14 protein-coding genes (1 of these 14 running past the window's edge) are annotated in these 43,716 nt (G+C 68.0%); 5 read left to right on the forward strand and 9 right to left on the reverse strand.

Annotated elements, in window-relative coordinates:
• A protein-coding gene (locus ABZ293_RS23450) for a hypothetical protein (protein WP_355183790.1) crosses the window boundary here: on the forward strand, positions 1–268 show its 3' portion. 296 nt of this gene lie to the left of the window's left edge; only the last 268 of its 564 coding nucleotides appear in the window; the start codon falls outside the window, past its left edge; its stop codon occupies positions 266–268.
• 291 nt (positions 269–559) lie between these two features.
• Here the strand turns inward: ABZ293_RS23450 and ABZ293_RS23455 are convergent, their stop codons facing one another.
• From ABZ293_RS23455 to ABZ293_RS23485, 7 genes are all read right to left on the reverse strand, one after another.
• Positions 560–28,864 carry a hypothetical protein gene (locus ABZ293_RS23455; RefSeq protein ID WP_355183792.1) on the reverse strand — a complete coding sequence of 9,435 codons (28,305 nt, stop codon included), beginning with the start codon at positions 28,862–28,864 and terminating at the stop codon, positions 560–562.
• Positions 28,865–28,881: 17 nt separating this feature from the next.
• Positions 28,882–29,397 (reverse strand): YbaB/EbfC family nucleoid-associated protein, encoded by a 516-nt coding sequence (locus ABZ293_RS23460; protein WP_355183794.1) that lies wholly within the window; start codon positions 29,395–29,397, stop codon positions 28,882–28,884.
• 14 nt (positions 29,398–29,411) lie between these two features.
• A complete protein-coding gene (locus ABZ293_RS23465) occupies positions 29,412–29,726 on the reverse strand; it encodes a hypothetical protein (protein WP_355183796.1) in 315 nt (104 codons plus the stop codon).
• A gap of 313 nt (positions 29,727–30,039) precedes the next feature.
• A complete protein-coding gene (locus tag ABZ293_RS23470; protein ID WP_355183798.1) occupies positions 30,040–30,537 on the reverse strand; it encodes a YbaB/EbfC family nucleoid-associated protein in 498 nt (165 codons plus the stop codon).
• Positions 30,534–35,576, reverse strand: a complete 5,043-nt coding sequence (locus ABZ293_RS23475) for a hypothetical protein (protein ID WP_355183800.1) — start codon at positions 35,574–35,576, stop codon at positions 30,534–30,536. Before ABZ293_RS23475 ends, ABZ293_RS23470 begins: the two co-directional genes overlap by 4 nt.
• A gap of 11 nt (positions 35,577–35,587) precedes the next feature.
• Positions 35,588–35,887, reverse strand: a complete 300-nt coding sequence (locus tag ABZ293_RS23480; protein ID WP_355183802.1) for a WXG100 family type VII secretion target — start codon at positions 35,885–35,887, stop codon at positions 35,588–35,590.
• A gap of 215 nt (positions 35,888–36,102) precedes the next feature.
• Positions 36,103–36,894 carry a DUF6585 family protein gene (locus tag ABZ293_RS23485; RefSeq protein ID WP_355183803.1) on the reverse strand — a complete coding sequence of 264 codons (792 nt, stop codon included), beginning with the start codon at positions 36,892–36,894 and terminating at the stop codon, positions 36,103–36,105.
• Between the two features lie 98 nt (positions 36,895–36,992).
• Between ABZ293_RS23485 and dtd the strand changes: the two genes are divergently transcribed.
• Positions 36,993–37,424, forward strand: a complete 432-nt coding sequence (gene dtd / locus ABZ293_RS23490; RefSeq protein WP_355183805.1) for a D-aminoacyl-tRNA deacylase — start codon at positions 36,993–36,995, stop codon at positions 37,422–37,424.
• Between the two features lie 180 nt (positions 37,425–37,604).
• The gene (locus ABZ293_RS23495) at positions 37,605–39,176 is read left to right on the forward strand and encodes a hypothetical protein (protein ID WP_355183807.1); all 1,572 of its coding nucleotides are present in this window, start codon (positions 37,605–37,607) and stop codon (positions 39,174–39,176) included.
• A 54-nt stretch (positions 39,177–39,230) separates the two neighbouring features.
• Here the strand turns inward: ABZ293_RS23495 and ABZ293_RS23500 are convergent, their stop codons facing one another.
• Together ABZ293_RS23500 and ABZ293_RS23505 are read right to left on the reverse strand one after the other, a co-directional pair.
• Entirely contained in the window at positions 39,231–40,019 is a 789-nt protein-coding gene (locus ABZ293_RS23500) for an ESX secretion-associated protein EspG (protein ID WP_355183809.1), read from the reverse strand.
• Positions 40,016–41,905 (reverse strand): PPE domain-containing protein, encoded by a 1,890-nt coding sequence (locus tag ABZ293_RS23505; RefSeq protein ID WP_355183811.1) that lies wholly within the window; start codon positions 41,903–41,905, stop codon positions 40,016–40,018. The genes ABZ293_RS23500 and ABZ293_RS23505 overlap by 4 nt, the downstream gene beginning before the upstream one ends.
• 190 nt (positions 41,906–42,095) lie before the next feature.
• Here ABZ293_RS23505 and ABZ293_RS23510 point away from each other — a divergent pair, with 190 nt between their 5' ends.
• Positions 42,096–42,470, forward strand: coding sequence for a hypothetical protein (locus tag ABZ293_RS23510; protein ID WP_355183813.1), 375 nt, complete (start codon positions 42,096–42,098; stop codon positions 42,468–42,470).
• A 175-nt stretch (positions 42,471–42,645) separates the two neighbouring features.
• Positions 42,646–43,467: a class I SAM-dependent methyltransferase gene (locus ABZ293_RS23515; protein WP_355183815.1), complete on the forward strand. Its 822-nt coding sequence runs from the start codon at positions 42,646–42,648 to the stop codon at positions 43,465–43,467.
• The last annotated feature ends 249 nt before the right edge of the window (positions 43,468–43,716 follow it).

Here is a 43,716-nt window from a genome sequence, read left to right on the forward strand (position 1 = left end):
TGCCAATTGGCACTACGTGCTGGTCGAGGCGGGGCCGGAGCAGGCGCTCAGCTGGCGCAAGCTGACTTGGCGTCAACGCCGTAGCCTGCCCGACTTGATTTTTCCGACCGACCGCTGCTGGCTGGTGTCGCGGTTGTTCGACGACGACTGGATCTGCGTCGGCGGGCCTGCCGGACTGGTTCACAAGCTTCTTCGCCATCCCGACCTCGAGACACGTCGAGTGGAACTCGGGCAGGACGCGACTCCCCCCGGCCACATCGCGATATAGCCACGGATTCGGGGTAAGGCGCGGGAGAGGATCGACGACGTTGCGGACGGAGAGAGTTCGACTTCCGCGCAAAATCAGCTCTCGCGCAAATCTTCTGGTTTCGGCCCGGCGTGTCGTGCCGAGCGTCGGCATATGAGGGTGTCGAAAGTGTGCGTGAGCTCCGCTGGCCCGACGCGAGTGCAGTTAGCAGGGATACCCGGCTATAGCCGGGCCAGCTTCGCCCACGCCGAGAGTATTGCCCACCACCAGCGAATCCGGGCGAGCACCCCATGTTCGACCGGTGCACGTGGGTCAGCGGGCGAAGATCTGGGTGCGGCGGGTCGGGGTGGCGCAGACGTCGTGGATCAGGCGGCCGAGGTCTAGTTCGGGTGGGAGCGATCGGTACAGCAGCTGGCAGACCATAGTGCCGGAGACCGTGACGGTGAAGCGGGTTTGCCGGTTCTCGAGGGGCTCCCATTCGGTGGCGACGAGTGGGCCGTCGAGATTGATCGTGTCCGCACCGACCCGCAGCGCAAGCCCGGATCCGTCGCGATAGAACACCACGGATACGTCACCCAGATCGCCGTACACGCCGACCTGCGGACCGATACCCCCGCCAACAGCCCGCAGCGCACCGGTCTCCGGGTCGAAGTGCGCGGGCACACCGAAACCAGAGAAAGGTTGCACGAAAAGACTGGTTCCGTCACCATTTTGGATGCCACGACGCCGGATTTCGTTGTTGATTGGGCGATTTCGATTTGTCGATGATGGCGGGTTGACGGGCGGGGGCATCATCGGGGGGGTCGAAGACGGATCCGATTGTTGCGTGTTACCGGCGTAGGTCTGTTGCTGCGTGGAACCGGAGTGATCCTGGTGCTGCGTTGAATCGGGGTGCGCCGGTTGCTGTGGCATGTGGGGGTGCGCCGGTTGCTGCGACGAATCAGGCGAGCCGGAACCAGGCGGGTCGGATGGTGCGATCGGCGGGGGCAGGTGTGGGGGCACCGTGGGTTGCGCAGGCGATGACGGTGGCATCGGCGACTGCGGGTGCGCCGGATCGTACGGACCCGACGGGGTCGATGGATCTTGCCACGGGAAAGTCGGTGGGGTCGGGTGCGCAGGCAGGCGCGGCGCGGTCGGCGGGTCCGGGAGCACCGGAGGTGTCGGTGCGACCGGCAGCACCGGGTGCGTTGTCGGAAGCGTCGGCGGCACAGGGGGCGTCGGCGTTGTCGGCGGCACCGGCGAATGCGGAGGCACGGGTGGTTTCGGAAGTTCCGGCACCACCGGAGGTTCCGGCACCGTCGGCAGGTTCGGTGGGAGCGGGGCCGTCGGCGGCAGTTCCGGAGGAACCGGAAGCTTGGGTGGCACCGGCACGTGCGGAGGTACCGGCGGCACGGGAGGCACGGGGGGAACCGGAGGCGTCGGCGGCACCGGAGGCACCGGAGGCACCGGAGGTCTCGGCGGAACCGGAGGCACCGGAGGCACCGGAGGCACCGGAGGCACCGGAGGTCTCGGCGGAACCGGCGGCACCGGAGGCACCGGAGGTCTCGGCGGAACCGGCGGCACCGGAGGCACCGGAGGTCTCGGCGGAACCGGCGGAACCGGGGGTACTGGTGGCTTTGGCGGCACCGGAGGCTTCGGTGGGATCGGAGGCGTAGGCGGTTCCGGAGGCACCGGAGGCACGGGTGGGACCGGAGGCATCGGCGGCACAGGAGATTTCGGCGGCACCGGCGGCTTAGGAGTCGGCGGCACCGGCGGCTTCGGTGGGAGCGGAAGCTTCGGCGGCACCGGATGCTTCGGCGGATGCGGCGTCGTCGGGGGATGCGGCGTTACCGGAGGGTTCGGCGGCGTCGGGGGATGCGGCGGCTCGGGTTCCGGTGGATGCTTCGGTAGCGGCCACGTCGGATCGAAGGGGGATCGGCGTGGCGGATCAGGCAGATCGTATTCGTCGTATTGCCTTGGCGGATGCGGGATATGGGAGCGCAACGGCGAACCCGGCAGCTGCGACTGCGGCCCCGAACCCGCCGTACGCCCCTGCCCACCCGGAGGCTCCTGCCCGCGCGGCGGCTCCAATGCACCGTCCCGACCCGAGCGCCCCCCATTCTCGCCGTCCCCGCCGCCGCGCCCCCTACGCGCACCCCCATCGGACGATTCCCCCTCCCCCCAACGGCCACGCCCCACCGTGCCCTCGGACGTCCCCTCCTCACCCACACGATCACGCCCCGCAGCATCGTCGGACGACTCTCCAGCACCGCCGCGACTACGATGCGCGCCCCCATCAGCCGACTCTCCATCGCCCGTACGATCACGACCGGCCCTGCTCTCCAACGGATCCTGACCGTGTTCGGGCGCGGGGCCGGACTCCAACGGGCTAGCTGTATCCCCTATGGCCGGCTGCTCATCGCTTGCCGGATCACGGCCCGGCGGGGGCTGCGAGGAATCCTCAGCGCGTTCGGGCGCACCGTTTATCGCCGACCGATCATCAGCATCACCCGGCTCGACGGACTGCGTACCTTCGCCGACCGAAGACGCATCCCCTGCAGACGGCAGCTGATCGGTCGCTGGATCATGATCCGGCAGGGGCTCCAACGGATCCTGACCACGTTCAGGCGCACGGTCTGTCGCCGACCGATCATCAGCATCACCCGGCTCGACGGGCTCCGTACCTTCGCCGAGCGAAGACGCATCCCCTGCGGACGGCAGCTGATCGGGTGACGGATCACGATCCGTCGTGGGCTCAGACGGATCGGGGCCTGGGTCTGTGGTTGATCCGTTCTCGGGGGCGGCGGGTTCGCGTGGTGGGAGGGGTTGGGTGGTGGACGGATCCTCGGTGCGGTTGGGGGCCGAATGTTGTTCGACTGGAGTCGATTCGGAGGTCGTGTGGGGATGAGGTTGTTGCGGAAGTTGGTTGGTTGCGGTGTTCGGCAGCTCGGATGAATGGGGGTGTGGGGGGAGGTGGGGCTGGTGGTCTACGCGGGGTGGGGCGTAGGGGATCTTGGTGCGCCAGTCGGTGCGGGGTGGGCGGTTGGCGTTCCAGTCGAAGCCGATACGGATGGCGTGCTGGTTGGCGTCGTGCCAGGCGGCGATCGGGTTGCGGTGCAGGTAGTTCGATTCGGCGAGGGCGTCCTGTAGGAGCAGGATGTCTTGTGGGAGTGGGTTTCCCGCGATGAGACGGTTCCAGGCCTCGGCGACATCGGCGACGGCGTCGAGCGGGCGGCGGCGCAGGATGCCGTCCTCGGGGTCGTGCACCAGATGCGGGTCACGCATGAGGTGGTTCTTGATCTGCTCGATGTCGGCGCGGGTGAAGGCCGGGGTCGAGTCGTCGAGCCGGTCCGCCACCAAGCGGGTCAATTCGGCACGGTCGGTGTCGATACCGTCGAGCCGAGCGCGGACGTCGTCGACCAATCGCCTGGTGTCGCCGGGCTGTTCGTCGCGCAACTGTCCGGCGAGCGCGTCGACGATCGGATCGAGATCACCGGAGCTGTCGAGCCTGCGAGCGATCTGATCGACGATCTCCGCGGCACGCACGGCGCGCGCCGCGCCTTCCGCATCCGGATGCGTCGCGAGGTGACCGGCGATGGTGTCGATATCGCTGTCATCGGCGCGGAACCGTCGGTATTCGGTATCGGCCCAGTCCTGCACTCGCGCCCACGCCGCCTCCTGATCGCGCTGGCGCTGCTTGAACTCCTCCGACAGCTCACCGCGATCGGGCACCCGATCCTGCACATCCCATTCGCGCGCCATCGGCTGCACATCGGCGGCGCGCGGCCGGAAGTAGGGGTGTCCCTTGAATCCCGGGCTGATTCGACCCGGATGGTCCTTATCGCTGAACCAGGTGAAGCCGGTGAGCTTCGCCGATTCGAGGACGATGCGCATGGTGTTGTAGAACACGCCCGCCATCGGCGGCTCGAAGGTGGGCACACCCGGATCGAGCGGATCCATACCGGGTATCCGCGGCAGCAGTTCCTCATCGATCGCACCGGGCGGCGGATCCAGGAATGGGTCGACGATGGACGACTGGAACGGATCGACTGCCCAGCCGCTCACGCCCTCGGGCAGCACCCGTGGCTCGAAAGTCTTTGGCACGCGGGGGCCTTGCCGGTTCGTCGTCCACTCCGGACGGGTCGGGTTGACCGGATGCCAGTTGCCCTCGCCGTCCTGCCATCGGGTCAGATGCATGCCGGGCGAACCTTCGCGCCAGCCCGCGGTGAGGTATTCGCGGCGCGGCGGCGCGAGATCGCGCAGCCGTACCGGCTCCTCGCGCTCGGCGACGATCTCGTGGTACTCGATGGTGGTCTCGGGGCGGGTCATCGCCTGTGCCACTGCGGAATTGCGTCGAATCGCATCGGCGAGCGCCGCATCGTGCTCCGCGCGCGGATGTTCCAGTGTGCCGCGTGGTGCCACCACGATGATCCGCGGTTGCTCGCCCTCGACCAGGCCCACCCGATCGGTGATCTGCCGGGCACCCGCCGCGTCGAAGGCGTCGCGGCACGCGCCGACCAGCTCGGCCATCCGGTCCTGGATGCGCGCGATCCTATTGTCCGCCTGGTTGACTCGATCGGCGGCCTCGCGCAGCAGGCGCAGCTGTCTTGCGTTCTCCTCGGTCGGCTCGAGCCGGTTCGCGGCATCGCGCAAGGTTGCGTCGATCTCGCCGGGGCCCAACGCGTAGCGACTGCTTGCAGGTCGCTCGTAATGGTCGGCAGCTCGGTTCACGCCGAGCCGGTCGGCCAAGTCGTCACGCATGCCGCGCCATGGCTTGGCGGCGAGCACCTCGGCAGCGCGTTCAGCGCCCAATCGGTCGAGTTCGGCCCGGACATCCACCGAAAGGGGCTGGTGTGAACCGACATTCGCGCCTTCCAGGGCGGCGATGCGCCGATCCAGGTCGGCGAGCGCGGAATCGGCCTCGTTGAACCGTTCGGCGGCATCCTGCAGCTTGAACATGGCGTTCGCACGCTGGGTGCGTTCGACCGAACCCACCAATTCCGGTTCCGACCTGCTGGTTTCATCACCGGTACCGGCAATGTCCCTGGTGCCGACGATATCGCCGCTCAGCCGCCGCATGGTCGGCTCCAGGTTGTCCTGGTTCAGCGCGCGATCGGGATCGCGCAGATCGAAGCGCTCGGCCCGGTCATTGCGCTTGGCCCGCCAGAATTCGCGCTCGGCCGCGAGCGCCGCGCGTTCGCGCACCAACTCGGCGTGCACACCCTCCGGTGTGCCGGACAGTTCGATCGCGGCAATGGCCTCGTCGAGGCGCGTGACCTCGGCATCGACACGGTTGAATTCGTTGGCCGCACGCTCGAGTGCATCGATGCGCGCGTGCCGCGCCGCCTGCTCCTGGACCAGCATGGTCTTATTGCGCAACTCTTCGAGCGTCTGCTCGAGCGGCTGACCGGGCCGCAGCCCCCGCTCGACATCGACGGGCAGCCCCTCGGCCCGGATGCGGCGCAGATCGCGCAATTCCTCGCGCTCGGCCACGGCCACGGCGCGTTCGGCGCGCAGCTGCTCGAGTTCGGCTCGGGCCTCGGGGGTGAGACCGTCCGCATGCCCAGTGCCGGGTGCGGATTCCGGTCCGTCCGCATCGGTGTGCGGCGTTTCGGATGGATCCGACTGCGCCACACTGTGTTCCGCGGGTGAACCGGCCGCCGTCGCTTCTGGTGCGACGCCGCCCGAGCCGGGAGTCTCCGGCCGCGCAGACTCCGAGCCGGACGACTCCGGCCGGACGGACCCTGAGCCAGGCGAGTCCGGCCTGACAGCCCCCGAGCCAGGCGAATCTCGCCTCACGGCGCCCGTCTCCGGCGACTCCGGCCTTACAGACCCCGCCCCCGGCGACTCGGGCCGCGCGGTGCCCTCCGGCCGTACGGACCTCGAGCCAGGCGAGTCCGACCCGACGGACCCCGACCCAGGCGAATCCGGCCTCGCGGCCCCCGTCTCCGGCGACTCCGGCCTTACAGACCCCGCCCCCGGCGACTCGGGCCGCGCGGTGCTCGATGCCTCCGGCCGAGCGGACCCTGAGCCCGGCGTTTCTGGCGGAGTGGACGGATGGACCGGTGCGGCGCCTTCCTCAGGCGGGCGGATCGGAGTGACGGTGATGACGCCCGATTCGTCCACCACAACGTGGCGATAGTCGACATGAACGCCCTGATCGGCCAATTGACGGCGCACTTCGGCGGGCATGACCTGCTCCGGCGCCGACGATGGGGACGCGACGAGTACCCGCCGCCCGCCGGGCGCGATCCCGATGCCCTCGGCGACCATGTGGACCCGGTCGCCGGTCAACACATCCCGGGACGCGAGAACCGCCGCGCTCTGTCGGGCCACGGTCTCGTCGGTGGCCGCCTCGATATAGCGGCGCAGTTCGTCCTGGTACGCGCTGGCGGCATCCCTGATCGCAGCGGCATCCCGTTCGGCCGCACGGAGATCGTCGAAGTGCTGCACCATTTCGGCGCTCGGGATGTTTTCCCGGTCTCGCAGCGCCTCGACGCGGGCCTCCGCCGTGGCGACCAAGTCGTCGACGGCACGCTGTATTTCAAACGGGCTCAACCCATCTGGATCAAGCCCGAGCTGCCGGGCGCCCTCCGGAATACCGGGTTCCATGGCCTGACGGGCGGCCGTGGTCTCCACGATCCGAGCGACCAAGCCGGGCAGCGCATCACGCAATTCCTGCGTGACAGGCTCGTGTATCCACGACGGCCCGTCCTGCGGCCACCCATGTGAGTCCGGCTGATCGGGCTCCGGTTGCGCCGGAGTCGGGGGCTCCTGCGGCGGATGCTGCGATCCCCCATCACCCGCCTCGGAAGTCTGCGGCCGGTGCTCCGCTTCGGGTGCATCGAGCGGCCACACTCGCACATCCCGAGGCTCGCCGCGCCGATTGTCAGTACCGGCGCGCATCGGATCACCCTGCGCCGCTTCGGAATCCGAGATCGGCTCAGCAGTCGGCCGCGCCTCGCCCTGCCACACCGGCGGTTCCGACTCGCGCAGCGCTTGGAGAGCTTCCTGATGACGACGCTCGTTCTCCCGCAAGGCCTCCTCATGCCAAGCCTCGATCCGCTGCTCCAACGCATCGAACCCGGCCTCGGCACGCCGCCGGGTCTCGTCGATGCGACGTACCGGATCGCTGGGCTCGCTCGCACGCCGTGCATGCTCCTCGCCGCCCGCGTCGGACCGGCCTTCAGCGCTCGGCGGTCCCTGCTCACTCAGCGACTGGAGAGCCTCCTGGTAGCGACGCTCGTTCTCCTGCAACGCCTGCTCATGCCAAGCCTCGATCCGATCCTCCAACGCATCGAAACCAGCCTCGGCGCGCCGCCACGCCTCTTCGATACGTCGTAGCGCATCGCCGGGCTCCCCCGCATGCGGTGGCTGCCCCTCGCCGTCCGAGTCGGAACGCACCCCACTCTCAGTACCCGGCGTTCCACGCTCACTCAGCGACTGCAGAGCCTCCTCGTAGCGACGCTCATTTTCCCGCAACGCCTCCGCATGCCAGGCATCGATCCGCTGCTCCAACGCATCGAACCCGGCCTCGGCGCGCTGCCAGGTCTCCTCGATACGTCGCAGCGCATCGCCGGGCTCACCCGCATGCGGTGGCTGCCGCTCGCCGTCCGCGTCGGAACGCACCCCGCCCTCAGCGCCTCCCGGCTCTTGCCCACTCAGCGACTGGAGAGCCTGCTGGAAGCGGCGCTCGTTCTCCCGCAACGCCTCCTCGTGCCAAGCATCGATCCGACGCTGCAGCTCATCGAACCCGGCCTCGGCCCGCTGTCGCGCCTGCTCGATGCGCTGTAGCGGGTCGCCCGGCCCATCGGCATGCGGCGGCGAATCCGCTGCGGACGCGCTGTCCTCGGTGGCGTGCCACACGGGCGGTTCCGATTCTTGCAATGATTGGAGGGCTTGCTCATGGCGGCGCTCGTTGTCCCGCAACGCCTCCTCGTGCCACTCGTCGATCCGACGCTGCAATTCATCGAACCCGTCCTCGGCACGCTGCCGGGCCTCCTCGATGCGTTGCACCGGATCGCCTGCTTCGTCGGCACGGGGTGTCGATGCGTTCGCCGCGTCGTCCGCTGCGCTATGCGGTACCGACGGATCCGACGCGCCGTCCGCTGCGGAATGCGCCATGTCATCGGCGACCGCACGGCTCAACTCTTCGTTCAGGCGGTTCAGTTTCGCATCGGCTTCATCGAATCGTGCTGCCGCCGAAGGCTGTTCACCGGTCGGATCCGAACTGGAGTCCGTCTCGTCGCGTGCGGCCCGCGCTTCTTCGCGGGCGACGAAGGCTTTTGCCCATTCGTCAGCAATGCGTTCGATTTCGGTCTGCCGCGCCGCAGCATCGCGAATCTGGTCCGGCGCAACACCTTCTGGCTGGGGCTCCCCCTCGGAGGACTCGTTGCGGGACGATTCGGACTGTTCGTCCGGGCGGGTATCCGCCCCCGGATCGGTGTCCGAACCGGTGGCTTCGGGGCGACGCGCGCCGCCACCGGAACCCGGGGTGTCCGGCTTCGGCGCAACAGTGCCCAACGGCGGTTCATCCGGCGGCAGTTCCGGCCCGCGCGCGGCGGGCGGCGACCAGGCCGGGTCCGGAGCCAGGGTGTCCACCGCATAGGGGATTTCGGCGCGCCAGTCGGTGAGCGGCGGACGGTTCGCATCCCAGTGGAAGCCGAGGCCGATGGCGTGGGTATTGGCGGCCCGCCAGGTGGCGCCGGGATTGGCGCGCAGGAAGTTCGATTCGGCGCGGGCGTCCTGGAGCAGGACGAGATCGGCGGGCAGCGGTTCGCCTGCCATCAGGCGGTGCCATGCTTCGGCGACGTCGGCGAGGCGATCCATCGGGCGACGGACATAGGCGCCATTGGGATCGGTGTAGTCGCGTACCAGATGTTCGTCGACCATCAGATGGTTCTTGATCTGCGCGATTTCGGCGCGGCTGAAATCCGGTACGTCGTGGTGCATGTGCTGGGCCAGGATCGCGGCAATGGCATCCGGATCGGCACCGGCACTCAGCAGTTCGCGAATGTCGGCGATGGTGTCGCGCACCGCGACCAGGTCGTCGGTAGCGAAGCGATCCGCGACATCGGCTGCGACGCGGTCGATGTCGTTATCGATCCGCCGCAGCTGCGCATCGACGTCGCGCGTCGGATCGATGCCCCGATCGGCGGTGAGCCGGTCCTGTACAGCGCCGACCACATCGCGCGCTGCGGCCTGCTGCTGGGCCCGCCGATGGGCATCCAGCCCGTCGCCGATCCGGTCGATATCGCTGTCATCGGCGAGGAACCGGTCGTACTCGGCGTCGGCCCAGTCCTGCACCCGACGCCAGTTGGCCGCGTCACGATCCCATTCCCGTTGCAGCCCTTCGGAAATCTCCACCCGATCGGCCGGATTGCCGTGCTCGGCCGGATCCCACGGCCGGTGCATCGGCTGAACATTGCGCTCCGGCCCCGCGAACCAGTCATAGTTGCGGAAGACGGTGCCGAATGGCGGAATCTTCTGCAGCCAAGGACGGGCCTGCACCCATTCACCGATCTCCGGATGACGCTGGATCCAGGCCTTCACCGCGGGGTGCTGCGGGGTCTGCGCGGCCATCAGGATCAACCGGGTGATGTTGTAAGCGTCGTTGCCCCAATGCTGTTCGAAGATGGCCGTTCCCGGCGGCACCCCGGAGGTGTCGTAGCGCGACGGCGCCTGCGGCATGTGCACGGGCAGCGTGCTCTCCGGGACCTCGCCCGGCGGGACGTCATCGGTGGGCAAGGTGATGTCGTTGACGACATCCTCCATCGCCCAACCGCTCACCCCGTCCGGCGGATCCTTCGGGGTGAACTTCTTGGGCACCGTGCCGCCGTCGCGATTGCCCACCCAATCCGGTCGGGTCGGATCGACGTGGTGCACAACACCTTCGGTGTCGACCCAGGACGTCATGTCCATGCGCCTACCGTTGTGCCAGCCGGTGCTCAGGCGGCGGATCTCCGGCGGCGCCAGCTGCACCGTTCTGGTATTGCCCGCGCGATCTGCCAGCACCTGACGGTATTCGACGCGGGTCTCGGGGCGCACCATCGCCTGCGCGACGGCGGGGTCACGGTGCAGCGCATCGGCCAGCGCGTGGTCATGATCCGCCCGCGGCGACGCGGAGTCGCTGCGCGGACCGAATACGATGATGCGCGGCCGCTCCCCCTCCACGATGCCGACCCGGTCGGTCACCATGCGCCCGCCCTCGACCTCGACCTGCTGACGCCATACGCCTGCGGCCCGTGCCATTTCGTCCTGCAGGCGGCCGATGCGATTGTGCGCCTGGTGCACATCGTCGGCGGCGTCGGCCAGTGCATCGATCTCGCGCATTCGGGCGCGGTATTCGTCCTCGTACAAGGTGGTTTCCGCGGCCCGATCGCGCAGTTCGGCGATGGTGCCGGGCAGCCGATCCGGTTGCAGCGCCGCCTCATCCGGATGTCCCGATTCGTCGACGACGCCGAGGCGGACGGCGAGATCATCGCGCATGCTGCGGCGGGGTTTGATCTGGCGCAGTTCCTCGGCGCGTTCGCGCGCCATCCGGTCGATGTCGGCGGCGCCCTCCTCCGAAGGTGGCCGGTGCCGCGCGACGCCCTGGTCCTCGAGTTCGGACAGCCGCTGGTCGATCCCGCGGATCTGGTCGTCGAGGGATTCGAAATCCTCGGTCGCCGCGATCAGTTTGCGCAGCGCCTCCTCGCGACGACCCTGCTCATCGCCTTCGACCGGACTGCGTACCTGACGGTTCGCCTCCTCGAGTCCGCCCTCCACCTCGACGACATCGGTGCGCGCGCGGGTGTGCAGCGCCTGGATCGCCTCGTCGCGCGAATCCGGATCCCGCCGCACCCATTCGGTCGAATCATCCAGCCCCATATTGGCGGCGCGCTCATTCGCCTTGGCCCGCACGAACTCTCGCTCGCGAACCAGATCCTGCCGCTCCTGCAGCAGCCGGTCGTATTCGTCGACCAACCCGACCCGCGCCGCGAGCTCACCCACCTCGGCATCTACCCGCACGAACTCCGGTGCGAGCCGCGCGAGTTCACCGATGACGGCTCGATCGGCATCCGAAATCAAACGCCTACCCGCGAATTCGGCAATGGTCGCCCGAATCCGCCGCGGCGTCCACGCATCCGGATCCTCCTGCGGCGGCAGCCGATCCGCCAACTCCCGCACCCGAGCCGCAAGCGCGTCCCGCCGCGCAACCGCATCAGCATGCGCCCGCACAGCCTCATCATGCGCATCCCCGACCGTCCGCCCCTCGGCCCCCGAGTCACCCCCGGCCGGAACCCCCTCGCGACCTTCAGCCGGAACCCCCTCGCGCCCAGCCGCTTTCGACTCACGCAAGCCAGCTTCCTTTGGCTCGCTCGGCCCGGCCGCCTGGCGCTCACTCGGCCCGGCCGCTTGTGGCTCGTTCCGACCGGACGCCTCTGGCGCATTTCGACCGGCAGCCCGTGGCTCGTCTCGGGTGGACGCGACCGGTTTATCCGGCGCGGATGCGTCCGGCTCGCTGCGTTTCGCCGCCTCCGGCTCGTTGCGACCGGCTGCCTTTGGCTCATCCCGACCGGTTCCATCGGTCTCGCCCTGTCCAGCAGCCTCGGGCACACCGTGCTCGACTTCCGGCTCGGCCGGGTCCAGCTCATTTCGACCGGCGGCATCTGGCTGATTCCGGCTGGACGCCGAGGGTTCGTTCTCGTCAGATGCTGCCGTGGGCGCGCTCCGCCTGGGCGCTTCGGGGCCGCTCTCCTCAGCCGCTCCCGGCTCGCTCTGCTCGCCTGTTTGCAGCTCGCGTGCTTCCCGCTCGTTCTGTCCGACAGCCTCCGGCTCGACTGGACCGGATGCCAGGGGTTCATCCGGCTCGGATGCGTCCGGTTCGTTTCGATCGGACGGCGAGGGTTCGTCCGGGTTGGATGATGGTGGGGCTGGGGGTTCGGCGGGGGGCTTCTTGGAGCCGCCACCAGCCTCCGCCACTGGGTCGTTATCAGGGTGTGGTGTCGCCGGTTCCGGACGGTCGCCGGGTACCGGGGTAGCCGGGACGGAGTGTGGGTCGGGGGAAGGCGGCTGTTGTGCCACTGGCCCGTCGTCGGTGCGCGCGGTCGTGGTCTCTGGTTGGTCGACGGAACCGGGGTGTTCCGGAGTGGACTGTGCGGTTCGCGACGGTTGCGAATTGTGTTGGGGCGGTGCGATATCAGAGCCGACAGGCCACAGTTCGACGGGGACCGGGAGGGCTCGGTTGACGAACTTGACCGAACTCGACGCGCCTGCCCGGGCTTCCTCGACCAGGAGGCGGTGCAGGACCTGGGCGGGTTCGGATGCGTTGTCGCCGTATCGCTCGACCTCGCGGAAGGCGTCGGCGAGGGCTTCGCCGGGGTCCAGGTTGTCGCCGTCGAAGCTGTAGCGGGTGAGCTGGTCGACCCAGGCGCGGAAATCGGCCTCGGTGGGGTTGGCGCGGGTGGCGAGGTAGTGGTCGCGCAGCGCGTCCAGCGCCCGCTGCTGTGCGCGGCCCTGTCCGGCGTAGTCCAGTACATGGCCGAGTTCGTGCACCATGACGCCGTATACGGGACGGTCCGCGCCGATGATCCGCATCCCATCGCGGCTGGTCTTCGACGCCAGCGTGTCCGGATCGCGGCCCCATGCCTGCCCGCGCGCCGATTCCTCCAGGATGATGATCGACGGGGTCACCTGACGGAGGCGTTCGGACAGTGGCGCATCCGGGCCGACGCGGGGGCTCGTGCTCGTGTACGCGACACCCCCCTCAGGGTGGCCCGCGCTTCGGGGTTCGATACGAATGCCCGCGAGCTTCATCTGCGGATGCTTGGTCAGCATTTCGTCCACGGCGCGCGCGATTTCGCGAACCACCTCCGGATCGATGCCCTTGCGGCGGAAGCCCTCCACCTCGATCGAATGCCGCCGCGCGAGGACCTTGGCCACCTTTCGCGGGCTGCGCTTGGACCATTCGTCGACGATGGGACGCGATTCCTGCTGCAGCGGTGGATGTTCCGGCATTTGGTGGGCCGAGTTATCCACTCCCCCATCCACATTCGGATCGCGTGCCGTCGAACCGTCGCCTTCATCCGACGCCGAAATCGGTTTCTTACCGGACTCCGAGCTGCCCGATGGATCGTGCGGGCGCGAACCGTCGGCCGCGCGCGCGGCCGGAATCGGCTTCGCACCCGACTCCACGCCCGCCGAAGGATCGTTCAGCGAACCATCACCCTCACCCAAGACCGGAACCGGCTTCAGACCCGACTCCGCACCCTCCGAAGGATCGCTCAGCGAACCATCACCCTCACCCGGAACCGGCTTCGCACCCGACTCAGAGGTCCCCGAAGGATCGCGCGGCAACGAACCCTCGCCCTCACCCGAGGTCGGAATCGGCTCGGCGCCGGACGCAGGACTGTCCGATGGGTCGCGCGGCGGTCCGGATGGCGGTGCGGTGGGCTCGGGACCGTCCTCTTCGGGCCCCTCATCCGACTGCCGAAGTTCCTCGAGCCGACGCCCCAACTCATCGAGGTGATCCATCAACTCCTGATGCCTGGCCTCGCCCTCCTCATCGTGACGCCGGAACGCCTCCTCCGCCGCCGCCGACTCACGCGCCAGCGCCGCATCGATCCTCGACTCCGGTTCCGCCGAATGCGGCTCCGGGGCACGCTCTTCCAGATCGGCGAACCGTTGCTCGAGTCGACGTGCCAACTCGTCCAGGTGATCCATCAACTCCTGATGCCTGGCTTCACCTTCCTCATCGTGACGCCGGAACGCCTCCTCCGCCGCCGCCGACTCACGCGCCAACGCCGCATCGATCCGCCCCGGATCATGGTCCGGCACAGCCTCTTCGCGCGGGTCCGGTTGGCCGGAACCTTCCTCCAGCCGACGAGCCAACTCGTCGAGATGATCCATCAACTGCTGATGCTTGACCTCGCGCTCCTCATCGCGACGCCGGAACTCTTCCTCGGCGGCCTCGGATTCGCGTCGCAGCGCCTCGTCGATCCTGGTCCGCGGATCGGTCGGACTGCCGGGCGGCGTCTCCTCGCCGCCACGCATCTGGGCGACCCACTCGTCGAGTTCCGCGTGCATCCGCGCATTCCACTCGGCCTGCTCGGCATCCATGCGCCGTTTCCACTCGGACCGAGTATCCGGAGTCTCGGCCGAATCCGGTTGCGACGCAGGGTCTTCGCCACCTGTGGTACGACGCGCGGCGGCCCCACCGTCCGCTGCCCCAACCGGTTTCGGCGGCTGACCGGATCCGGGCTCGGAACCACCCGTCCGCGGTGCGGTAGCAGACCGACCGTCACCCGATCCGCCCAACTTCGGCGCTTCGCCAGATCCCGCCGAACCATCCGCCCGCAGCGGCGTCACCACGGACCCGCCATCATCCGATTCGCCCACGGACCCGAGCTCGCGACCACCCGGCGGCTTGGCGGCGGATCCACCATCGTCCGATCCACCGGTCCTCGGCGCCTCGGCAGATCCCACCGGACCACCCGACCCCGGCGGCGTCGCAGCAGCCCCACCGTCATCCGATCCCGCCTTCGGCGATCCATCGGCCCCGGGCTGGGAACCACTCGGTGGCGTGGCACCCGACCCACCATCGTCAGGCCCACCCAACTTCGGCGCGCCGCCGACTCCAGGATCGGAACCACCCGACGTCAACTCCTCCGGTGCCGACGAGTACTCGTCATACAGGGCGGCCAGCGCCCGGATCTGCTCGGCCCGCGCCCGGATCTCGGCACGGATGCGGGCGAGTTCCGTGGTCAGTTCGGCCGGGCTCAGCCCCTCGTGCTTCTCGATCTTGCCGTCGCGGTATGCCTCGTAGACCTTGCGGAAGGTCGCATCGTCCGCGCCCGCGATATCGACACCGACGAGCCGAGCCCAATCGCGACTGGGCTCCGGCCGCCCGTGCCGGTTGGAACTTTCCCCGCCCGGCGTGAAATGACCGTCGCGGCCCGGATGCTCGGCGAGCACCCGCCCGAAATCGAGCGCATTCCCGGATTGCATTGCCTCGGCGATGATTTCGCGCAATGCCCGCACCGCACCCAATTCATGGATCGGCGGCTCGCCCGCGGCCCGCGGATCGGCGCTGAGATCACCGCGCGGCACCTCCGAATACGGATCGATATCGATCAGCGCCCGCAGGTATTCGGTGAGCGCACCGACCACCTGATCGTGCTTGCCCTCGGCTTCGAGCCCGGCAATGACCTTGCGCAGCTTCGCCGGATCCAGACCGTTCGCATCCAACGAGCGCTTGACCTCGCCGTCGTCGGCCACCTTGACCTTGGTCGGCTGCAGCGGATCCGAATCCACCAGTCCGAGCCGGGAAGCCAATCGATCGCGGGCGGCATTGACCGCGTCGAGGTCGATTTCGCGCAGCCGCTTGGCATAGTCGGCCAGATCCTTGAATTGCTGATCGCGCCGAGCATTTCGCCACGACTCATCGGCGAGCGCCGCCCCGGCGCGCTCCGGTGTCAGCTCTGCCTCGGGGATATCGAGCCGGTGCGCGAGTTGGCCGCGCGCATCGCCGATGTCGTTGAAGTTCGAGATCTGGTCCATCGTGCGCGCGAAGTCGGCCAGCGCCTCCACCTGACCGGCCCGCAGCGCATTGCCCAGCTTCAGCTCCGCGATCGTCTCCGTCACCCGATCCGGGTGCAGATCCTCCGGTCCGAGGCCGAGTTCCCTTGCCACATTGACGAGTTCACGGACGATCTCGAGTCGAGTGCGCGGCGGCGCGGCCGTATCGACCGGATCACCGCCGGCCGGCGCGTCGACCGGCGCCTGCACCGCACGCCACTGACCGTCGTTATCGCGCACCATCGTCACGACCAGTTCCCGGCCATCGATGGTCTCCCGATGGTGATATACCTCGGGCGTTTCCACCGGGTCGAGATGGATCTGCCCCAGCCGATCCTCTCGGGCGGCCCGATAGTCCAGTTCGACCTCACCGCGGTTGAGCGCCTCGGCCAGCGCCGGATCATCGGCGAGCGCCCTGGCCAGTGCGTCGGCACGGTCCAGCGGTCCGTCGATCACCACGAGCCGGTCCGGCGCGCCGTCACCGACCGGCACCAGGGCGACCTGATCGCCATGGACCTCGCCGACGGGCTCGGACGATTCGGCGTGCAGATGCGGTTCGGCAGCCGCGGCGAATTCGACGACCCGGGCGACCCGCGCATCGTGCTCGGCCCAGAGTCGGCGCAGCGTGGTGTCCAGGTTCCTGGGGTTCACATCGTTCAGGTCGAGACCGAACATCTGCGCCCAGGTCGATACCTCATCGCGCAGTTGGTCGCGGCGCAGCGCGTGCTCGAAGAACACCCGAGGGCCCTGGTCGCGGCCGAGCTCCTGGCCCGATCCGATATCGCCCCATTCGCGCAGCGGATCCGAGCCATTGCCGACCGGGGTGTAGTTCTGCAGACCGGGATGTCCGTCGAAGGCGCTGATCAGCTCCTTGAGGAAGCGGCCCATCGGGTTGTCGTCGAAGATGCTGACCCGGTCGGCCAGCGGCACCGGACGGCCCGCGGCATCTTGTACGCCCCAGCGAGTTGTCGGCTGCTGCGCCGCCTCGTCGTCCTCGTCGAAGTAGTAGTCGTCGTCCTCGTCGATCCGAGTGCGGGCGTCGGGATCGTCGAGTTCGCCCACCGGTGGCCGTGGGCCGTCCAGCTCCGGCCCCGAACCGGCCAGATCCGCTCGGACGTAGGGGCGCGTGACCTCCTCGTTGAAGCGGTCGGCCGCCTCGGCGAGTCCGGCGATCGCGGCCGCCTCGCGCATGGCCCGGAATTCCTGCTCCGCGAGTACCCGCTGGATGGTCTCCGGGCTCTCATCGGGCAGATCGAAGCCGAGCCGGTGCGCGGTATCGGTCAGCGATTCGTCCTGCGGCGGCGGGCCGTCGAATTCGGCGCCCGGATCCGGTTGTGCGGGTACGGGTTCCGCTTCCAGCGCCCTGGCTTCGTCGTGGGAGATGAGGTCGAAGTTCTCCAGATCGTCGATAATGCGTTGCCGCTGTTCCGGATCGGCGACGGTCAGGGCCTCCTGGAGAACCGCCTTCGCCTCCTCCGGTGCGATCGCCTCGACCTCGAGCAGTTCGGTGACCGTCTGGCGCACCAGATCCGGGTCGGCGTCGCTCACCCAGAACCGGTATTCCTCGCCGTCGGGTGTGCGCGGCACCATGAAATCGCCTGCCACATCCCGGGTTCGGCCGGAGAGCTTGTTCAGGATCGGCAGATGCTCGCGATTGCGCCACGCCGTCCAGCCCTCCTTCGCGATCCGGGCGAAATTGAGGGCCTGGTCCGAATGCTCCGGCGCGGGTCGGGCCACGACATCGTGCCCCGATGTCTGCGGCGGATGCGGTGTCGGCTGGGCGGGATGGTGTTCGAACAGCTCCGGCGCATGTTCGACGGCATCCTTCAGCGCCGTCTGGCCCTTGCGGTCCTCACCCGATCCCGACGGATACTTGGGGTAATCGCCGACGTAGCCGCGCACGCGCAGCTTCTCCCGAATGCGTTCCCAGGCCCGCCGCAGCGGCGACTTCCGTTCCGGCGGTCCGGACTCCGAGGGGTGCGCCGGTGGACCGCTCTCCTCGGGGGCTTCGACGCGCCAGTGGTCGCCTTCCGGTGTTAGCCGCAGCGGAATCTCGTCGCCGTTGGCATCGATGACCACCCGGCGGGGCGCGTCCGGATCGACGGATCCGCTGTCGGAGTTCGAGTTCCGTGCCGGATCCGCGCCCGGATCGCCCGGCGATCCGACGGGCACCGGTGGCTGGGACGGCGGCTTCTTTCCGCCGCCACCGGCCTCCGCGACGGGATGCTGTTCGACTTCCGCATCGGTCCGACGCGCGACCTCCGCACTCGGCCGCTGCGTCGATTCCCGCTGCGCAGATTCCTGTTGCGCCACTTCACCATCGATGCGCAGTACCCGCGTCTCGCCATGCGATCCGATGCGCAGTTCGCGCACGACAGTGCCCGGCGTCTGTCGCAATTCGGCCAACCGCGGATGTTCGGCCGCCGCCGCGTCCAGCACCCGGATCGGGTCGTCATAGCCCCGGCCGACCACATAGATCCGCGCGGGTTCGCCCGGCACCACACCGACCCGATCGGTCACCGGAATCGCACCCGCGCGCAGGAGCGCATCGCGATGCACCGCCGCCACCAACTCCGCATCGAGCCGCTCGACGCGTGCCTCAGCCGCCGCGATCCGCTCAGGATCCCCGACGAGCCTGGCCTCGTCGCGTTCGCGCACGGCCTGCGCGCTCTCCTCCGCCAGCCGATCCAACTCGTCCTGGCGCCGCTGCGCGGCCGCCCGGTCCTGCGCACCCTCGTCCGGCTCACCGTGCGGGAACTCCGGCGCGTCGAACGAATCATCGTCCGGCCGTGGCCGATCGATCGGACGGCTGCCGGAATCGCGCTGGTCCGACCGGGATCCGAAGGACAGCCGGTCGGTGATCCTGCGCAGCAGGCCCTTCGGGGCACCGTGATCGTTCAGGTCGGCCGAACCGTCGAGCAGGATCTTGCCGATCCGGTCCGCCAGCCGCGCCGAATCGGTATCCGACATGCCCTGGAACTGCCTGGCCAGCACATCCGCGGCGTGATTCTCCCCGCCCGGCGCCGCGACCCGCCAGCCGCCATGGCCATCGGATTGCAGTGTGATCGGGAAACCCCAGGTGCGCGTGTTGACCGCGACCTGGGTGAACTGCGGCCAGCGCCGGGCCCGCACCTCGCCGGTCGGGTCGGCGCCCACCGGCATCGGAATCTGACGGGTCACGAGTCGGCGGGCCACCTCGGCGGGATGCGGCTCCGCTACCGACGGATCGCCCTCGGCATAGTGGCGGGCCACGAAGTCGGGGCGCAGTCGGCCTTCCAGTGCCGCGGACGCGTCGGCGCGGGTGTTGAAGCAGTCCGGACCCAGTTGACGCACCCAGGCGTCGAATCCGAGATCGGTCTGCCCAGCGGCGCGGAAACGCAGGTGGTGCGCCAGCAACTCGCCCGCCATCTCGTCTTCGCTCGGGTGACGATATGGCCCCTCGGCCACCGTATCCGAGATGGATCTGACGTCGTGCAGACCGTCGGAACCCGGCCCCACCTGTAGATATTCGATCCGGTGCGTATCGTCCCAGAGCACGGTGGCGTACTCCGGATGCGTCGCCGCCAGCTCGCGCAGCGCATCCATGTGCTGGCCCTCCGGCGCGACGACCACCAGCCGTCCACGCCCCACCGGCTGGTGGCCCGGGAACTCGGCGACCCGATCGGTCAGGCGCGTACCACCCGGATCCTCGGTGAGTTCGTGATCTAGCGCGCGGCGCACCAGGTCGGCGGCCTCGTTTTCGCCGAGTTGGCGTGTCGGCGCATCAGTATCGGCGGGCCGTCCGGCCGGGTCGGCGGCGTCGGTATCCCACGGCCGATAGTTATCGACATTATCGTCGGCGTGGCGCGCGACATCGAACGCGACCTCGGCCTCCGCCAGCCCGGTCTTGTCGAGATACTTGCGCAGTGCGTCGCGCCCGGCCTCGTAACCCGCCCGTTCCGGCCGGATCGCTGTTGGGTCATTGGCGCGCGCCGCGGCGCGCTCGGCCCGCCGGTGGGCCCGGTCGTAGGCGTCGATGTAGGCGCGTTCAGCCGGACCGACCGGGACGAATCGGCCCGAATCACGCAACAGGCGAAGGGATTCGATTTCGGCCGCGTACTGACGGGCGCGCTGGTCCCGGATCGCCGGCGTGTCGGTGTGCCGCACCGGTGGCGCTTCGCCGTGCTGGAGTGCGATCCCGTGCGCGCTGTCCCACTGCGCGCGATAGAACGCGGCGAGGTCACTGCCGTCGACATGCGGACCCAACTCGAGCAGCCGGTTGCGCACCTCGCGTGCGGCGGCCTGATGGGCGGCGGCATCGATCATGGTGTCCGCGATCGCGCGGTTGTCGCGGTAGGCCCGCTCGGCTTGTTGCCGTGCCTGTTTGAAGGCGTCGTTGTAGGCCTTGGACAGCAAAGTCTCCGGGGCCGCTGCGGCTTCGGTGCCGAATTGCCGCCACCGGTCGAATTCGAAGGCTCTGGCATGCGCCACGGCCTGCCGGTCCAGCATCAAGTTGACGTACTCGTCGCGGCCCAAGGTGAGCCGCTCGAGCGGACCGTGCGGCCCGCCCCGCTGTTCGGCAAGGTAGGCCGCCCGGATTGCCGCATCGGCGTGCGCCAGGGGTGTCGGACCGAGGCCGAGCAGCAGGGTGTTCGAGGCCGGGTCGTAGCCGGTATCGAGGCCACGGTGCTGCCTGCCGTCGTAGAAAGCGGAATCCACGTCGAGACCGAAGCGGATCTGAACCTCGTGCCGCGCAAGGACTTCCATGGCCCAACGCCCGAGGTCGTTGCCGCCGAGGATGCGCTGCATCCGCTTCAGCGCCCCTTCGGTGATCTCGGCCATCGATGCGTCGAGATGTGCTCCGGCGGGTTCGTCCGGCGGTCGCGGCGCGACCATGCTCTCGGCAACCTCCCGGCGGACCGCCGCGGCATTGTCCTCGACCCAGGCGGCCCGCAGATCGACCGATTCCCGGCGCACCCGCACAGCCCCGGAATCGTCGACGCTGACCCGCAGCCGTTCCGCGACGGCCTCGCCGTAGTGGACCGCGCGGTGCAGCTCACTGCCACGATCGCCCGTCGCGCACGATATCGCGCCGTGATCGCCGCGCGCGTCGACCACGAGCACGCGCAGCCGCTCGCCCGGCAGCACGGCGACCCGATCGTGCAGCCAATTGCCGTCGCCCGCACGGACTTCCGCATCGAGGACAGCGCGACCGACGCGTGCGGCGATCTCATCGACGAGTCGGTTGTGCCGCGCCTCCAGCTCGGCGTGCCGCCGGGTCGCCTCGGCGAGCGCGTTCTGCTGGACGGTGCGGCCCGAATCCGGGTCGTAGCGTCGGATCCTGCTCTCCGCCACCGCCTCTCGACCGCGTTCCATGAGCTCGCGATCGGCTCTATTGGTATCGGGATCGAAACCGCCGAAGCGTCGCACGGCGCGCTCCCAATCGCGCGCGGACGCGCGCAGCTCCCTGGTGAGCGCGGCGTGTTCGCGGACCAGGCGGTGCAGTTCCCGTGCCTGCGTCGGCGACGACGGCATATGCTCCGGAACCCCGTCGGCGTGCTGGTGGGCATCCCAGGCGCCGCCGTGGATACCGCGCAGACTCGCGCCCTCGTGCGGATATATCGGCGAGTCGAACATATCGCCGGACAGCAGCGCCTCGATACCCGCTTCCCGACCGAGTCGCCGCAGTTCTTCGGTTCCCAGCGTCGGATCCGCGGCCCGCACGGCGGCGTCATAGGCATCGAGATACTGCTGATGCAGCTCCCGGGTATACGCCGAATCCGCGAGATCGTGCGTCGAACTCGACTCCGGATATCCGGCCGCGCGCAGCTCGCGGCCGAATTCGGCCTGCCTACCCAGCGCCTCGGCCTCGGTACGCAACTGTGCCGCAACATAATCCGAGCGATCGGTGGCGCGAATACCCGCCGGATCCACCGGGACCCGACCGGAAATCACGGCATCGGCGAGCACCGCGGCGTGTACCAGGGCCTCCGCCTGCGCGGGTTGGCTGCGGTCGTGCGTGTCGATGGAGATATCCATGATGCGGCCGTTGAACGAATCCCTGGGGCCGGATTCGCCCGCCTCGCCGAAGCGCACCCCCGCACCCGCCGCACGCAGCGCGGCAGCAGCTTCCCGGCCTACCTCGGTGCGCTCCAGCACTTCCCACACCGGACCACCGGTCAGATCGCGCGGACGAGCTTGCCATGCACCCGTCGAATCGGCCGGGTCATCGGTTCCCGGCCGGAACTCCGGCGAGTTCGAGCCGTCGCCCGGTGCCCCGGGCCGGTGTACCGATTCGGGGGTCTCCGGCCTGCTGAAGTGCGCGACGACCTTCTCGTATTCGCCCGGTCGGCCGCGCATCGCCTCGTGGTCGAAGGTGACCTCGGTAAAGCCGAGTTCGACGGCCAGCTTGCCGGTAAAGGTCTGGCGCGCGGCCTCTTCCGGGGTGAGGAACAGCTCCTGCATACCGGCATTGAAGGTGTCGAGATTGTCCCGGACCCGGTCGTCGGCATTCCATTCGGCACGTACCTCGGTCACCTGATGGCCGAGCACCCGCATCATGTCCCGGAACATCTCGCGCCCGGTCGGGGTGCCGTCGCCGACCCGGACCGTCGCACGCAGCACGCCGTCGGCGTCGACCCGGCCGTGGATGCCGTGCTGGTTATCGCCGCCGTACCGGTTGGTGTAGGCATTCGGGCGGTCGTCGATCTCCGCCTCCTGCCTGCTCGGATCCTCCGGGCGCAGCGCGATATCGTCCGCGCCGTGTTCGGGCGGCGATTCACTCGCGTGCGCGCGGATTTCGGCGAGCCGGGACATGACGGTGTCGTGCCAGGCGCCGCGACCATATTTCTCGAACTCCGGCCGCAGCGCGGCGACGCGTTCGGTGATCGCATCGACGACCGCACGCGGCAGGTGGTGGTCGATGAATTCGATGGTGTCGCCATTGCGGCGCAGGAAGTGTTCGGCGAACGGGCTCAACGCATCTCGGGCCGCGGCGCTGTCTTCGAATCCGCGACTGTGGTCGATGCCGAGCACCTCGCGCTGCGGGCCGATCATCCAGCCGTTGGCATCGCGGTCCGGAATCCGGATCAGGGTGTCCAGCAGACCGAGCGCACGACCGGCGACGGTATCGGCGTAGCCGAGTTCGTGCACGTCGATGAACTGCGGATGCCGCTCGGCCGCAACGCGTCCCGCCAGCTTCTCCATATAGACGACATTGGATTTGGATTTGGGGTGGAACACCTCGGGCACATTCGCGCCGATGGTGCGCCCGAGCAGCGAGGCCAGCCGTTCGGCGACCGCATGACGCGGATTCAGCACGGTCTTGCGGATCAGCTCGGTGCCATTGTTGAACCGGACCAGCTCGACCTTCCTGGCGGAATCGACGGTGCTGCCCTGGCTGAGCACCGTGACCTCGCGCTCGCCGGAATCGATTGCCGCCCGGACGATATCGTCGAACGAACGGATACCGTGCGCGTCATCCCAGGCGTTGCCGTAGAACTCGGCGTGGGTGTCGTTCGAATGTTCGAGACGATGGGCGGCCACCTCGGGCCGGATCGCGTGGAGGCCCGCCTCGTTGGCGATCCGATCCAGTTCGGCCGCCGGAGTTTGCGGATGCTCGTCGTGTGCGCGGGCGCGGGCCTCGTCGTAGGCGTCGGTATAGGTGCGTTCGAGCGGAGTCTCCGCGAGATCGTGTCCGGCCGCCCGAAGTTGCTTTACCGCAACGATTTCCAAGGCGTGTGCCCTGGCTTCCTCATCGAGCATCCGGTCGATGTATTTCTCGCGCGGCAGCCGCATGCGCTCCTGCGCACCGCCCGGCGTCTCACGAGCCTGGGCCAAATCGACGTGGATGGCACCATGCACGAGCGCGGCCATCTGCTCCGCATCGGAAGCGCCGACATCGAGCACGAGAATCCGACGGCTCGGGTAGTAGCGGTCATCGGCGCCGGATTCGTACACGATCTCGACGCCGTGGCGGGTGAGCACCTCATCGGCCCAGCGGCCGGCTTCGGTCTGCACCAACTGTTCCCGGATTCGCGCGGTGCGCTCCCGCGCCGCCTCTCCCGCCCGGTCGAGCGGAGTGAGATCGCTGGTGCGCTCGAATTGGCTCGACGACGGCTCATCGATCGCCTCGACCCGAATGCGGCCGGTCTGGTCGGTATCGACATTCAGATGTTCGCGGATGACGTCCGGTCGCGCCAGCAGGTCCCGGATCTCCGGGTTGTGCCGTGCCTCGGCCAGCACCCGCTGATGATCGTCGGTACCGGAGGCGATGATCAGTCGATCGGGCTCGCCGGGGATATGGACGATGTGCTCATTGAGCATTCGGGCATTGGGGTTGCGCAGGTGCTCGCCAAGCACTTCCGCGAAGGCCGTCCCGGCCAGCTGATCGGCGCGGTGATCGTAGGTCGCCTGGGCGTGCTGGCGCTGGTCCGCGAGATCGGCCAGCCTGCGCAGATCGTGTGCCTCGGTGCGCAGCTGCGCCTGACGCTGCGGCGGGACATCCTGTCCGGCAAGCTCATTCGTGATCCGCTGTAGCCGGTCGGCAATCTGGCGCTGCAGTGGCTCTCGACCGAGCGTCGGATCCAGCTGGAGGGCCGCGGCTCGCTTGGTCAGATCTTCCGAGACCTCACTCAGATGCCGCAGCGCCGCCTCGCGATCGATGGCCGCGGCGCGCATTTCCGCGACCCGCTCGGGCGAGTCGAGTTCGTGCATGCGGGTGCCCGCTGGCGTTTCGGCCATGGCCGCATGCGCGCGATCCCAGGTGCTGCCGTAGAAGTCGGTGTAGTTCTTGCCGTTTCGCCATTCGTGGGTTGCGATCTGTTGGCGCAGGGCGTCGACGCCGACCTCGTGCGCGGCCTGCCGGATCTCGGCCGGGCTCAGTGTCGAATCGCTCGCCGCCAGGTCGGCCGCGGCGCGATCGCGGGCGTCGGTGTAGGTCTGTTCGAGCGGGTGCACCTTGATGTCGTGGCCGAGATCGCGGAATTCCTCGGCCATTTGGAAGCGTCGCCCGGTCGCGGCCGCCTCCTCGTCGACCATGGTCCGGACGAATTCCTCGCGCGACATCGATCTGGGATCGCCCGTTCGGCCCGACACATAGCGTTCGGCGTGCACGGATTCGTGTGCCAGCGTGAGGGCCTGCTGCACATGATCGGCGCCGGAGGTGTACGCGACGGCGCTCAGCTCACGGCGACGGAACTCACCGCCGCGGCCGTCAGCGGCATCGGACTCGAATCTGTCCCGTACCGGCCCGGTATCGAACTCGGCCATGATCTGGCGGCCGATCTCGGTCTGCCGCAGCAGTTCCCGCACCTGATCGGGTTGCGCGTCCAGGGAGCGGCCAATGCGCACCGCGGGATCGTCCGAGTGCTGGGCGCCCGGTTCGGCGCCGAGCGGATGCAGCGGCTTTCCCGCGGCGTCGAACACAATGGCGTAGGTGCCACGGATTTCGCGCGGCACCGTCGGCGGAAATCCCTCGACCCGGCCCGCACCCGGATCGCGCACCACCAGGCCGCCGTTCTCGTGCACGAGTACGTACGCGTGCGCGCCGACTCGATACTGATCAACCGGGGCGTTGTATTCATCGACGATCAATGCCGAGGAACCCTCCGGCATGGAAGCCAATAGCCGCGCGATCTCGCCGTGATCGCCGTACTTGCGCAGCTGCCCACCCGCTGCGTCCTGCACCTCCCCGGCCGACATGCCGTCCATGCCGATCACCCGCTCCGGCAGCCTGATCGACGCACTGCCGGTGAGCGCTTTGATCAACCGCAGCGACAGCTCGGCACACCGACCGCGATTACGCTCCGGAATACGCAGCGGGGCATCATCACTCGCCTGCCGATGCGGAGTATTCGCGCCATCGTGCGGCGCGGTTCTGTCGGCGGGCGCTTCGCCCGTGCGGTGCGCGGGCGTTTCCGGCCCCGCGATGGGCACGAAAGCCACTGCGGGATCGATGGATTCGGCCCGTTCGCGAGCTGCCGCACGGCGTGCCTCGACATCCTCGGCGCGCCGCTGCTCCGCATCCGAACTGTCCGCGCGATGCGTCTTGGACGATTCCGATGCATCGGCATCGTCGCGATGCACCGAACCATGCTCGTCCCCAGCCGAATCCGCCCCACGCCATTCGCCGCCGGGTTCGTGCCGCGCTGCCCCCTCCTCTGCGCGCACCGAACCGTCACCGTCCGGGCGCACCGCTGTACCGTCAGCCCGAGCAACACCCGCACCGTCGAGTCGGCGGCCACCGTCACCCACCGCACGCTCGCCATCCGACCGGACCGGGCTCTCACCATCCAACCGCACGCCGCTCTCGTCCCCCGGGCGAGGCACACGCTCGCCATCGGGCCGCACCGGACTCTCCCCTTCAGGGCGCACCACACCCGCACCGTCGGGACGTGCCGCGCGCTCGCCTTCCGCTCCCACCGGGCTGTCACCCTCTGGACGCTCTGCACCCGCACCGTCAGGCCGCGCAACCCGCTCGCTGTCCGAGTGCACCGGACTCTCACCGTTGGGGTGCGCCGGACTGTCGCCCTCAGGGCGTACCGCAGGCTGACCGTTGGGCCGCGCAGCGGGGTCACTCTCGGGGCGCACAGGAGTCTCGTCCTGAGGGCGAACCGCGCGATCACTGGCGGGTCGCGGGGCACCATCGCCGTCGGGGCGCGTGGCAGGACCGGTTTCGGGGTGGGCTGTGGAATCGGTGGCTGCTCGGGCCGTGACGCCGGTGTCGGCGTGGGCATCGAGGTGGATCGGTGCGGCATCCGCTCGCGGGGCGGCGACGGGTTCGGCGACGTTCGAGTTTGATGCGGATTGCGCTGCGCCCGCACGGTTTTCGGTTGAAGATCGGCTTGCTGCGGGGCGGGCCTCGGAGCTATCGCCGGTACGGAATCGGTCTGCGGCGGTACGGGCGTCCGGGCCGGAGGTTGGGGTCGAACGTTCTCCGGTGCGCGATTCGGCGCTCGACTGTGGACGGGTGGGTTCGCTGCGTTGTGCGTCGGTGCTGGAGGCGGTGCCGGGCTGGCGTATCTCGGCGGTGCTGGAGCGGGGCGTGGATGTCGGTGCGCCGCCGCGGGTGTCGGCTCCGGAGTGGGTCGGGGAGGTCGCGGTGTGGGGTGGGGTGGCACCGGTCTGGGCGGGGCCCGACACTGCTGCGGCAGTACCGGACGCGTTGTCGCTGGAGGCATGCGTTCCGTCGGTCGTCGAAACGGGATGCGCACCTGCGGGAGCCAGGTCGGCTCGCGTTCCGACATCGGCCCGAGCCGACGGGGACTGATTCGCGTCCGGCGACACCGCTCCACCGTGATCGACGGACGCCGTACGCGCGCCCGAACCTCCATTCGACTCACCGGCCATCGAATTCGTCTGCACCGCAGTGTGATCCGATTCGCCTGCGGGACGGACCGTACCATCCCCGGACGCATGCCCACTCGTGGTCGCATCGCCCGCGCCGTGCGTATCCGCGGAGCCGCTATCACCAACTCGCGCTGTCGAACCATCATCACCAGCATGCGCCGTCGAACCATCATCACCAGCACGCGCAGCCGAACCCCCCTCGCCAGCGTGAGCTGTCGAACCCCCGTCACCAGCGTGAGCTGTCGATCCATCGTCACCAGGACGTGCAGTTGAGCCTTCGTCACCAGCACGCGCGGTCGAACCGCCATCTCCAGCGTGAGCGGTCGAACCATCATCACCAGCACGCGCTGTCGAACCATCCCCCGCACGTGCGCTCGAACTATCATCGCCAGCACGCGCCGTCGAACCATCACCGGCGGCCCCCGCCTTCGACATTCCGCCATCATCGCCATGCGCCCGCACCGAATTATCGCCCGCACCATGACTATTGGCCCCGTCCGCACCGGCCGCTCCCGAACCGTCCTCGGCAACATGCGCAGTCGACCCATCTCCGGCCGCAGCCCCGTCACCCGCGGCCCGACCGTTTACCGACTCCCCCGAATGGCCCGCATTCGGCGCACCCTCACCGACCCGGCCGTTCCCCGAGTCACCCGCACCCCCGTGCGCACCCAGATCGGCACCGCCATCACCAGCACCCACCGGACCGGCATCCGGCCGAAACCCGATCCGGGTCAGGCTATCCGGGTTCACCGGCGACCCGCTCGGCCGATACCACTCCGGATGCCGATTCGCATAGAACTGCTCGGCCAGCGCCCGATTCGCACCGGACATCGCGCCATTCGTCGCACCCGCCGTCAACATGCGCAGATCGAACTCGGTGCTCTTCAGACCTTCGACGGCCTTATCCCAGCCGCCCTGTTCACCATCCTTGGCCCAGGTGATGCCGAACTGCGTGGCCACACTTCCGCCGAACCCGGCGAGCGCGCCGACGGTACCCGCCGCCGAGCCCGTGATCAGCCCGCGCAGCCAGGCCTTCATCTCGACCTCGGCCAATCGCTTGCCGAGCATCTCACCCAGCGGACTGGCCACACCAGCACCCACCGCCGAACTGACGCCGGTGACCGCGACCTGCTCCCAGTTGACCTCCTTGCGGTGTCCGGAATTCACCTGATACTGCTGAATACCCCAGTCCTGGACCGTGCCGAGTGCGGTATCGATGGCAATGTGACGGACCAGGAACTCAGCCAGTCGCCGGCCGAGGAATTTGGCGACGATATCGACGATCTTGTCCATTATCCGTTTGGCGATAATCCGAATCGCCACCCGAGTGCCCGCGATCGCCAATGCCTCTTCGGCAGGCGCGGTCGGCGGAAAGATCCATGCGATCGCGATCTCGGCCGCCAACAATGCCAATGAGGTGATCAGCATCAGCTGGCCGTATTCGATCTCGGTACCGACGCCGGTCGCCGAATCGGCCAGCTTCTCGAAGTCCTTGGCCAGATTCTCGAGTGACTGCGGCCCCTCGAGATAGCTGTCGAAATTCTCGAGAATCTTGTCGATGCCGTCGCCGTCCTGATACGCCTTCAGCGACGCCGCTTTCGCATCCCTGATATCGGGCAGGATATCGCGCAATCCGGCCGCGGCCGCGCGCCAGTCGTCGGCCAGGCCCCACATGCCATCCGGATCGCCCGCCGGCCAGTCGGAGCCAGCGACCCACTCCAACCATTTGAGATATCCGGGCAGCTCAGCCATTCGCACTCACCCCTGGATCACCAGCTGGAATCGGTGACCCCGCGGTCCGCGCCCGGCTGTCGAGAAACGAACTCGACATTGCTGAATTCCATCGGGGCGCGGTCATCGGCGGCGAACGCGCGCCGCTCTTCGGCATTCGGCGGCGCGAGCGAAACCGTTGGTGCCTTCGGCATTTCGGCGCTCAGGTCGGGCATGCCCTCGATCAGATCCGAAAGTTTCGGCAGTCGCGCACGGCGATCGTGCAGGGGCGTCATCAGCTCCTGCGCCTTGCGCATCACCTCGGCGGTGGCCTGCTGAGCTGCTTCCGTCACGGCCTTGGCGATCTCGCTGTAGCTCAATTCGTCAATATCGGAAGCGAATTTGGTTTCGATAATGGTGCCGTCGGCGTTCACCGTGACGGTAATCCGTTTGCGCACAGTCGCACTGGCGGTCAGTTCGGCGCGCTGCTGCTGTACCTTCGCGATCGCGCGAAACTGCTGCTGGACCTCATCGAGCACTGCGGCCATCTCGGCCTTGGCGAATTCGTTGGTCATACCCCCGCCCCCGATTACCGAAAGCCGTCGCCGTTGGAGTGGTCCATCCGCCGCAGCTCCTTGGCGGTCTTGGTCTGACCGGTGTAGAAGTTGTCGAAATTCGTTGCGGTGGTCTTGATATTGGCGGTCATATTCGTGCGCGCCACCTTGTAGCCATCTGGCCCGTCGGCGAACTGTCGGCCGAGCTTATCGTTGCCCCAGGGCTCACCGCGTCCGGCGAGCGCCGCGTCCAACGTGCTCAGCACGCCATTGACCCGATCCCGGACCGCGCTGGTCCGCTCCGCGGCCCTCTCGAACAGGTCCGCGTCATGCGTCAACTTGTCCGACATCGCGCCAACTCCTCGAGCTCCTGCGGTCACCCGCGCCATCACCATCGGATCCTCTGATTCGACGATGACAGCGCTGGGCAACTCGTCAGTAGCTCGAAAATGAACGAAAGGTGCCGTGGCAGTTACACACCCGCTCCCGCGTAGACCGATCGCCTCTCATAAACGTCAACAACCGGGACGGATCGGCTCACCTAGGGACACCGCCGCTGGCACCGACACCGTCGCCCGCTACATCGCACCGGGACTCATCCAGGTGGTGTTGTTGGTCGATCACCTGCTGACCACCGTGGCAGTTGGGGCGCACACCGGCGGATCACCAACTGGCGTCGGTAACCCCGCTGCGTTCGGTGCGGTCATGGTCGAAGGCCTCGACATCGGTGAAAGTCATCGTTTCCCGGTCCGATTCGAGGCGTGCCGGGCTGGTCGGAGCCGGTACCGGCTTCGGCATCATGGCAGTCAGATCCGGAATGCCATCGACCAGATCGGACAGCTTCGGCATTTGCGCTCGATGAGCGAGCAAGGGGGCCATCAATTCCCTCGCTTGGCGAGTCGCGTCGGCGGCTGCCTGCTGCGTGGCGTCGACCACCGCGGTTGCGATCTCGGCATAGCTCAGGTCGGTGATCTTCGAGCTGAACTCGACGCTGATGATGATGCCGTCGGCATTCACCGTGGCCGTGATGCGTTTGCCCCGCACGGTGGCTCGGCCGACGATCAGATTGCGTTCGCGCTGCAATCGCGCAATCTCGCCCATCTGCTTTTCGAAATCGTCTATGAGGGCGTACATCTCGGCATTCGAGTGCTCGTTCGTCATATGACCTCGCTCGATTCGAAGATCCGATCACATCGCTGCGGATCCGCGAGCACATCGCGGACGAAACGTCCGAGATCGTTGTCGGCGGGCAGATTCGGATACCGCAGCCTGCACACCACCTCATCGCGGATCGAAACCGTCAGGCGCGCATGGACATCACCACCCTGCCCCATGACCTCGCGATGCCATTCGACCCGCAGCCCCGGTTCATCGGTCGCCAGCACCCGGGTCCCGACCCGCAACATGAGCCTGCCGGTGTCCCGATAGAGCACTACCGGCACACCGCCGAGATGACCGAATACGCCCCCCAATCGAGCGGGCAACTCCGACGCAGCGCCGACTTCGCGCAGCACCCCGGTCACCGTGTCCAGATCGGCAAGTTCCCCATAACCGCTCAGCGACCGCACAAGCACGCCCTGGGCTCTGCCACCGTGTTCGCCACTGTTCGGGGTGATCGGGCCACCGCCCACGCTCCCCACCGCAGTCACGGGCATCGAGCCGACCTCAGGACCACCCATCCCCCGATCAGCGTCAGCCCAATCAGCCCTTAGCAGCATTGTCGCCACTGGCACGGCATATGCCTGCGCGCGAGCAACCATCTCATCCATACCGATAACCTCCAAGGCCGAATCCTCATCTCGCCCACCGCCCTTATCCGGCCCCATTGACAGATTCTGTTCGGGCACAACCAAATTCGCCGATCCCAGCGGCATCCAGCGCGGATGCTCCGGCCGCGGCAGCGCAGGTTCCGACCTGCGCTCCGGCTCTGGTTCAGGCTCGGGCACCGGCTCAGGTCCGGGCTCGGGCTCCGGGTCGGGCGCGTGCTCCGGCTCAGGTTCGGGCTGCGGCTGCGGCTGCGGCTGCGGCTGCGGCTGCGGCTGCGGCTCAGGTTCGGGCTGCGGGTCGGGCTCGGGCTCCGGCTCCGGCTCAGGCTCGGGTTCGGGCTCCGGCCCGGGCTCTGGCTCAGGCTCCGGCTCGGGCTCGGGCTCCGGTTCGGGCTCGGGCTCCGGCTCGGGTTCGGGCTCGGGCTGCGGCTCGGGTTCGGGCTCGGGCTGCGGCTCCGGCTCGGGCTCCGGCTGCGGCTGCGGCTCCGGCTCCGGCTCGGGTTCGGGCTCCGGCTGCGGCTCCGGCTCCGGCTCGGGTTCGGGCTCAGGCTCCGGCTCCGGCTGCGGCTCCGGCTCGGGCTCCGGCTCCGGCTGCGGCTCGGGTTCGGGCTCCGGCTGCGGCTCCGGCTCCGGCTCGGGTTCGGGCTCCGGCTCCGGCTCCGGCTCCGGCTGCGGCTCCGGCTCGGGCTCCGGCTCCGGCTCCGGCTGCGGCTCGGGTTCGGGCTCCGGCTCCGGCTCGGGCTCGGGCTCGGGCTCGGGCTCGGGCTCGGGCTCGGGCTCAGGTTCGGGCTGCGGCTCGGGTTCGGGCTCCGGCTCCGGCTCGGGCTCCGGCTCGGGCTCCGGCTCCGGCTCCGGCTCCGGCTCAGGCTCCGGCTCCGGCTCAGGCTCCGGCTCCGGCTCGGGCTCGGGCTCGGGCTCCGGCTGCGGCTCGGGCTCGGGCTCGGGCTCGGGCTCGGGCTCAGGCTCAGGCTCAGGCTCAGGCTCAGGCTCAGGCTCAGGCTTCGGGTGCGGGTCCTCCCATACGCTGTCGTCCGGAGGCTCCGGTGCGTCGTAGTCTTTGGCGCCGGGTGGGGCGAAATATCTTGGGGTGTAGGGGATACTCGACGTTGTGTCCGGGGGCTCCGATGACTCGGGTTCGTCGGGGTCGCCCTCGGGGCGTGCGGGTGTTGGAGGCTGTCCGCCGTTGGGATCGGTTGTTGGAGGCTGTCCACCGTTGGGATCGGCTGTTGGGGTCTGGGCTTCGGGGATAGCGGACGGTTGCGGGGCCGCGGGGCGTGGGGGTGTACTCGTCGAGTTTCCTTGCGTGGCAGCAGGGTTTTCAGCAGCAGACAACTTGTCGGCCGCCCGCTGCGTTTCGGCCTCGGCGGCGTTGTACTCGTTCGCAGCCTGCTCGAGAGCGTCGATGGCGGCGAGCTTGCGGGGGGCCTCCTCGGTGGTCATGGTCCGATCGCGCAGACGGTTCGCCTCGGCCCGCACCTCGTCTGGAGTCGAGAGGTTGTTCTCATCCAGCGGCAGCTTCTCCCGATACACCGCCGCGACCGCCGCATCGCGCGCGGCCTTCAGCTCCCGCAGCCGCTCGACCTGCGCGGCGTGCTCACGGGTCAACGCCTCCACCTCCGGTGAGACCGCACGTTCGGGCACGAACTGGCGCGGGGAGGGCGACTCGAGATTGGATGTATGGGTCTGGCCGGACGAATCCGTAGCCACGCGAACATAATTGATCTCCGCACCCGGATGAGCCAGGGCGTCGGCAAGTCGAGACTCACCCCGCGCCGCCTCCGCCCGCAATGCCTCGGTCAGCAGCCGATCATGCGGCGCCCCCGCACCCGCCTCGGAACTGCGGCCGACCACGATCACCCGCGGCGGATCGCCATCGACCAACCCGACTCGATCGGAAACTTCCTCCGCACCAAGCGATCTCAGATAGTCGCTGCTCGTCTTCGCCGTGATCTCGTCCGTCTTCGCCAGCATCTGATCCCGAACCTCGTTGTACCGGTTCGCGGCCCGCTCGAGCGCATCGATCGCCGCCAACTTGCCGGGCGCCTCATGGCTGCTCATCGTCCGATCACGCAATTGATCCGCCTCGGCCCGCACCGCCTCCGGAGTCGACAGCTTGCCCTCATCCAGCGGCAGCGTTTCCCGATACACCGCTGCCACCGCCGCATCCCGCGCGGCCCGCAATCCTGGTAACTGCTCGGTCAAGGCCGCGCGATCACGGGCCAACACCGCCACCTCATGCCGCACCGAAGGCGACAACTCATGCGGCACTTGCGAATCCACCTGCCGCAACCGCCGCGGCTCCGAACCCGACTCCCCGTCCGGCCTGCGCGACTGCTCACCCTCCGACCTACGCTGCCCAGTCTCGACCTTCGCCGACTCCCCCTCCGATATCGGCCGCGTGCCGTCAGGCTGCTCCGCCCTCAGCGTCGACTGCACGCCCTCCGGCGTGGGCCGTTCCCCTGACCTCTGTCCCTCGGTGTCCGGCTCAGGCCGCTCCTGCGACTCCGGCCCCGACCGCTCGATCTCCGGCTTGGACTGTCCCGACTCAGATTTCGGGTGTTCCGCCTTGGACTTCGGCTGCTCACCCTCCACTCTCGGCTGCGTCCCATCAGGCTGCCCCCACCCAGATTTCGAGCGCTCGGCCCTGGACCTCGGCTGCTCACCCTCCACTCTCGGCCGCGTCCCATCAGGCTGCCCCGCCTCCGATTTCGGCCGCTGGCTTTCGGGATGAACCCGCTGTTCAGGTCCGGACGGTGCCTCGTGCGGCGCGCTGCCGTCGATGTGGTTCTCGGCCTTGCCGTTTTCGGCTGCCCGCGGAGCCTCTTCCGCCCCCGAACGCGCTTGTACCGGCTGGTGGCTCTCGGGGGCAGTACCCGCTCCTGGCTGTTGTGGGAGGCCCGCACGAGATCCGTTGCCGGTCGGGCGAGGATCTGGAGTATTCGGCCGTTGTTGGCCGGCCTCGGCGCGCGAGCCATCGGGCGCCTTCGACGAACCCGCCAAAGGCGAACGCCCTTCAGTCCCTGACGGTTTCGGCTCGCCGGTGACGACCGAACGGTTTTCCGACACCGGACGGGATTCCGGCCCAGGACCGCCTTCCGCAGCCGGGCGATTCTCCGCCGCACTCTGGGGACCCGCGTTTTCGCTGGATTGGTGCTGCTGCCCCGACTCGCCTCGGGGCGCTTCGGACGAGGGCGCCTGGGACCTGGCCTCCCCCATTGCGTGACCCGGCTCTGCACTGCGCGCGCCGTTCCCCGCTCCGTCGGGCTGAGCGCCTCCGATGGACCTGCCCGCGGGATCGCTCCCACGCGAACCGCCGTTCCCCGGGTCACCGTGTCCTGCACCGGTTTCCGGCGAATGCGTCGCGCTCCCGTCCGCGCCGCGCGGCGGGCCGTATTGTCCGGCTTCCGGCGCTCGATATCCCCCGGCCCCGGTCCCGTTATTCGCGGCCACCGCGGCCTTGCGCATGTCATAGACGTGCTCGGCCCCCCGATTCCCACCCACCAGCACGCCATACGCCGTAGTGCTCGTCAGCACCAACGGGTCGATCTTTCTCGGATCGATCGCACCGTAATTCCAGGTTCTGGGATCCCAGATCTTCGCATTGGGATCATTCAGAATCGAGCCGCTGGCCCAGGCGCCATATCCACCGATCACACCCGCGCCCATGCCGACGGCCGCCCCCTTGGTGATCCCCGTCAGGTAGTTGGTCGGCATAGGAATCTTGTTGGCGAGCTTGCCGAGCGCACCACCGGCGGGTCCGCCGAACGCGCCCGCGACGGCAGCGGTGGCAGCGGTCACCCGCAGCCGCTGCCAATCGAAATCCTTGCGGGTCCCCGCGCCGATCTGCCAACCCTGAATCGCGACATCCTGCCCCGCGCCGAGCAGCGTGCTCAAAACAACGTGCCGGGCAGTGAATTTCAGCATCCAGCGAATGCCGCTGCGGGCCAGAATCTTGCCGATCGTCTCGATCGCCTTCTCGCCGATCACTCGAATGGCGATCCGCTGAGCCGCCATCGCCGCTGCCTCCAACCCCGGCGACAGCGGCGTCGGCGGCGCCCAGACCAGGGCGATCTCGGTGGCCAGCATGGCGAGCGAGGTGTAGATGAGCAGCTTGGTGTACTCGATCTCGGTGCCGAGCGCATCCGCCGAATCAGCCATTGCGGCAAGTACATCGGCGAGATGGTCAATCGATTTGTCACCCACCTGAAGCTCGTGCAAACGCTCCTTCATGGCCTCGATGCCATCGCCCCACGGATAGGCGTCCTCGGTCGCCTTCGCCGCGGCCTTCAGCTCTGGCAGCAGATCACGAATCGCGTCGCTGGCGGCCTTCCAGTCATCGCGGATCGCCCAGATATCGTCTTCGTCACCCTCGGGCCAATACGAACCGGCAACGAACCCGAGCCAGTGCAGCCACGGGGGCAGATAGAGGGACACCGAGGACCCCGCTAAATCCCGAAATGATCATTCGCGAGCGCGGTCGCGGCCTTGTACTGCCCCTCGGAGTACGAGCCGAGCGTCGTCGTCAGATCCCCCATGCCCTTCGTGATTTCGGCGTGGGTGAGTGTGTATCCGTCGGGCCCGTCGGCGAAATTGCTGCCGTAGGAGTCATCGCCCCATGCGGCGCCCTTTGCGGCCAGCGAGGTCTCCAGCTTCGTCAGGATCGCCGCGACGCGGTCGTGCAACACGCCCATATCCCGTGCGGCGCAACGCAACTGCTCCGGGGTCACCCGCACCTTTTCCGCCACGTCGAACCCCTTCCGCAAAGCACCGGACTTTCGACAGTGGCACGAACAACGATCGAACCGATAGTGCCCGCAGCGCGAATTAACGCTGTTCTGATACGCCCGTGCCGGACAACAGAACACGACCGCAGAGGCGATCGGTGCTGGTAGGACTCCGGCGATCGATCCAGCCCCAGCGGAACCGATCTCGCCACCGGCTTACGACTTCTTGACGCGGCTCAGCCGGATATATTGCGCCGCCGCAGATCCTGCGCGAGCGCGAGGAACACGAAGAAGTTGGGAACATACCGAACCGGTGTGGTCGTCAGCGCGCGCCACTGCCCGGCGACCCGCAGGCTCACGAGACCGTCACGAACCCTGATCTCTTCGATCTCTGACCACGCAACGGACTTACCGCCCGAACCCACGAGCCCCGATGTCATCCAGACATCACCGAAGTCCAGACGCTGCCCGGCATCGATTGCGGCTGCGGTACTGGGCAATTGAGCATCGGTAACGGCCTGCTGAATCGCCGGACCCCATTCCTCCGGACGCTCGAACCCGCTCCGCACGACGACCTTCGCACCCGTGACGTCGGTACAGGTGTAGGCGTAGGTAATCCTGATCGTCGTGCCATACCCGTTGTGCCGCACAATATTCTGCAGCACCGACGTCGTGTCGTACCGAAAAGCCCGCACCTCGCCACGGAACGCGACCACGAAACCGCGCTGGAACAGTTCGAGCCGAGACCCGCGATTACGTCCCTCGAAGTAACGCAACCGGACCAGATCCCATAACAGCCGCCCCGAGAACATCACCGCGAATACCCCGGCGAAGATCTCACCGACGACGAACCCACCGGCCATCGAGCCGAGCAGCACTGCCCAACCCACCGCAGTGACGATCACCATCCCCCGATACCGCCGCCACCCCGGTGCCACGGGTAGATAACTCGCCCGGTGCGCACCGAGTCCGGCCCCGACCGCCGCCTCGTGCTCATTGGCGCCCGGCCGACCCGCGTTCAGCTCCATCGCTCGAATCGTGCCAGCGCGAGCGCCCGCGAGACCACCGCCTTAACGGATCCGATGCACCCGGCGGCAGCCGGCAACCCGGATGCGAGGATCGGGGCATGCGAGTACTGGTGCAGCGCGTATCCGCCGCTCAGGTGACCGTGGACGGCGAGTCCGTCGGCCGGATCGAGCCGAATCCGCAGGGACTGGTCGCCCTGGTCGGGGTGACGCACGACGATGCCGAGGCGACCGCGAAGGCGCTGGCGGACAAGCTGTGGCGGCTGCGGATTCTCGAGGGTGAGCGCTCGGCGGCCGATCTGGACGCGCCGATTCTGGTGGTCAGTCAGTTCACGCTCTATGCCGATACCGGCAAGGGACGGCGGCCGTCCTGGTCCGCGGCCGCGCCGGGTGCTGTCGCCGAACCGCTGGTCGAGACCTTCGCCCAGGCGCTGCGCGAACTCGGCGCGACCGTCGCCACCGGCCGGTTCGGCGCGCATATGCATGTCGAACTCGTCAACGACGGACCGGTGACACTGCTGCTCGAGGGCTGAGCACAACCCCGGAGCGCAACCACCCCGAACAAACTGCCCGCGGCAGGTATTTGCTCGACCACACTGTATCGTCCGCACGGAACGACCCCAGCGCACGGAAGCCCAGTGCACCCGCTGTCAACGGGTCGATCGCGGCGGCGGCGGTCGCCGGGGGATTGCCTGCTCGTTCCGGCCATTTCTATGGCAAACTCGGTCGAGCAGAATGCGGCCGCTCGACGTGGCGCGGAAGGTAATGCGGGAGTTGAGGTCGCGATGGATCTGAGTGCGCTCGAGCGTCGGGTAGCCGAGGATCGCCGGGCAGCCGTCGACCGAACGGTCGAGAACGAGTTGCGTTTGGCCACGTCGCTCTGCGACCTCGCCAAGGCACTGGTCGCCACCAAGAACGGCGAGGGACGTGACCGCACGGCCGAGGCATTGGCGCCCTCCCAGGAGTCCGTCGGCATCCGGCTGCACTGGCTCGCCGCCGGGCGGGTCACCGCGCAGTTCGCGGGTGAAGTACAAGAGGCGCTGCGCGTATTCGAGCAGGCCACCCGCCATATCGGCCACCGAGAACTGGCCGCGAGCACCATCCGCAATGCCTGCCACACATATCGTCAAGTGGCGCACACACATCCGCAGGTGGCCGCCGTCTGCGCGGATGGGCTGTCGAAGTGCGGCGTGTGGCTGTGCCGTCTCGACCCGGGTGCCGCCGTTGCCGCCAGCGAGGATGCCGTGCGGATCCGCAGTTCGCTGTTCGCGACGAATCCGGATCAGGCCGGTAAGTACCTCGCGAGTCTGAATATGTTGCTGCGCACACTGATGGTCGGCAGACAGCGCAAACAGGCCGTCGCGATGTACCGCGAGCGGTACGCGGCCTGCACCTCGCCCGAGATGACGGCGCGGCTGCGCGAAACCCGGATCGAGGATATCGACCTCACCAGCAAGACCCTCACGGCGCTCACCAAACTCGAATGCCGGACACTCCAGCGCGCGGGACACCTCACCCAGCAGCAGATCCTGTACCAAACCTCGGGCGACCTGTCGACCATCGAGGAGATCAACTGGAAGCTCGCACTGGTCGGCTTGAAGCCGCTGGCCGCGGGCGCACTACCCGATCCACCCTCGCGGCCGGTGGAGATCGGTGCGACCTTCGGTGCGCTGAGCGTGCGTTGTAGTTCCCGCGATGCCGTCGCCCAGGTCCGCGCGGCCATTATCGCGGCCTACGCCGCCGATAACGCAGGCCAGGTCGACCGCTCGGCGGTGCGCGGTGCACACGAAACCCACTGGCACACCTTCGATCCCGAACTGAACGCCACGGAATCCCTCGGCGATGACGTGGTGCTCATCGAACAGCCCTATGGCGGTTCGGTGGTCGTCATGAGCCTGAAATGGGAGATGACACCGGTCGGCAGACATCCACTGGCACAGCATCTTTCCAACCGCTGGCAGGTGATCAGCGTGACTGCGAACGAAAAGATGTCCTACGAACTGTGCCGGTACGACAATGGCGTGGCCACCCAATACGCCGCGCTGGGTCGCCCGAGCGGCCAGGCACCGCTCGATACCCCGCTGGCGCCGCTGGACTTCGCCGCCCTGGCCGACTACGGCGCGGACTACGCGTCCGAAACCCAGGTCCGCGCCGCCTTCGGCAATACCGACATGTTCGCGAAGCTCACCCAACTACCCGCCAGCGGCATTCGGCAAGCCGCACTCGCGATTCCGCTCGCCGACTACGGCGACAACGTGCTGTTCTTCCGCAAGTCGGCGAGCTGAGCAAATCTGCGAGGTCGGCGGTGCCGCGCGCCGCCGCTCCGGCAGTTGATCCGTTCACTCCCAATGGGTTTCCAGCCGCTGGAGCATTCCGGCGATCAGGTCATCGATCTTCTGCACCAGCCGCCCCTCACCGATGCCGAGCGCGACCGGAGCTTGGTCGAGCTCGATCACATAGCGGCCGTCGTCGGGCAGGTCGCGCCACACCAGAATTCGCTCCAGGATGCCGCGCGGACCGAACTTCGAATGGCCCTGATGGATGGTGATCACACCGGTCCGGGTGGCGGGAATGGCGAAGAATTGGTCACTGCGGCTCACCGTCGACGTGCTGGCGGTCTCGGTGACCCGGGAACCGCCGAAGTCGAACCGCTCATGATCGGCGACCCGATCGGTCAGGATCGGAATGCTGCCGGTCCGGCCGGGCCGCGTCTTCGGCAGCAATCCGACGACCGCATCGGCCACCCCCCACGGACCGCATTCGGTAATCGCGTAACCGCTACTGTGCCAAGGGGTTTCACCGGGCTGCTGGGCCAGTAGAAAGCCGCGGGCACCGGACCGGACGCCACGCGCCCGGATCCACTGCTGCGGATCTTCCTGGTCCGCGTCGTTCCACCCCAGCACCTTCACCAGGACCTCGGGCCGCGAGATGACCTCGAGCACCTCGCGCATCGAGCCGTCCACGGTATCCCGCAAACGCTCCCAGATCTGGAACTTCTCGCGTTCGTAGTCGTCGCGCAGGGGCGTGCGGCTCATATAGGTGAGCGGCTCGGGCAGAATCCGCTGCTGTAGCTGGCGTTCCCACAGCACCTTGAATTCCAGATCGGTGAACTCCCAGGTCCGGGTCACGACCGACCCAGCGGTAGCGCCTGTTCGACCTGCGTCGCAGCCGAATCGCCGCCCATCTCGGCCCGGGCCACGACGGGTTCGGGCCGATCCTGCTGTGCGACACCTGGAATGCCTATATCCCAGCCGTTCGACTGCTCGGCGAATCCGGGCAGGCCCGCACCCGACGACACACCCGGAATCTCCAGTCCGACACCGTCGGCGATACCGCGGATCGCCGACTCGAGCAACTTTTCGACCTTGTCGACATCGGGACTCGCGAAACCGGGGATGCCCGGCAGCGAGGCCCGCGGAAACAGTCGCGCCGCGGTGGTCGGCTGCGCCGGAATCGCCTGTCCGGCGGGAGCGACCGAATCCGCCGCCCGCGCCGATGCGTCCTCCCTGACCGGGATCTGGAGCAGATCGGCCAGCGGCTTCAGCTCCGGGTTCGTGGCGATCAGATCCTTGATCTGGGGGAACTTCTCGAAGAAGCTGTTGAAATCGATCGGCGCCGACGCGGGATGCTGGGCCTGGAATTGCGTGAGGGCCTGCATCAGGCCGGGGATCGCCTGCATACCCTGCGACAGGGCATTCACCAACCCGGAGATCATGTCCTGCCCCGAGGACGACGCCGACGTGCCCGTTCCCGTTCCGGTCCCGGTGCCCGTACCGGTGCCATTGCCTGTCCCGGTCCCCGAGCCAGTGCCAGTCCCGGTACCGGTGCCGGTGCCGGTCTCCTTACCGGTCCCCGAGCCCCCGGCACCAGGAATCGAGGCTTTGCCCGCGCCACTACCGCCGCCGGTTCCCCCACCCGTTCCGCCGCCTGTTCTCCCACCCGTCCCACCGCCGGTGCCTCCACCATTGCCGCCGCCGCGCTTGTGGCCCTGGCCATCCCCCTTGCCATCACCTTTACCGTCCCCCTTCGGATCGGTCTCGGGCTTCGGCGCGGCGGGTGGCTTGGCTGGCACCGGGGGTCCGGGCAGCACCGGAAAAGCCTTGTCCGACTTCGGCAGATTGTCGCCATAGAGTTCGTCGAACTTCTCCTGATAGTGCGACAGGCACACCGAATCCCAGTGGGCCATGCCGTTGTGCACCGCGTTCGACGGCATCGCCTCCCTGGTCGCATGCAACCAGCGCGAGGTGTACTGCAGGTTCTCCGCGACCACGACCATCGTGTTGCTCAGCTCGCGGATATTGTCGCTGTACCTGCTGATGTTGCCGACGGCCTGATCGGCGCCGTATCCCTGCCACGAATCCGCGGTCAGCTTGCGCAACGACTCCTTGAGCGTGCCGCCGGCCTTATCGATCTCGGTGGCCAAAAAGTCCCACACCCCACCCGCATCCGACGCGGTCCCGGACTTGATGTGCTCGTACAGCGCGTTGAGGCTGTCCCACCCCTGGTTTTCGCCGCTTTCGACCTTGATGTCGGCCTTGTCCATGCCGCCATCCTGTTGCAGCGACTTGGGGACCTTCGGGTTGTCGTCGTCGGGCTCCGAATATTTGGGGGCCTCGAATTTCACGGCGGCCTTGTCGGGATCGGAATTGACCTGGGCCAGATGACTGAAGACTTCCGCCGACGTCTGGTCGGTCCCGCGATACGCGGCACCGGCCGCCTTGAACAGGTCGGTGAGATCGGCGAGGGTACCCATATGGTCGTCGAACGTCTCGTTCATCGACGTCAACTTCTCGTTGAACTTCGTCGCCAGCTGGTTTCCGGACCGGAAGGTCCCGAAGTCCGCCAGATTCTTGATCTCGGCCTGTGCGGCAATCGCCTTGTACGCCTTCAGCTTTCCGATCATCTCCGAGCACGCTGCCGCACAGGCCAACGCCACATTCGCCTCGACCTTGATGCTGTGCCCATCCTGCGCGGTCTTCTTCAGACCATCCCATGGCCCGCTGTCTTTACCCATTCCGACCGCTCCTCCAACGCCCGCGAATCCCGCACCCGTCCTCACCTCGGATACAGGGCAAATCCCGAGTCTAGGTCACCGATCCGAGCGGATCCGAGCGTCTTAACCGAACCTTATGCTCGGGTTCATCCGTTGGCCTCGAACAAGATCAACTTCACCCGAACGGCAATATCGACGACGACTTCGGCGAGTGGAACGCCGCTATCGGCTGCGCCGCGAGCGGGCGGTGATCGATGCCGATCAAGCCGCGTCGGCCGCGCCCGAGGATCATCGCGGGATCTTCGCCACCGCGAAGGCCACCCCGCTCGGTGAGTTCAACGCCTACCTCGACCGCGAAAACGCGGATCCAGCAGCGGATCTCGTTGGTAGCCGCCAGTGCGAGCGGGCGGTGATCGATGCCGATCAAGCCGCGTCGGCCGCGCCCGAGGATCATCGCCGGATCTTCGCCACCGCGAAGGCCACCCCCGCTCGCCGAGATCAACACTGCCTGGACCACGAAAAGTCTTATCCGGCAACCGCTCTCGTTGGACCAGCACCAGCATGCGCGGCGTCTCGACCACGATGAACTCCGCAACCCGATCGCCGACCTGCGCACCGCGATCCTGCCCCGACTGAAGAATATGGCCGGCACTCGGCCGTTCCCAGTATCTGTTGAGCCCGATCATGTCCCATCGGCCCCGAGTAAGCCGAGTATCCCTAAATCCGGTGCACTGGAACGTGTTCGGGGTACCGTCGTCTCCGTGCCAGGAACCGGGGATTCGACTGATCAGGCATTGGACCGGGAAGACCTTTGGGCGCAGCGGGCGAGCTCGTTCGGTACGCAGGCCGCCGTTTACGCGGAGCATCGGCCGGACTATCCGGCAGCGGGCATTCGCTGGGCATTGGCACCGATCGGCGATAGGCAGGCACCCGTCGTCCTCGATCTGGGCGCCGGTACGGGCAAACTCACCGAGGGGCTGCTGGCCGTCGGTGCCGAGGTGATCGCCGTGGAACCCGATGACGCGATGCGCGCGGAACTGATCGCACGATTCCCGAATGTGACGGCGCTTTCCGGTGCGGCAGAGACGATTCCGCTGCCCGACGCCTCGGTGGACGCGGTCGTCGCCGGGCAGGCGTTCCATTGGTTCGACCAGGCACGAGCCTTCCCGGAGATCGCCCGGGTGCTGCGCGCGAATGGCGTATTCGCCGCATTCTGGAATATGGACGACGGCCGTGTCGAATGGGTAGCCGGGCTACAACAGGTTGTGCATGCGAACGCGCCCGTTCCATCGGCAGGGTCGGATAACAAGGTGCCGTCGCATCCATTGTTCACCGGCTTCGAAAGGTCCGAGTTCGCGCACACTCATCGCAGGACCGCCGAATCCCTCACCGCGACCATCGGTACACATTCGCGCACAGTGGTGATACCGGCAGAGCAGCGAGCCGAACTGCTGAATCGAATAAGGACCTATCTGCGCAGCCGACCGGAAACCGCAGAGGGCGAATTCGACTTCCCCCTCCAGACCGACGTCATCCGAACCACCCGCCGCACCGTCGATATGCCACCACCGCAGCAGGATTGAACGAATCCCACCGCTCAACCGAGCGCCTTCGACCGCCTACGCGGTCCGGCCCCCAACTCCCCAAGCCACCACAAGACCAACGCAATAGCGAAATCCCCCACCCGAAACCGAACCTTCGACCACCCACCCGGCCCCGCCACCAACACCCCAAACCACCACAAGACCAACGCAATAGCGAAATCCCCCACCCGAAACCGAACCTTCGACCACCCACCCGGCCCCGCCACCAACACCCCAAACCACCACAAG

Origin of the sequence: Nocardia sp. NPDC005998 (assembly GCF_040614395.1) — a bacterium.
Taxonomy (GTDB): Bacteria; Actinomycetota; Actinomycetes; order Mycobacteriales; family Mycobacteriaceae; genus Nocardia.

Coding starts and splice junctions, on each gene's coding strand:
- ABZ293_RS23465 (WP_355183796.1), bottom strand. CDS start 29,726: ATGTCGGACAAGTTGACGCATGACGCGGACCTGTTCGAGAGGGCCGCG.
- ABZ293_RS23495 (WP_355183807.1), top strand. CDS start 37,605: ATGGCAAACTCGGTCGAGCAGAATGCGGCCGCTCGACGTGGCGCGGAA.
- ABZ293_RS23470 (WP_355183798.1), bottom strand. CDS start 30,537: ATGACGAACGAGCACTCGAATGCCGAGATGTACGCCCTCATAGACGAT.
- ABZ293_RS23455 (WP_355183792.1), bottom strand. CDS start 28,864: ATGGCTGAGCTGCCCGGATATCTCAAATGGTTGGAGTGGGTCGCTGGC.
- ABZ293_RS23485 (WP_355183803.1), bottom strand. CDS start 36,894: ATGGAGCTGAACGCGGGTCGGCCGGGCGCCAATGAGCACGAGGCGGCG.
- ABZ293_RS23505 (WP_355183811.1), bottom strand. CDS start 41,905: ATGGGTAAAGACAGCGGGCCATGGGATGGTCTGAAGAAGACCGCGCAG.
- dtd (WP_355183805.1), top strand. CDS start 36,993: ATGCGAGTACTGGTGCAGCGCGTATCCGCCGCTCAGGTGACCGTGGAC.
- ABZ293_RS23460 (WP_355183794.1), bottom strand. CDS start 29,397: ATGACCAACGAATTCGCCAAGGCCGAGATGGCCGCAGTGCTCGATGAG.